The following is a 56,105-nucleotide window of genomic DNA, read 5'->3' on the forward strand; positions in this document are numbered from 1 at the left end:
GCCGCGGTAGCCGGGGCGAACCCCGGCTGCCGCGGCACTACTCATGCCCCGGCCTTCCGGAAGACACGTGTGCCCACCGTCACGGCCGACGCCGCGAAGCCCAGGGCGACCAGGACTCCGTACAGCATGTGCCCGGTGGCGTACGAGCCCACGTACGCGTCCCGGACCGCGTCCACCAGGTAGCGGAACGGCGTGAAGCGCGAGAGGACGTCCAGCCATTTCGGGCCGAGCGTCATCGGCAGCATCAGGCCGGACAGCAGCATGGCCGGCATGGTGAGCGAGTTGATGACGGGCCCGAACTCCTGCGGCGTCGAGACCCGCATCGCGAGTGCGTACGAGAGCGAGGCCAGCGAGACCGTCAGCAGGCCGACGAAGACGAAGCCGATCAGCACCCCGGCCAGCGGCGCGCGCAGCCCCATCAGTACGGCGACGAGCACCAGCAGCACCGCCTGGAACACGAACAGCAGCGCGTCCCGCAGCACCCGCCCGAGCAGCAGCGCCGCCCGGCTCACCGGGGTCACCCGCATCCGCTCGACCACCCCGGTCGACTTGTCGATGATGAGGCCGAAGCCGGCGAACGAGGCGCCGAACAGGGCGAGCTGGAGCAGCAGTCCGGGCACCAGGATCTGCCAGGAACCGGCGGCCCCGCCGAGCGGCAACTCGGTGAGCAGCGGGCCGAAGAAGAGCAGGTGGAGCAGGGGCATCAGGATGCCGAAGAGGATCTGGAACCTGGAGCGCAGGGTCTGGCGGGCGTAACGCCCGAAGATCAGCGCGGTGTCGTGCAGCAGCATGGCGTTCCTGAGGGAGGTCAGACCGAGAGGGGAGCGATGTCGGCGGCGGGGGCGCGTCCGGTGAGGGCCAGGAAGGCGTCCTGGAGCGTGCCGTCGGGTGAGCCCGCGTACCGGGTCTTGAGGGCGGCCGGGGTGCCCTCCGCCGCCACCAGGCCGTCGTCGATGACGACGAGCCGGTCGGCGAGCGCGTCCGCCTCGTCCAGGTAGTGCGTGGTGAGCACGACGGTGGTGCCGTGCGCGTCGCGGAGCCGGCGCACCAGGTTCCAGAGGTCGGCGCGGCTGCCCGGGTCGAGCCCGGTGGTCGGCTCGTCCAGGAAGAGCACGGCGGGGCGGTGGGTGAGCCCCATGGCGATGTCGAGGCGGCGGCGCTGACCGCCGGAGAGGGCCGCGGTCCGCCGGTCGAGCAGGTCCGACAGGCCGAGTTCTCCCGCGAGTTCAGCGGCCCGGGCGACCGCGGCCGCCTTGCCGAGCCGGTACATCCGGCCCTGGGTGACCAGTTCCTCCCGCACGGTGGTGTGCGGGTCCACCCCGCCCGACTGGGCGACGTAACCGCACTGTGCGCGTACGCCCGCCGGGTCGGCGACCAGGTCGCGGCCGGCGACGGTGGCCGCGCCGCCGGTGGGGGAGAGCAGCGTGGTGAGCATGCGCAGGGTGGTCGTCTTGCCCGCGCCGTTGGGGCCGAGCAGGCCGACGATCTCGCCGGCCGCGACGGTCAGGTCGAGGCAGCGGACGGCCTCGACCGGGCCGGAGTCGCCCATGAAGGTCCGGGCGAGCCCGGACGTACTGATGACGGTCATGTGCCCCACGAAAACAGAGTCACTGAAAAAATGCAATGACACCAAATTCGTAGGGACACCAGACGATCTACCATGGACCCATGGCTGAGGGACTCAGGGAGCGCAAGAAGCGGCAGACCAGGCAGCACCTCTCGGACGTGGCCACCGGCCTCTTCCTGGAGCGGGGCTTCGACGCGGTGACGGTCGCCGAGATCGCGCACGCCGCCGACGTCTCGGTCAACACCGTGTACAACTACTTCCCCGCCAAGGAGGACCTGTTCCTCGACCGCGGCAAGGGCGTCGTGGAGCGCCTCTCGCGGTACGTCAGGGGCCGCGACCAGGGCGAGTCCGCGGCCGACGCCGTGCTGCGGGAGCTGCGCGTCCAGGTCGAGAGCGTGTCGCCCACCGTCGGCCTGATGGAGGGGTACGCGCGCTTCATGCGGGTCATCGAGGAGGCCGACAGCCTCAAGGCCCGCCTCTGGCACATCCAGCAGGAGGCCGCGCAGCACCTGGAGGCCACCCTCGTGGAGGTGAGCGGCGCCGGGGCGGGGGACCGCGCGCCGGTCCTGGTGGCCGGTCAGCTCTCCTGGGTCCACGGCACCCTCATGGGGTACATCGGGCAGGAGATGGTGGCCGGCCGCAAGCCCGCCGAGGTGTCCCGGGACGCCCTCGTACTGCTGGACGACATCGAGGACCTGCTGGGCGAAAAGGTGCTCAACTACGCCCGGCGCCCCGCCGAATGACACCTCCCGGTGTGATGTCCGTCATTTGAGACGTGACGCGCATCTCTTCGCGGCCCCAGCGCCCGCCACGGGTACTAACCTCCGCCGGAGGGCGTGGACGAGAACCGCCGAACACATACAGAGGGGTGCCAACGTGGCCAGGAAGCTTGCCGTCATCGGAGCCGGACTCATGGGGTCCGGCATCGCGCAGGTCTCCGCCCAGGCGGGCTGGGACGTGGTGCTGCGCGACGTGACCGACGAGGCTCTGGCCCGAGGCCGTGACGGCATCAAGGCCTCCTACGACAGGTTCGTCGCCAAGGGCAAGCTGGACGCCGCCGACGCCGAGGCCGCACTCGGCCGGATCACCACGACCACCGACCTGGACGCCGTCGCCGACGCGGACGTCGTCGTCGAGGCCGTCTTCGAGAAGCTGGAGGTGAAGCACGAGATCTTCCGGTCCCTCGACAAGATCGTCCGGGACGACGCCGTGCTCGCCTCCAACACCTCCGCCATCCCGATCACCAAGATCGCGGCGGTGACGGAGCGCCCGGAGCGCGTCGTCGGCGTGCACTTCTTCTCGCCGGTCCCGATGATGCAGCTCTGCGAACTCGTACGCGGCTACAAGACCAGCGACGAAACCCTCGCCACCGCGCGGGAGTTCGCCGAGTCCGTCGGCAAGACCTGCATCGTCGTCAACCGTGACGTGGCCGGCTTCGTCACCACCCGGCTGATCTCGGCGCTCGTCGTCGAGGCCGCCAAGCTGTACGAGTCGGGCGTCGCCACGGCCGAGGACATCGATGTCGCCTGCAAGCTCGGTTTCGGCCACGCGATGGGCCCCCTCGCGACCGCCGACCTGACCGGGGTCGACATCCTGCTGCACGCCACGAGCAACATCTACACCGAGTCGCAGGACGAGAAGTTCGCCGCCCCGGAGCTGATGCGCCGGATGGTCGATGCAGGTGACATCGGGCGCAAGAGCGGGCAGGGCTTCTACACCTACTGATCATTTTCGGTCCGGTCCGGCTGATCTGCTGTCAATCAGGCCGGGTGCCGTTCGGGGAACACCGTCCCGAACCAGCGGATCCACCCGGGTCCGCGGCCGTCCCACATCACTCCTCGGAGTGAATTCGGTATCGGTTCGCTTACAGACGGCAACTAGCCTGTCGCTGCCGCAGTCAGTTGGGGCAGAGACAGTTTCGGACAGACGGACCGGGCCACGGAGCATTCCAGGGGAGCGCATATGCACATCAGGGGCGACCACGCCGAGCTGGTCGTCGGGGGCCGCCTCGACGTCCGAAGCGCGGCGGACGCCCGTACGGTCCTGCACTCGGCCCTCGACGGCGGCGCCGGGGATCTGGTGCTCGACCTGACCGAGCTGGATTCGTGGGACGCCACCGGACTCGGCGTCATCATGGGCGCGCACCGCAGGGCCGGCCGCGCCGGACGACGCCTCGTGCTGCGCGGTGTGCCTCCGCAGATGCAACGCCTCCTGGTGGCCACCCGGCTGCACCGCATCCTCGCCATCGAGGGCGGAATCGCCGCGGAGTCCCTGCCGCGCGTCTGAGCGGACCCGGCCGGCACGCGCCGTGTCCCCGTACGGACCGTCGGTGACCGTACGGTCCGAGGGGGCGTCCTGCCGGTCGGGGGCGGGGCGCACAATCCTCACGAGACCGTGATCTGTGGGGCGGCGTGCCACCCCGGGTGTTCATGGATACTGTGCGGAGGTTTAGGGTTCGGCCGTCTGCCGATTGACGGACCCACCCGGCGGACACCGGACCGTGGGCGGCATCTGGACGTGCGAGGCCGGGAGGGACAACCGCGCTCGACGCGTCTTGGGGGCTTTGGCGATGGACCCGATACACCGGGGGCCGGAAGAGTTCGGCCGCGACAGCAAGGGCTTCGGAGAGGAGGCCGGCCGGCGCCGGCCCTCCCGCGACCCGCTGACTCCGGATTTCGGTCAGCAAACACCGCAACAGGCCCGGGTGGTCACCCTCGTCGCCGGCGATCTGCTGCTCACCGTCAACCCGGTCGACGGCAGCGAGGTCGAGCTCTGCCCGCCCGGCGAGCGGCCGGCCACCCCCGTGCGCCGCACCCCCGCCGAGCGCGCCGACCGCGCCCGCGCCGCGGCGCCCCCCGTGCCGCCCGGCCCGCCCGTCCCCGAACTGCCCCTGCTGCGGCGCGACACCGAACGTGAGCGGCTGACCCGGCTGCTCGCTCGCGGCCGCTCCGTCCGGCTGACCGGACCGGCGGGTTCCGGCCGTACCGCCCTGCTCGACGCCGTCGCCGCCGACTGTGCGGATTTCGCGCCCGACGGGGTCGTCCGCCTCAGCGGCCACAAGCGCACGGCCACCGACCTGCTGTACGCGCTCTTCGACGCCGTCCACGACGCGCCCCTGTACCGCCCGGACCGGACCCTCCTCCTGGAGGCGCTGCGGACCACCGGCGCCGTCGTCGTCCTGGACGACCTGGAGTTCGGCGGCGCGGCCCTGGACGAGCTGCTCGACGCGACCCCCGAGTGCGCCTTCCTGCTCGCCGCGACGCCCGACGTCGCCGCGCCGGGCACCGACTCCCACCTCGACGAGGTCTTCCTCACCGGCCTCGACCGCGCCACCTCCCTCGACCTGCTGGCACGGGTCGTCGAACGGCGGCTCACCGAGGAGGAGGCCAACTGGGCCGGAGACCTCTGGTTCGAGTCCGAGGGCCTGCCCCTACGGTTCGTCCAGGCCGGCGCGCTGCTGCGCCAGCGCGACCAGCTGCGCACCGACCCGACCGCGTACGACGCGTACGGCTACCGGGAGAACCGGCCCGCCGATGCGCCGTCGGCGCCGGAAAGGGCCGGGGAGGACGAGGTGCCGCTGCCCAGCCTCGGCGAGGGCGCGGCGCCCGCGGCGCTGCTCGCCTCCCGGCTGAGCGACGCCGCACGCGAGACGCTCCGCTTCGCGGTGGCGCTCGGCGGCGAGGTGCCGCACCAGGCGCATCTGCCGGCGCTCGTCGGGGACACCCACGCCGACGCCGCGCTCGGCGAGCTGGCCGGCTGCGGGCTGCTCTCCCCGGCCGGCTCCCGCTACCGGCTGGCCGCCGGGGTGCCGGCCCAGCTGCTGGCCGCCGGTTACGGCGACGACGCCGTCGACCGGGCCCGCACGGCCGCCCAGCACTACGCCTGGTGGACCGGGCACCCCTCCGTCACCCCCGCACGGGCGGCCGCCGAGGCCGACGCGATCATCGCCGCCATGACCCAGCTCGTGCCGGGGGAGGGGGCGGGCCGGACGAGCGCCGCCGTGCTCCTCGCCCGCAGCGCGGCGCCCGCCTTCGCGGCCGGGCTGCACTGGGGTGCCTGGGAGCGGGCCCTGCGGATCGGCCAGGAGGCCGGCCGGCTCGCCGGGGAGGTCGCGGAGGAGGCCTACTTCCACCACGAGTTGGGCGTCCTCGCGCTCTGCACCGGCCATCCCGACCGGGCCAGGGCCGAGCTGGAGACCTCCATCAGCATGCGCGGCGCGCTCGCCGACAAGAGCGGTGCGGTGGCCGGGCGGCGGGCCCTCGCCCTGGTCGAGGACCGGTCCGGCGGACCGGCCGCGAGCCCGGTGCCGGGTGACGGGAGTGCGGCCGGGGCGTTCGAGGCGACGCCGCCGCTGGGGGCACCGGCCGTCATCCCGGTCTCGATGCAGCGCGCGCTGGACGACACCGCCGTGGTGCCGCGGGTGCCGGCGGCGGCCGGCGAGGGGGCCCGGCGGGGCGGCCCGGCGGCCCTCATCGGCGGGGCCCGGCGCAACCTGGTCGCCGTCGGGGCGGGAGTCCTGCTGGCCGGAGTCCTCGGCACGGTGGTGACGCTCGGGCTGACGTCGAGCAGTGACCCGCAGGGCGGCGCCGGTACGTCGACCGAGCAGGAGGTGCCGGAGGACGACAGCATCCACGACGCCGAGGTGACGATCGGCGAACCGGCGGACGCCCCGCCCACGACGGCCGTGCCCTCGGGCCCGGGGGTCGCGTCGGTGTCGGTGACACCCGGGCCGACCGGGAGCGGATCGGCGCCGGCCGGTGGGGGCGAGACGGTCTCGCCCTCGTCGTCGGCGAAGCCGGAGGAGACCGGGAAGCCCTCGGGGGCGTCGTCGCCTTCCTCGTCCTCGTCGTCCTCGTCGTCGACCGGGTCGACCGGATCGTCCGGGACGCCGACGACGTCGCCGAAGCCGACGCCCACGAAGACCGCCACCACGCCGACGCCGGCGGAGACCGAGTCCCCGAGTCCGGAACAGCCGGACCCGGAGGAGCCGCCGACGAAGCCGGATACGCCCGAGGCGGCGGGCGGGTCCTCGATGGCGGCCGGCGGGGGCCCCTCGGGGGACTGACCTGCCCGACGGGGTTCCGCTCCCCGGCCCGGGGGTTCCGCCCTCGGTCGCGGGACGGGCCGGGGAGGGCCGCCGGGCCGGAAGCGGTCCGGCCGGGGGAACGGGCCGCCCGGGCCGGGGCTCAGAACAGGCGGAGCTTGTCGTCCTCGATGCCTCGCATCGCGTCGTAGTCCAGGACCACACAGCCGATGCCGCGGTCCGTGGCCAGGACGCGGGCCTGGGGCTTGATCTCCTGGGCGGCGAAGATCCCCTTCACCGGGGCCAGGTGCGGGTCGCGGTTGAGCAGTTCCAGGTAGCGGGTCAGCTGCTCGACGCCGTCGATGTCGCCGCGGCGCTTCAGCTCGACGGCCACCGTCTGCCCGTCCGCGTCGCGGCACAGGATGTCGACCGGGCCGATGGCCGTGAAGTACTCGCGGCGGATCAGCGTGTAGCCCTCGCCCAGGATCTCGATGCGGTCCGCGAGCAGTTCCTGGAGGTGCGCTTCCACGCCGTCCTTGATCAGGCCCGGATCGACGCCCAGCTCGTGGGACGAGTCATGGAGGATTTCCTCCATGGTGATGATCAGTTTTTCGCCCGCCTTGTTCACCACGGTCCAGACGCCCTCGGCGTCGCCGCTGCCCTCCTTCAGGGTGCAGGGCGGCGACATCCAGTTGAGCGGTTTGTACGCCCTGTCGTCGGCGTGAATCGACACGCTCCCGTCCGCCTTCACCAGGATGAGGCGGGGAGCGGAGGGCAGGTGGGCCGTGAGCCGGCCCGCGTAGTCCACGGAGCAGCGGGCGATGACGAGACGCATGGTCGGCAACGCTACTCGACGACGGGGGCCCGGCGCGATTCACCCATCTGCAACTCCCGCCCCTTCCGGAGTTGACGCTTTCTGTCTTGCCCCTCTTTGAACCCCTTCGTTATTGGCCGGTTGTGTTCCCAATCTCCTGGTGCGGCCAGGACTGCGCCCTTACCGTGGATGCAGGAGGTCGCCGTATGTGCACGCTGCGTCGCCGCCCTCCTTCCCTGCCCGTAAGGCTTCGGCAGCCCGCCGGGGCCGCGAGAGGAGAACCCATGTCGCTCGACGTCTCACCGGCTCTGTTGGAACAGGCCGAGCGAGGCGAGGTCGACGAAGCCGACTTCGTCGACTGCGTCCGGACCTCCCTGCCCTATGCATGGGAGATGATCAGCTCGTTGGTGGCTCAGCTGAAGGTCGACGGTGGGGAGTTCGCCGACAACCAGACGCCGCCGCCCAACGAGCAGGCACGTGGTCAGCTGCTGCGTGCGCTCGCGAGTGATGCGATACGCGGCGCGCTGCAGCGGCACTTCGGGGTGCGTCTCGCATTCCAGAACTGCCACCGCGTCGCGGTGTTCCCGCTGGACGCCTCGGTCGACGAACGACTGGCCAAGTTCACCTCGGTGAGGGGCCAGTTGCTCAACCAGTCGCCCGAACTACGGGACTGCTGAACGCTTCCGTCGCCGTTCCGGGCCGCGGGAGGTGCAACTGGTCCGGGGCGGCGGCTCCGTACGCACACCGCCGTACACCCGTCCGTCCGTGCGCGGAGGTCATTCGAGGAGTGGCCGTACCTCCGTGCCCAGCCGCGCTACGTTCTCCTCCGTGGCCATGAGATCTCCGGAACCCTCCACCAGGAGCGCGAAGCGGGTGATGCCCGTGCGCTCGGCGGTGGCCGCGAGGCGGTCGGCCGCCAGCTTCGGTGTGCCCACCGGATGAAGACCGCACAGCAGCTCCGCGTAACCGACCGGGTCCCGCATCACGCGGTGCCGGCCGTCGACCGTCACATGCGCGTCGAGCCCCTGGCGCAGCCAGCCGGGCATCGCCTTCACCAGCGTCTCGACGGCGTCCTCGGTGCGGTCGGCGATCTGGGCCACGCCCGCCGAGACGTGTCCCGCCCCGCGCACCCGCTCCGGCGCATGGCCGGCCGCCAGCGCGCGGGACCGCCAGAGCGCCACCATCTCCGCCTTCTCCTCGTCGCCGCAGTGCATGCCGAGCAGCATCGGCAGGCCCTTCTCGGCGGCGAGCTCCACGGTCTTGCGGGAGGTGCACGCGACGATCACCTCGGGCCCGCCGGAGCCGCTCTCGCCGTCCGCGTCGAGCAGTTCGTCGGCCCGGGGGACGACCGCCACCTCGCGGAAGCCGTACCGCTCGCCCCGGCCCGCCACGCGCGGCTCGCGCAGCCAGTCGAGCAGGAGCCCCAGGGCCTCCGGGAAGCCCTTCTCGTACGCCTCCAGGCCGCCGCCGAACACCTCCAGGTCCACCCACGGACCGCCCCGGCCCACCCCGAGGCTGAACCGGCCTCCGCTGGTGAGGTGGAGCAGCGCGGCCTGCTCGCCGAGCGCCACCGGGTGCTGTGTGGGCAGCACGCTCACCGCCGTACCCACGCGGATGCGGCGGGTGCGGCCGAGCAGCTGCGCGGCCAGTGTCACGGCCGACGGGCACACCCCGTACGGCACGAAATGATGTTCGGCCAGCCAGACCGAGTCGAGCCCGGACTCCTCGGCGACCTCGGCGGACCGGATCGCGCGGTGCAGCGCTTCCCCCGGCCCCTGGCCCGGAAACTGGGCCGCCAGTACGAACGTTCCGACACGCATCGTCGATTTCCTCCTTGCGGCCGACGCGGCTCTCCCCTGCTGGCAACAACGTCTGACACGTGCCAAAGGCACGGTCCGGCGCGGAGTTGTTGCGATTTTCCGGTAACCCGCAGCCCCGTGAGGCCCTGAATGACGGGTGCCCCGCCCGAATGGCCCTACGCTGGACGGGTCCCGCCCAGCCCGTTACGTGAGGTGAAACGTGTCCCCGCGCCGCAACCGCCCCCGAGGCGGCGAGAGCCGCAACGACAGCGCGAGCGCGGCGGGGGACCGGTACGGCGGGGGCGGGCGCACGGAGGAGTGGCAGGGCGAGGAGTGGTCCGTACGCCCGGTCAGCGGCGCGAGCGCGGCCGGCAAGCGCTACCGCTGCCCCGGCTGCGACCAGGAGATCCCGTCCGGCGTCCCGCACCTGGTGGCCTGGTCCGAGTACGGCGGGATCGACGACCGCAGGCACTGGCACAAGGCCTGCTGGAACGCGAAGGACCGCCGCACCACACGGGTGCAGCGGTCCAGGAACGCGCCTCGGTACTGACCGGCCGGGAGGCCCCGGCCCGGCTCAGACGTCGCGCTGGTTCATCGACAGGTACGCCCCGCCCAGGGCCACCGCGGTCACGCCGAGGATGATCCACAGCGGGTCCCAGCCGGACGGGCCGCCGGACGAGGTGACCGAGTTGTCGTAGAAGACGCTCAGCTGGTTGGGGACCGAGTACTCCAGGAGCTTCTCCTGGAGCGTCGACAGCGACTCGGCGAACATGAAGAGCGCCAGCACGAGCGGCAGCAGCACCACCCCGATCATGAGGGTGATCGCCCCGGCGGAGTGCCGGATCAGCGTACCGACCGCGAGGGCGAGCAGCCCCAGCGTCGCCACGTAGAGACTGACGCCGACCGTGGCGCGCAGCCACTCCTCACCGGTGGGCGAGGGCGCGTCCAGCATGGACGACTGGATCAGGGCGACCAGCGACGTCATCACCGTGGTGAGGACGAAGGTGAGCAGGAAGAAGACGAGCGCCTTGGCGCCGAGCACCCGGCCCCGGCTCGGGCAGGCCGTCAGCGTCGTACGGATCATGCCGGTGCCGTACTCCGAGGCGATCGTCATCACGCCGAGCGTGATCACGCAGATCGTGCCCAGCAGCACCCCGAAGAAGCCGAGGCTCAGTACCGGGGTCCCGTCCATGTTCGAATCGGACGCGGAGACGGCGACGGCCGCGAGCACCCCGATGACCAGCAGCAGCGCGGTCATGACGCCGAGCGTCCACATGGTCGAGCGCACGGACCGGATCTTGGTCCACTCGGAGGCGATCGCGTCACCGAGCGTCGCGGGCCGCACCGGGATCGGCGAGGTGTAGGAGCCCTGAGGCTGCTGGAACGCCTGCTGGTACGCCTGCTGCTGGGGTGGGGCCTGCTGGTACGGCGTCTGCGGCGCCGGCGGCGTGGTCATCGGGGGTCCTCGCTGGTGTCGCGCTCGGTCAGGTCTGCGGGGGCCGCGGCGGTCTTCGCCGGGGCGGGAGCGGTGGGAGCCGGTGCGGGGGCCTGGGCCGGGGGCGTGGGCGCCTGCGCCGGGGCGGCGGGCGCCGGGGCGGCCGCGTACGGGTTCTGTCCGGGCGGCGGCGGGGCGTACCAGCCCTGCTGCGGCACGTCCGGGACGGGCTGCGGTGGCGGCGGGGCGTATCCCGGCGGCTGCCCGTAGCCGGCGTACGGCGGCGGCTGCTGGAGGTGGGCCTTCTGGTCGACCGTCGAGCGGTAGTCCACGGCGCCCTGCGTCATCCGCATGTACGCCTCCTCCAGGGACGCCTGGTGCGGCGACAGCTCCCACAGCCGGACGTCCGACTCGTGGGCCAGGTCGCTGATCCGGGGGAGGGCCAGGCCGGTGACCCGCAGGGCCCCGTCCGGCTCGGACAGGACCCGGCCGCCCGCCTCGGTCAGCGTGGCGGTGAGCTTCTCGCGCTGGTCGGGCGTCTCGTCCGGGACGCGGACCCGGGCGAAGTCGGCCGAGTTGGCCGAGATGAAGTCCGTGACGCTCATGTCGGCCATCAGCTGGCCGCGGCCGATCACGATCAGGTGGTCGGCGGTCAGGGCCATCTCGCTCATGAGGTGGCTGGAGACGAAGACGGTACGGCCCTCGGACGCCAGCATCCTCATCAGGTTGCGGACCCAGAGGATGCCCTCCGGGTCGAGGCCGTTCACCGGCTCGTCGAAGAGCAGCACCTGCGGGTCGCCGAGCAGCGCCGCCGCGATGCCCAGGCGCTGGCCCATGCCCAGCGAGAAGCCCTTGGAGCGCTTGCGGGCCACGTCCTGGAGGCCCACCACACCCAGCACCTCGTCGACCCGCGCCTCCGGGATGCCGGCCAGCTGGGCGAGCGAGAGCAGGTGGTTGCGGGCGCTGCGGCCGCCGTGCACGGCCTTGGCGTCGAGCAGGGCGCCCACCTGGCGGGGCGCGTTCGGCAGATCGCGGAACTCATGGCCGCCGATGGTCACCCGGCCGGCCGTCGGCCGGTCCAGGCCGAGGATCATCCGCATGGTCGTCGACTTGCCGGACCCGTTGGGACCGAGGAAGCCGGTGACGGCACCCGGCCGCACCTGGAAGGAAAGGTTGTACACGGCCGTCTTCGCGCCATAGCGCTTGGTCAGGCCGACTGCCTCGATCATGCTCCAGCCCCATCGACTTATCTGTCGTCGGGGCACACGCCGTCCGGCCGTACGCCCCCGTATGAGTGAGGAGGATATCCGCGCCTTGACGGTTCCGGCCAAGCCGTTACCCGGGTGGGTCCCGCCCGGCCGGGGCCCCGCCCCGGTCAGGCGTCCCGCTTCCTCAGTACGAAAAAGCCGCCGGTCACCGCGGCCGCCACCCAGCCCACCATGATCAGCAGCCCCGCCCACGGCCCGTACGGCGCCGGGTCGCTGTTCATCGCGTCCGGCACCACCTGCATGATCTTGGAGCCCGCCTGGTCCGGGAAGTACTGGGCGACCTTCTTGGCGCCCGGCACCGCCGACAGGATCTGCGAGACCAGGAAGAAGAACGGCATCAGGATGCCCAGCGACAGCATGGAACTGCGCAGCATCGCCGCCACCCCCATGGAGAAGACCGCGATCAGCCCCATGTAGAGGCCACCGCCGACCACCGCCCGCAGCACGTTGTCCGCGCCGATGTCCGTACGGTGGCCGCCCAGCAGCGCCTGGCCGAGGAAGAACGTGGCGAAGCTGGTGACCAGGCCGACCACCAGAGCCAGCACCCCGGCCACCAGCATCTTGCCGAACAGGAAGGTCGCCCGCTGCGGCACGGCCGCCAGCGAGGTGCGGATCATGCCGGAGCTGTACTCCGTACCGACGACGAGCACCCCGAACACCACCATCGCCAGCTGGCCGAGGATCATCCCGGAGAAGCTGATGAACGTCGGGTCGAAGGTGGCCCGCTCCGCCTCGGAGAGCTCGTCGAACTGGGCGTTCATCACCGCGCACAGGGCAGCGCCCATCGCGACGGTGACCAGGAACGCCGAGATCAGCGTCCAGGTGGTGGAGGAGACCGTGCGGATCTTGGTCCATTCGGAGGACAGGACCGCGGGGACCGAAGCCATCGTCACGCCCCCTTTCCGCTGCCGGGCCGCTGGTTCCAGGGCTCGCCCCACCGCGGGCCCTCCCCGGGCGGTGCGCCGCCGCCCGGCTCCGAGTGGGCGTGGTACTCGACCGAGCCCGCCGTCATCTGCATGAACGCCTCCTCCAGCGACGCCCGCTGGGTGCTCAGCTCGTGCAGCACGATCGAGTGCCGGGCGGCCAGTTCACCCAGGTCCTCGGTGGTGGCGCCGTCCACCTCCAGCGTGCCGCCCGCCGCCTCGACCGCGACGACGCCCTCCTCGTGCAGCACGTCGCGCAGCCGCTCCTGCTGCGGCGAGCGCAGCCGGACGTAACTGCGGGAGTTCTCCTGGATGAAGTCGGCCATGGACGTGTCGGCGAGCAGCCGGCCCTGACCGATCACGATCAGATGGTCGGCGGTCAGCGCCATCTCGCTCATCAGATGCGAGGAGACGAAGATCGTCCGGCCCTGCGACGCGAGCGTCTTCATCAGGTTCCGGATCCAGTGGATGCCCTCGGGGTCGAGGCCGTTGACCGGCTCGTCGAACATCAGGATCTCGGGATCGCCGAGCAGCGCCGACGCGATGCCGAGGCGCTGGCCCATGCCCAGCGAGAAGCCCTTGGACTTCTTCTTCGCCACCGCGGTCAGCCCGACGGTCTCCAGCACCTCCGACACCCGGCTCCTCGGAATGCGGTTGCTCTGGGCCAGGCAGAGCAGATTGTTGTACGCGCTGCGCCCGCCGTGCATCGCCTTGGCGTCCAACAGCGCCCCGATGTATTTCAGGGGTTCCGAGAGGTCGCGGTAGTGCTTGCCGTCGATGCGCACGGCACCACTGGTGGGGTTGTCGAGATCGAGCATCATCCGCATCGTGGTGGACTTGCCCGCCCCGTTGGGGCCCAGAAAACCCGTCACCATTCCCGGTCTGATCACGCACGACAACCGGTCGACGGCGACCTTGTTCCCGAAGCGCTTCGTGAGGCCATCGAGCTCGATCATGCGTTCACGCTAGAACGACCGCGTGCCCGGCGCCACCACAAGGGCGGCCCGGGCACACGGGGGAGTGCGCGGGTACTGCTCCCGGAATCAGCGGGTCTGCTGGGCCGGGACGCCGCGGGAGGCGGGCTCCTCGTCGGCGGGGGTGCCGGCGGCCGCCACCGCGGCGCCGGTCAGCGTCGCCAGCATCTCGCGGACGTTGGTCAGCTGCGCGTTGATCGAGTCGCGGCGGTTGGTGAGGGCCGCCAGCTCGCGCTCCGACTCGCTGCGGATGCGGTCCGCCTTCGCGTTGGCGTCGGCCACGATGTCCTCGGACTGGCGCTGCGCGGTCTCCACCGTCTGACGGGCCCGGCGCTCGGCGTCCGTGCGGAGCTTCTCGGCCTCCAGGCGGAGCTGCTCGGCGCGGTGCTCGATCTCGGCGAGACGCTTCTCGGCCTTGGCCTGACGGGACGCGAGGTCGCGCTCCGACTGGTCGCGGCGCTTGGCGAGGTTGGTCTCGAAGTCCGCGGCGGCCTGGGCGGCCTTGGCGCGCGTCTCCTCGAAGAGGGCGTCGGCCTCCTCCCGCTTCTGGGCCGCGTCCTTCTGCGCGTCGGCGCGCAGCGCGGTGGCCTCACCCTTGGCCTTGTCGACGATGCGGACGCCGTCGTCCTCGGCCTTGGCCTTGCGCTCGGCGGCGAAGGTCTCGGCGTCGTTGCGCACCTGCTGGGCGGCGGACTCGGCGAGCTCGCGGTGCTGCTCGGCGGCGCGGCGGGCCTCCTCGCGCAGGTCCTTCGCCTCCTCCTCGGCCAGGCGGAGGATCTTCTCCACACGCGCGCCGAGACCCGCGTACGACGGCTCCGCGTCGTTCACCTGGGCCTGGGCGTTCTGCGTTTCGAGGTGCAGCTCCTCGATGCGCTTTTCCAGCGATGTGATGCGGGCGAGAGCACTATCACGGTCGGCGACGAGCTTGGTAATGCGGTCATCCACCTGACCGCGGTCGTAACCACGCCGCACGAGTTCGAAGCCGAAGGGGGAGGAAGGGTCACTCATGGGGATCCTGTCGAAGTGAGACCGGTGAGGTGATAGAGGGAATCCTAGGGGCCGAAACGGCGTGTCATCGAGTAGATGCCAGTTTGGCCTGGAGAATGACACCCCTTTCGGGTGGCTGAATACCCTCACCCTTGCCACCCGGACGGCTGACGGGCCATGCGGAACCACGGACGACGGCCGGTCGGCTACCCATCGGACGGCTTGCCACCCGATCGAGTGCCCGCCGAGGCCCCGGCCTTGACACCTCCGGCCGATGCGGCGCCCCCGCCCTTACCGCCCGCCGCCGGTGTCTCGAAAGACTCCAACGCCTCCAGCACGTCCTGGACACGGGAGATCTCCGTGTTGATGTCCTCGCGCCGACGCACCAGGACCTCCAGCTCGCGTCGGCCCTCGTCCACCATCCGCTTCGCCTCGGCCTCGGCGTCCGCCCGCAGCTTCTCGGCCTCGCGCACCAGGCTGGCCTTCTTCTGCTCGGCCTCCTTCAGCAGCGACTCCGCCCGCTTCACAGCGGCGATCCGGACCTTGCTGGCCTCCGAGTTGGCGTCCGCGAGCAGCTCCTTGGCCTTCGCGGCAGCCTCCTCGCGCTGCTCGGTGGCGGCCTTCATCAGCTTGTCGACACGCTCGCCGACCGTCTTGACCTGCTCGGCCGTCTCCCGCCGCGCCCGGTCGTGCAGCTCCTGGACCTCGGCCTCCACCCGGGTCCGCAACTCCTCGGCCCGCTCCCGGATCTGGGTGGCGTCCCGGCGCGCGCCGACCAGCAGCCCGTCCGCGTCCGTCCGGGCCCGCTCCACCAGCGAGTTGCCCTCGACGGTCGCCTCGGAGGTGATCCGCACGGCCTCCTTGCGGGCCGCGCCGACCATCGTGTCGGCCTGCTCCTCGGCCTCGGTCGCGGCGCGCAGCGCCTCCTCCCGGGCCTTGTCGATGAGCTGGTCCGCCTGCTCGGCCGCGTCCGCCCGGCGCTTCGACGCCGCCTCGCGCGCCTCGTCCAGCAGCCGGTCCGCCTCCTGGCGCGCCTCGGCCCGCATCCGCTCGGCCGCCGCCTCCGCGTCGGCCCGCAGCCGCTCCGACTCCTCGCGGGTACGCGCCGCGTGCTCCTGCGCGGAACCCACGGCGGCCGCCGCCTCCGCGCGCAGCCGCTCCGCCTCGCCCGCCGCCTCGTCGCCGACCCGGGCCGCCTGGCGCTCCGCCTCCGCGCGCAGCCGCTCCGCCTCGGCGGTCGCCTCGGACACCAGCAGGTCCGCCCGGGCCGCCGCCTCGGTGCGCATCCGGTTGGCGTCCTCGCGGGCCTCCGCCCGGCTGCGCGCCGCGTCCTGCTCGGCCGACGCGAGGGCGTCCGACGCCTCGGTGCGCATGCGCTGGCTGTACTCGGCGGTGTCGGCGCGCAGCCGCTCGGACTCCGCGATGGCGTCGGAGACCGTACGCTCGGCCATCGCCTTCGCGGCGTCCGTCTCCTCCTTGGCCACCTGGCGGATACGGGAGGCGTCCTCACCCGCCCGCTCCCGCTCCGCGTGCGCGTCGGCCCGCAGCCGGTCGGCCTCCTCCTGGGCCTCGGACCTCGTCCGCTCCGCGACGTGCTCCGCGGTGGAACGCAGCCCGGCGATCTCCGCCTCGGCCTGCTCCTGGAGCCCGCTGACCGCGTCCCTGACCTGCTGGGCGGTCTGCTCGGCCGCCGCGACCAGCTCGGCCGCCCGGCTCTCCGCCTCGCCGGTCAGGCGCTGCGCCTCGGCCTGCGCCTCCTCGACCCGCTTGCGCGCGGAGGCCAGCAGCTCCTCGCTCTGCTCGCGGGCCCGCTCGCGCTCCTGGTTCGCCTCGGTGCGGGCCGCGTCCAGCGTCTCCTCGGCCTCGCGCCGGCGCCGGTTCGCCTCCTCCTGGGCGGCGGCCAGCGCCTCGGCGGCCTCCGCTCCCACCCGCTCCGCGGCGGCCGCGGCCTCCGACCGCATCCGGTCGGCGCTCTCCTGCGCCTCGGTCCGCAGCCGCTCCGCCTCGGTGGCGGCCTCGGTGCGCAGCCGTACGGCGACGGACTCGCTCTCGGCACGGGACTGCGAGGCGTCCGCCGCGGCCTCGTCGCGCAGCCGCTGGGCCTCGGCCTCGGCCTGCTCCCGGAGCGTCCGCAGCCGCTCGGCGGCCTCGGCGCGCAGCCGCTCGGACTCCTCGCCCGTCTCGCGCCGGATGCGCTCCGCTTCCGTACGCGCCTCACCGAGCGCCTGCTCGGCGGCGGCCAGCCGGGTCTCGGCCTCGCCGTGCAGCCGGGCCAGCTCGTCGGCCGCCTCCGTCTGCCGGGCCGCGACCGCGCGCTCGGTCTCCGCGCGCAGTCCGGCCGCGGCCTCCTCGGCCGCGGTCCTCGCCGCCTCGGCGTGCTCCTCGGCCTCCGTGCGCAGCTGCTCGGCCTCGGCGCGGGCCCGGTCGAGCGCCTCCTCGGCCTGCTTGCGCAGGGCCGCGGCCCGCTCGGCCGCCTCGCCGCGGACCCGCTCGCTCTCGGTGCTCGCGGCGCCGCGCAGCTCCTCCGCGTCGGCCTTGGCCTTCGCGAGCAGCTCCTCGGCGGTCTTCGCGCCCTCCTCGATCTGCTGGAGGGCCTCGCGGCGGGCCTCGCCCCGGATGCGCTCGCCCTCGGCGACCGCCTCGGCCCGCAGCTGCTCGGCCTCGCCGCGCAGCCGGCGCGCCTCCTCCTGCAGCTCGACCGTCTTGGCCCGGTACTCCTCGGTGTCGTCCTTGGCCGCGCCCTTGAGCTGGTCGGCCTGCTCGGCGGCCTCGCCGCGCAGCCGGTCCGCCTCGGCCTCCGCCTCGCGGCGGATGCGCTCGGCCTCCTCGCCCGCCGCCCGGGTGGCCGTCCTCGCGTCCTCGGACGCCTTGGTCAGGATCTCCTCGGCGGACCGGGCCGCCTTCGCGAGCTGGGCGGCCGCGTCCTCGGCGGCGGCGGTGCGCGCGGCCTCGGCCGCCTCGGCGCGCAGCCGCTCGGCCTCGGCGCGGGCGTCGGCGAGCGCCTGCTCGGCCTCCGCCTTGAGGGTCTCGGCCTCCTTGGTCGCCTCGCCGACCAGCCGGGCGATCTCCGTCTTCGCCGTACGGGTGCGCTGCTCGTTCTGCGACTCGGCGCCGGCCAGCCGCTTGACCGCGGCCTCCTTGGCCTCGGCGAGGACCTTCTCGGCCTCGAGACGGGCCTCGCGCAGCCGGGTCTCGGCCTCCTGCATGCGCTGCTCGGCGGCCCGGTTCAGTTCGGTGGTCTGCTGCCGGGTCTGCTCGGTCTCGGCGGTCGTCGACAGCCGCAGCCGCTCGGCGTGACTGGTGGCCTCCTGCGCCTGCTCCGCCGCGACGCCGAGCATCCGCTCGGCGTCCTTGCGGGCGCGCGTCAGGATCGACTCGGCCTCGGCGCGGGCGGACTCCGCCTCCGAACCGAGCCGCTGACGCGTCTCGTCCGACAGCCGGGCGGCCTCGGCCCGGGCGGCGGCCAGCGCCTGCTCGGCCTCGGCACGGGACTCCTCGAGGAGGCGGCGGGCCTGCGACTCGGTCCGGGCCCGCAGCTGCTCGGCCCAGGCGACGTTCTCGTTGACATGGGACTCGACGGTCTGGCGGCGCTCCGCCAGCTCCTGGTCGAGCCGCTGCCGGCGCTGCACGGCCTCGTTGTGCAGCTCGGCCTGGAGCCGGGCCTGGTGCTCCGCGTGCTCCTGGAGGATCCGCTGCGTCTGCGCGCGGGCCTCGCGCAGCTCGCGCTCGGCGTCGCTGCGCAGCTGCTCGGCCTGGATCTGGGCGTTACGGAGCAACTGCTCCGCCTGGTAGCCGATGTCCGCGCTGTCGTACGCGGGACGCATCGCCAGACTGCGCCGAGCCTCGTGCAGCTTGGCGCGCAAGACCTCGACCTGGTAACCGAGGTCCTCGGCGTGCTGGACGGCCTTCTCCCGGTCGGTCCTGAGCCGGTCCATCTCGGCCTCGAACCGCGAGAGATGGTCGTCTTCAGCTCGGTGGCTCTCCTGGCGTTCGTAGCCCCGCACTGCGCGGTCCATCCTTCCCCGAGCTCTCAACTCTTCCCCGAGCTCTCAACTTCGTTCGAGCAGGGGATGCCCCACTGAGCAGGGAAGACCCCGACCCTGGTCGCAAACTCCACACGAGTGCCGTCCGCCGGTGAACGGCCCCCCGGGGAATGGTGACAGATCAACGGCTGAGGACGCGGCGCGGCCCCGACCCGGCCCCGGCCCGGAACAGCCCACTCTACCGGGCCGGTCCGGCTCGGGTCAGTGCTCCGTCTTCGCCGTGACCAGTTCGGTGAGGACGCCGTGGCAGTCCTTGGGGTGGAGGAAGGTGATCCGGGACCCCATCGACCCCGTCCTGGGCTCGTCGTACAGCACCCTGACCCCCTTCCCGCGGATGTCCGCGGCGTCGGCGTCGACGTCGGCCGTGCCGAAGGCGATGTGGTGCACGCCCTCCCCGTTCTTGGCCAGCCATTTGCCCACGGCGGAGTCCTCCCGGGTGGGCTCCAGGAGCTGGAGGTAGGAGGCGCCCCCGTCGGACGTATCGTTGATCTTGAGCATGGCCTCCCGTACGCCCTGCTCCTCGTTGACCTCGGAGTGGAAGACCTCGAACCCGTAGGTCGAGCGGTAGAACTCGACGGTCGCGTCGAGGTCGAAACAGGCGATCCCGATGTGGTCGATTCGCGTCAGCATGGGACCAGTGCAGCGCGCTGCGGATGGTTACGCAACGTGCGCGCGATCACACCCGCTGCCGGATGACTGGACGGGTACCGCTCAGTACATTCAAGTAAACCCTCGTTCACATCCAACCCAAGGGGCTGTGCCTCATGTCAGGAACGACCGGTACCACCTCCGTGATCGTCGCGGGCGCCCGGACGCCCATGGGCCGGCTCCTCGGCTCCCTGAAGAGTTTCTCCGCGGCCGACCTCGGCGGCTTCGCCATCAAGGCGGCGCTGGACCGGGCCGGCATCGGCGGCGACCAGGTCGAGTACGTGATCATGGGCCAGGTGCTCCAGGCCGGCGCGGGCCAGATCCCCGCCCGCCAGGCCGCCGTCAAGGCCGGCATCCCGATGAACGTCCCCGCGCTCACCGTCAACAAGGTGTGCCTCTCCGGGCTCGACGCCATCGCCCTGGCCGACCAGCTCATCCGCGCCGGCGAGTTCGACGTCGTCGTGGCGGGCGGCCAGGAGTCCATGACGAACGCCCCGCACCTGCTCCCGAAGTCCCGCGAGGGCCACAAGTACGGGGCGATCGAGATGCTCGACTCGATGGCGTACGACGGTCTGACCGACGCCTACGACAACATCCCGATGGGCGAGTCCACCGAGAGGCACAACACCCGCCTCGGCCTCGACCGCGCCGCCCAGGACGAGATCGGCGCCCTGTCCCACCAGCGCGCCGCCGCCGCGCAGAAGAACGGCCTGTTCGAGGCGGAGATCGCCCCGGTCGAGATCCCGCAGCGCAAGGGCGACCCGGTCCTCTTCTCCCAGGACGAGGGCATCCGCCCCGAGACCACCGTCGAGTCCCTCGGCAAGCTGCGCCCGGCCTTCGCCAAGGACGGCACGATCACCGCGGGCACCTCCTCGCAGATCTCCGACGGCGCCGCCGCGGTCGTCGTCATGAGCAGGGCCAAGGCCGAGGAGCTGGGCCTGGACTGGATCGCCGAGATCGGCGCCCACGGCAACGTGGCGGGCCCGGACAACTCGCTCCAGTCGCAGCCCTCGGGCGCCATCCGGCACGCCCTGAAGAAGGAGGGCATCGGCGTCGAGGACCTCGACCTCATCGAGATCAACGAGGCGTTCGCGGCCGTCGCCGTCCAGTCCATGAAGGACCTCGGCGTCGGCTCGGACAAGGTCAACGTCAACGGCGGCGCCATCGCGCTCGGCCACCCCATCGGCATGTCCGGCGCCCGCGTGGTGCTGCACCTGGCGCTGGAGCTCAAGCGGCGCGGCGGCGGCACCGGTGCGGCGGCGCTGTGCGGCGGCGGCGGCCAGGGCGACGCGCTGATCCTGCGCGTTCCGGGCAAGTAACGCGGTACGAGAACAGACAGCGAGCGGAACGGAGCGGTGATGGTGGACGTCCCCACCCTGGTGGAGCAGGCCCGCGCGGGCGGACCGCGGGCGGTGGCCCGGCTCATCTCCCTGGTGGAGGGGGCCTCGCCGCAGCTGCGCGAGGTGATGGCGGCCCTTGCGCCGCTGGCGGGCAATGCCTACGTCGTCGGCCTGACCGGTTCGCCGGGCGTCGGCAAGTCCACGTCGACGTCGGCGCTCGTCTCCGCGTACCGGAAGCAGGGCAAGCGGGTCGCCGTCCTCGCCGTCGACCCGTCCTCGCCGTTCTCCGGCGGCGCGCTGCTCGGCGACCGGGTCCGGATGTCGGACCACGCGTCCGACCCGGGCGTCTACATCCGCTCCATGGCGACCCGCGGCCACCTCGGCGGCCTCGCCTGGGCGGCCCCGCAGGCGATCCGGGTGCTGGACGCGTCGGGCTTCGACGTGATCCTGGTGGAGACCGTGGGCGTCGGCCAGTCGGAGGTGGAGATCGCCTCCCAGGCCGACACCTCGGTCGTCCTCCTCGCCCCCGGCATGGGTGACGGCATCCAGGCCGCCAAGGCCGGGATCCTGGAGATCGGCGACGTGTACGTCGTGAACAAGGCCGACCGGGACGGCGCGGACGCCACCGCCCGCGAGCTCAACCACATGCTGGGCCTCGGGGAGTCCCGGGGCCCCGGCGACTGGCGGCCGCCGATCGTGAAGACGGTCGCCGCCCGGGGCGAGGGCGTCGACGAGGTGGTCGAGGCCCTGGAGAAACACCGGGCGTGGATGGAGGAACACGGCGTTCTCGCCGAGCGGCGCGCGGCCCGTGCCGCCCGCGAGGTCGAGACGATCACGGTCACCCGCCTCCGCGAGCGCATCGGCACCCTGCACGGCGACCGCCGTCTCGACGCCCTCGCCGAACGCATCGTGGCCGGCCGCCTCGACCCGTACGCGGCGGCGGACGAACTGGTGGCGGGGCTGACGGGCGGGAGCTGACGGGCGGGAGCTGACGGCCGGGGCCTCCCGTACGCGGCGTGCGGGCCGCGTCCGGGCCTCCCGTACGCGCCTCGACTCCCGCACCCCCGTGGCAGGATGGCCGCCGGTCATGCGCACGAGGGGGGAAGTGGCACATGCTCGGTCCGCTCAGGGACGACTCGCCCAGGACGATCGGCCCGTACACGATCCTGGCCCGGCTGGGCGCGGGCGGCATGGGGGAGGTCTTCCTCGGTGACCGGGGCGACTCCACCGCCCCCGTCGCCGTCAAGACCGTCCGCCGCGACGTGGCGCAGGACCCCGCCTTCCGCAGCCGGTTCCGCCGCGAGATCACCGTCGCCCGGTCCGTCACCGGCAACCACCTCGCCCCGCTGCTCGACGGGGACGCCGACGCCGAGGTGCCCTGGCTCGCCACCGCCTACGTGGCCGGGCCGACGCTGTCCGCCGCCGTGCGCGGAGCGGGCGCGATGGACGAGGCGGAGGTGCGGATGCTGGGCGCCGGGATCGCCCGTGCCCTGGCGGCCGTGCACGCGGCGGGGATCGTGCACCGGGACGTGAAGCCGGGCAACGTCATGCTCGCCGCCGACGGCCCCCGCCTCATCGACTTCGGGATCGCCCGGGACACCGGCGCCACCCCGCTCACCACCACCAGCCGGATGGTCGGCAGCCCCGCCTTCATGTCACCGGAGCACGTCGCGGGCAGCGGACGCGTCGTCCCGGCCTCCGACGTCTTCTGCCTCGCCTCGGTGCTCTGCTTCGCCGCCACCGGGCGCGACCCGTTCGGCGACGGGCCGGTGGCGGCCGTCCTGTACCGCGTCAAGTACGTCGAGGCCGACCTCGCGGACGTGCCCGAGGCGCTGCGCGCGGTCCTGGCGGACTGCCTCACCGCCGACCCGGCCGCCCGCCCCACCGCCGCCGGACTCGCGGAACGGCTCGCGCCCGGCGCCGCCTCCCGGTGGCCCGCCTCGGTCGGCGGGCAGATCGCGGAGTACGAAAGGGAGTTGGCTCGCGTCACCGCACTGGGCGGGCCCCTGCTGCCCGGCTACACGCCCACCCGGGCGGCCACCGGCAGTCTGGCCGCCCCGCACCAACTGCCGACGCGCGGAACGGACTTCGCCCCGGGCCTGCACCTCGCACCCACCCAGGGCCCGGGCCTCGCCGCGCCCCCGCGTCGCCCGGGACGCGGCCTCGCGGCGGCCCTGGTGTCCCTGGTCCTGCTGGGCGCGGCCACCGGCGGGTACCTGGCGTGGCGTGAGCGCGGCCCGGCCGAGGGGGCGCCGGGCGGCAGTGCGCAGGCGGCCACCATCGTGGCGGGCGTGGGCGAGAAGGGCGGCCCGGACGCCTCGGGCACCGTCCCGTACGGCCGCGACGTACGCCCCACCGGCTGGAAGAAGCCCTGGCGGGGGAAGTTCGCCGAGCCCCCGCTCGGCTGCTCGGCGGGCCGTGACGTGCTGGTGTGCCGGCTCGTCGACGGCACGTACGAGGCGCTGTCGGCGGCGGACGGGCACCGGATGTGGACGCTGGACACCGGGAAGTCCTCCCGCTCGGCGGGCTGGGGCCCCCGCGGGCAGTTCTTCATGCCGGCCGGTGCCACCCTTCCCACGGTCCATGACGACACCGTGCTGCTCGCCGCGGCCGACCGGCTCCAGTCGCTGGACGCGCGCACGGGGAAGGTCCGCTGGGAGGCCAGGTCCGGAGGCGCGCACGGCCTGGAGAGTGCCCCGGTCGTGGCCGGCGACCTGGTCTTCGCCTCCACCACCTCGGCGCCCGAGGGTGCCGAACTCGGCGCGTACGACCGGAGGACGGGCGCCGAGAAGTGGCGGAAGCCCTTGGCCGCGGAGGACATATCCAACGCCCAGAAGGGAAACTTCTGGCCGGTCGCCACCGATGGCGAAGTCCTGTACGCCATCGGTGAGGAAGCACCGAAGGCGTATCGTCCGGCCGACGGCGAACTGCTGGGCACGGCGGGCGGTCAGGCGGTGCAGGGGGAGGGCAGCGGCCGGAACACGGGATGCGGGGAGCTTCGGGTGCGAGGCCGGTTCGCGTTCTGCACGACGATCGTTCCCACCGGCGACGATCTGTCCGACCCGGGCAGCGAGGAGATCTCGGTGCTGCGCTTCGGCGCGGGGGATCTCGAGGCCCGGGGCCGGCTGCCGCTGGGGTCCGATCTCGCGTCCGACGCCGAACTGGCCGCCCTCGACGGCCGCGTGGCCGTGCTCCGCACGGGCGGGACATCCATGGAAAGCGGGACCGGCGAGATCGTTGTGGTGGGGCAGGAGAACGGCCGGATACGGGGGCGGTTCCCGCTCGGCACGAAGCCGGAACCGGGAATGAGCAACCCCGTCTCCACGCCCCTCATCGTCGCCGACACGGTCGTCTGGGCCGACAGCACGACGCTGTACACCGTCCCCCTCCGCCCCGACGGCACCACCGGCGCCCTGGCCCGCACCCGGATTCCGGGCGCGCCGGGACCGAGCAGAACACCCACGTACGACTCCGTCACCGATGGCGTGGAGCTGGAGAAGGAACTGCTCGATCCCCAGGTGCTGCCCCTGGGCGGGGTCGTCCACATCGTCTACGACGACGGCACCGCGGTCTCCGTACCGCTGCCCGGGTGACCCCGCACCGACCGGACCGACCGAGGAGAGCGCACAGTGATCCAGCCGCTGCCGGCCGGGCGGGCCCGGCTGATCGGGCCGTACCAGCTGCTCGGGCTGCTCGGGGCGGGCGGCATGGGCGAGGTGTATCTCGCCCGGCCCGTGGGAGCCCCGGGGCTCGTCGCCCTGAAGACCGTTCGGCCCGACCTGGACCTCGACGACGGCTTCCGGGTCCGCTTCCGCCGCGAGATCGCCGCCGCCGAGGCCGTCCGCAGCCCGCACACCGCCGCGCTCGTGGGCGGCGACGCGAGCGGCCGGCTGCCGTGGCTCGCCACCGAATACGTCCCGGGCCCCTCGCTCGCCGAGGCGGTGACCCGGGGCGGGCCGCTTCCCGAAGCGGCGGTCCGGGCCCTCGGCGCGGGGCTGGCCCTGGCCCTGGCGGACATGCACGCCGTGCGCGTCCTGCACCGCGACCTGAAGCCGGGCAACGTGCTCCTCGGGCCGGACGGGCCCAAGGTCATCGACTTCGGGATCGCCCAGGCGTTCGACGCCACCCAGCTCACCCGCCCCGGTGTCGTCGTCGGCAGCCCCGGCTACATCTCGCCCGAGCACGTCGACGGCTCCCGCGCCCTGGTGCCCGCGTCCGACGTGTTCTGCCTGGGCGCGGTGCTGGCGTTCGCGGCCACGGGGCGCGGGCCGTTCGACGACTCCGACATGGCCGCCGTGATCTTCCGGATCTCGCGGGGCGAGGCCGAACTCTCCCGCGTACCGCCCGCTCTGCGCCCGGTCGTCGAGGCGTGCCTGCGCAGCGGCCCCGCCGCCCGGCCCGCGCCCCGGCAGCTGGCGGACCTGCTCCTTCCGGAGCGGCCCGCCCCCGGCGCCTTCCCCTGGACCGACGCGGTACGCGGGCAGTTGGCCGCCCACGCGGCGGCGGCCGACGCCTGCGCACGGGCGGCCGCACCCGCGCCGGCCGTCCCGCCGCTCCCGCCCCACCACTCGGCGTTCGCCCGCACGCCCGTCGCGCCGGTGCCGGTGCCGGTGCCGGAGGAGCGGACGGGCGGCAGGGGGCTGCGGCTCGGGTTCGCGGCGTTGGCGACGGCGGCGTGCGTCGCCCTGGGCGCGGTCCTCCTGCCCGGGATCTTCGCCGGGGACGACGGGCGGGACGACACCGGCGGGGACCCGCGGCCGACTGCCTCCGCCTCCGGGGCGGTGTCCGCCGGGGGAGCCGGCCGGGTCGTCTTCCCGGGCGCGGACCCGGGCCGCACCGGTGACTTCGGCACGACGGCGGCCGATGTCTCCATGCGGCCGGCGGGCTGGAAGGCGTGGCACGCCCAGGTCGACGACGGTCCCGTGACGTGCGTGCTCGCCGGTGCGTCACTGGTGTGCGCGGGCCCCCGCCGCATCACCGCGCTGGCGGCGGCGGACGGCAGGCGGCTGTGGCGCGGCCCGCGCACCGGCTCCGGGCCCACCTCGGTGGCGGCGGTTCGCGACACCACCGTCTACGCCTTCGAGGGCGGCGCCCTGGTGGCGCGCGGGCTGGACGACGGCGGCGAGAAGTGGCGCGAACCGCTGCCGGACGGGGTCGCGGTGGCCGACTCCGTACAGTCCGGCGACGTCCTCTACTACGCGACGAAGGCCCCCGGCTCCGCCACCGGCCGGCTGACCGCCCGCCGCCTGACGGGCGACCACGACCGGCTCTGGGACGAGGAGTGGCGGGAGCCGGCCGACGACGCGGAACTCCTCCTGGACGACGGCCGCCTCGTGGCGGCCGGTGACGCGGTCACCGTCCTGAAGACGGCGGACGGTTCACGCACGGCGGGCCTCCCGGCGGACGAGGTGACCTGCCGCACCCCGGTTCTGAAGGGCAGGGAACTCCTGTGCGCGGGCCCGGACGGCCTGACCGTGGTCGACGTGACGTCCCCGGCGAGCCGCCGCCCCCTCGCCCCCGGTGTGGACATCGCCTACCGCCCGGCGCTCTCGCGGGACGGCACCGTCGTGGTGAGCAGCAGGGAGCGGCTGTACGCGTTCGGGGTGGCGGACGGGCAGCAGCGCTGGGCGACATGCGAGTGCGGCGACGGGCTGGAGACGCAGGGTGCGCCGTTCGTCGTCGGTGAGAGCGCCCTCGTGGTGGAGGGATACGGGCCCGGAACGATCGACCTCGCCTCCGAGGGGGAAACGGCGCCCACGGGCTCCGGGCTGATCCGCGCGTGGCCCGGCGATCCCGGAGAGCCGGTCGACCCGGCGACGGTCTCGCTCATCGCGCAGGGCGACGCGCTGTTCATGAGCTTCGGCAACGGGACGGTACTCTCCGCCTACGCCCCCTGACGCGCGGCGGAGCTCAGCCCCGCTGCGCCCGCAAATGCTCCGCCACCGGCGCCAGCGCCGCGTGCAGCTCGGCCAGCGCCTCGGGCGAAAGCAGGTCCATGAAGTGCTTGCGGACCGAGGCCACATGGTGCGGCGCGACCTTCCGCATGGTCTCCGCTCCCTCATCGGTGAGGACCGCGTACAGGCCCCGGCGGTCCGACTCGCAGTTCTCCCGGCGGACCAGGCCCGCGTTCTCCATGCGGGTGATCTGGTGCGAGAGACGGCTCTTGGACTGGAGGGTGGCGCCCGCGAGGTCGCTCATCCGCATCCGGCGGTCGTCCGACTCCGACAGGTTGACGAGAATCTCGTAGTCGTTCATGGTCAGGCCGAACGGCTGGAGATCCTTCTCCAGTTGGTGCGTCAGCAGCCTGCCGACGTCCAGGTGGGTGCGCCAGGCGCACTGCTCGGCGTCGCTCAGCCAGCGGGTGGCCGTCTCGGTCTCCATGTATGGATTCTACCTAAGAAGTTGAAAGCCGGACGAAGTGTGGGGGTGTGACGCCCGGCACGGTGCGGGCCGGGACGGGGCGCAGGCGTTCGACGTCACGCTCCGCAGACTATCGTTTACGAACCGAAGCGATGCCGGGCGCCTCACCCCGGCCGGCCGGCCCCCCGGGGTGAGACGCCCGGCACCCCCGCCTGCTGCGGCACCGCTCCCGTCGGCTGTTCGGCCATCAGCGCCTCGGAGGACTGGAGCAGCACCGTACCGGCGCCCACGAACTCGAACTGGTGCTCCTCGCCGGAGGCCCCGCCGAACCCGGTGAGCGCCCGCAGCCCGCCCAGCACGCCGGTCATGTAGCCGTGGTCGTAGTGGTGGCAGGGGGACGGGCAGTCCGCCCAGCCCACCAGCGCCTGCGGGTCCACCCGCAGCGGCGGCTCCATGAAGACCACCGGCCCGTTGGACGCGGCGACGAACTTGCCCGTGCCGATCAGCGTCAGGAACCCGGGCACGATCGACTGCTTCAGCGCCAGCGACGGCTGGTACGCGAGCAGGTTGCCGGACCGGATCGTCAGGTTCCCGTCGTCCAGGTCGTAGGAGTTCACGTCGAAGGCCCGGTCGGCGAGCAGCATCTTGCCGTTGCCCTCGGCCACCACCCAGTCGCTCGCGTGCAGCGGCGAGTGGAAGCTCGCCCGGACCAGCCCCTCGAACCGGCCGTGCCCGATGCCGTCGAAGCCGATCTGCCCGTAGTAGGCGATCATCTTGCCCTTCTGCAGGAACCACTGGCTCCCCTTGAGCTCCACGCAGAAGGTGTACGCGTTGACGTTGTCGTCCGACGGCAGCGTCATCGGGTCGAAGACCACGGGCCCGTTCACAGCTTCTCCTCCGACGCCTGGACGTACACCGCACCGTTGCCGCTCAGCTCCAGCTGGAAGCCCTCGCCCGAGCCGCGTCCCACCATCTCGCGCCAGCCGAGCGCGGTGGAGAGCTTGTTGCGTACGTCGCCGTGGTGGGCGACGTACGCCTGGGGGTCGACGTGTATGTCACGGCCCGGGGTGATCGGCAGCTCGATGACCCCGCCGTGCGCCATCACCGCCACCGCGCCGTGCCCCTGGAGCGTCGTGGTGAACAGGCCCTGCCCGGTCACCTGGCCGCGCACCATGCCCATCACCCCGCCCTGCGAACCCATGAACATCGTGCCCTGCCGGAGCGACCCGTCGAAGGCGAGCAGCCGGTCCGCCTCCACGTAGAGGGTGTCGCCCGAGAGGTTGATCACGTGGATGTGGTGGCCGCCGTGGCCGAACATCACCGTGCCGTTGCCCTCGACCGTCATCAGCGGGGTCGCCTCGTTCGCCAGCCGGCGGCCGATCATCGACATCACACCGCCCTGGCCGCCCTGGATGTTCGGCGTGAACGCCACCTCACCCCGGTACGCGAGCATCGCCCCGCGCTGGCTGAACATCTTCTGGCCGGGGATCACCGTCGCCTCGACCATCTTCGAGTTGACCTCTCGGAACGGCATCAGACGTTCCCCCCGATCGTGTTCCGCTCGCTGGGCTGCACGTAGACCAGTCCCTCACCCTCGAAACGGATCTGGAAGGACTCGCCCGAGCCCTCCCCGATCAGCGTCCGGAAGTTCACCCCGGACTGGAAGTGCTGCTGGAGGCTGCCCTGATGGGCGATGTAGGCGCCCGGGTCGACGAACAGCGGGTACTGGGGGGAGACCCGCAGCACCACGGCCGTGCCGTCCGACATGATCGCCGCCTGGCCGGTCCCCTCGACGGTGGTGGTGAACAGGCCGTTGCCCGTCGCCCCGCCGCGCAGGCCGGTGAACGTGGTGCCGGTGCGCAGCCCCGCGTCGGTGCAGAGCAGATTGCTCGCCTCGACGTACAGCTTGTCGCCGTGCAGCGAGACGAGGTTGATCTCGCTCGCCCGGTCCGCGAAGTAGCAGGTGCCCTGCCCGGTGACCTGCATCACCGCCATCGACTCGCCGGTCAGCCGGCGGGTCACCATCCCGCGCAGTCCCTCCCCGCCACCCGTCATCTTCTTGAACGACATCCGGCCCTCGTACGCGACCATCGAGCCGTTCTTCGCCTTGACGGCATCGTCGGCCAGATCGACCGCGAGCGTCTTGCTTCCCTCAAGCCGGAACATTGCCACCCGGCGAAAATAGCGTCAGCCACCGCTGCCGGAACAGAGGGCGACCATGCGACCGGGCGCCCGCGAGCGCCCTTGGTACGCATCCGGTACGGGACCCGGACGCGATCGGGACGTACGCGTCCCGGAACGCCGGGGCCGGCCGGCTCCCCGCCAGGACCCGCCGCCGGGCGCGCCCGGCCGCGATGTCACAATGGGTGCCGCTTGTGCGTGCGTTCACAAGCTGTCACGCCCCTCCCACCGAAGGTGCCCCCGTGGACATCAAGACCGCTACCGCCCTGCACCGGCTGCGCCTCATCTCGATTCCCGAGGCGCTGTCCTTCCCGGCGCTGATCATCTTCGGCTCGGTGCTGAGCCGGGTCTCCGACATCGACTTCCTGATGATGCCGCTGGGCATGCTGCACGGCGTGCTCTTCGTCATCTACGTCGTGCTGCTCCTCGACGTGTGGACGAAGACCAAGTGGCCGCTCAAGCGCGTCGCGTTCTTCTTCCTGCTGTGCGTCCTGCCGTTCGGCGGTCTGTACGGGGACAAGGTGCTCAAGCGCTACGAGGCGGACGGCGTCATCGCCGCCCGGGCCCGCCGGGAAGGCACGGTCAGCGCATGATCGTCGCGTTCTCCGTCAGCCCGCTCGGCGTCGGCGAGGACGTCGGCGAGTACGTCGCCGACGCCGTCCGGGTCGTCCGCGAGTCCGGGCTGCCCAACCGCACCGACGCGATGTTCACGTCCGTCGAAGGGGAGTGGGACGAAGTGATGGACGTCGTGAAGCGCGCCGTCGCCGCCGTCGAGGCACGCGCCGGGCGGGTCTCCCTCGTCCTGAAGGCCGACATCCGCCCCGGCGTCACGGACGGACTGACCTCCAAGGTCGAGACGGTCGAGCGGTACCTCGCGGAGTGATCCCGCGCCCCCGACGAGCCCCTGCCGGTCCCGGCGGGGGCTCGTCCCGTCCCGGCACTCTCGGCACGGCCGTCCCCGGCACGCCCCGCCTGGTCCCGCCGGCCGCCGGGACCCGCGGAACCGCACGCGCCGTCGAGCGCCGGACCGAAGTGCGAGACGGGGAGGACCGCCAAGTTCCCCATGGGTAAGGTCGTGGCCGTGCCGAAGCCGCTCAGCCTTCCCTTCGATCCCATCGCCCGCGCCGACGAGCTCTGGCAGCAGCGCTGGGGCCCGGTGCCGTCCATGGCGGCGATCACCTCGATCATGCGGGCACAGCAGATCCTGCTCGCCGAGGTCGACGCCGTCGTCAAGCCGTACGGGCTGACCTTCGCGCGGTACGAGGCGCTGGTGCTGCTCACCTTCTCCAAGGCGGGTGAGCTGCCGATGTCCAAGATCGGCGAGCGGCTGATGGTGCACCCGACGTCCGTGACGAACACGGTGGACCGGCTGGTGCGCTCCGGCCTGGTCGACAAGCGCCCGAACCCCAACGACGGGCGGGGCACGCTGGCCTCCATCACCGACAAGGGCCGCGAGGTCGTCGAGTCGGCCACCCGGGACCTGGTCGCGATGGAGTTCGGGCTCGGGGCGTACGACGCCGAGGAGTGCGCCGAGATCTTCGCGCTGCTGCGGCCCCTGCGCATCGCCGCGCGGGACTTCGAGGAGGACTGAGCGACGCCGTTCCGGGCCCCGGCCCGCTGCAAGATCGCCCCGGACGTCCGGTTACGCTCGATGGCATGAAACGCAGTGTGCTGACCCGATACCGGGTGATGGCTTACGTCACCGCCGTCATGTTGCTGATCCTCTGCGTGTGCATGATCTTCAAATACGGCTTCGACAAGGGCGAGGGCCTGACGCTCGTCGTCTCCCAGATCCACGGCGTGCTGTACATCATCTACCTGATCTTCGCCTTCGACCTGGGCTCCAAGGCGAAGTGGCCGATGGGCAAGCTGCTCTGGGTGCTCCTCTCGGGCACGATCCCGACGGCCGCGTTCTTCGTCGAGCGCAAGGTCGTCCGCGAGATCGAGCCGCTGGTCACGGACGCGACGCCCGCCGCCCCCGCGAAGGTCTGACACCCCCCGACCGCCCCGCGCGAAGCGCCGGGCGGTTTGTCATCGACATGTACTAGGACGTCCTAGTAAATTGGAGGGTATGGACGCTGAAGCGATCGAGGAAGGCCGCCGCCGCTGGCAGGCCCGTTACGACAAGGCCCGCAAGCGTGACGCGGACTTCACCACGCTCTCCGGGGACCCGGTCGAGCCCGTGTACGGCCCCCGCCCCGGGGACGCGTACGAGGGCTTCGAGCGGATCGGCTGGCCCGGCGAGTACCCCTTCACCCGGGGGCTCCACCCGACCGGCTACCGGGGCCGCACCTGGACCATCCGCCAGTTCGCGGGCTTCGGCAACGCCGAGCAGACCAACGAGCGCTACAAGATGATCCTGGCCGCCGGCGGCGGCGGGCTCAGCGTGGCCTTCGACATGCCGACCCTGATGGGCCGCGACTCCGACGACCCGCGCGCGCTCGGCGAGGTCGGCCACTGCGGCGTCGCCATCGACTCCGCCGCCGACATGGAGGTCCTGTTCCAGGACATCCCGCTCGGTGACGTCACGACGTCGATGACGATCAGCGGCCCGGCCGTCCCGGTCTTCTGCATGTACCTGGTCGCCGCCGAACGCCAGGGCGTCGACCCCGCCGTCCTCAACGGCACGCTCCAGACGGACATCTTCAAGGAGTACATCGCGCAGAAGGAGTGGCTGTTCCAGCCCGAGCCCCATCTGCGCCTCATCGGCGACCTGATGGAGCACTGCGCGAGCTCCATCCCCGCCTACAAGCCGCTCTCCGTCTCCGGGTACCACATCCGCGAGGCCGGGGCGACCGCCGCGCAGGAGCTGGCGTACACCCTCGCCGACGGCTTCGGCTACGTGGAGCTCGGCCTCTCCCGCGGGCTGGACGTCGACACCTTCGCGCCCGGCCTGTCCTTCTTCTTCGACGCGCACCTCGACTTCTTCGAGGAGATCGCCAAGTTCCGCGCCGCCCGCCGGATCTGGGCCCGCTGGATGAAGGAGACGTACGGCGCGAAGACCGACAAGGCCCAGTGGCTGCGCTTCCACACCCAGACCGCCGGGGTCTCCCTCACCGCCCAGCAGCCGTACAACAACGTCGTACGGACGGCCGTCGAGGCCCTGTCCGCCGTCCTCGGCGGCACCAACTCGCTGCACACCAACGCCCTCGACGAGACCCTGGCGCTCCCCTCCGAGCAGGCCGCCGAGATCGCGCTGCGCACCCAGCAGGTGCTGATGGAGGAGACCGGCGTCGCCAACGTGGCCGACCCGCTGGGCGGCTCCTGGTACGTGGAGCAGCTCACCGACCGCATCGAGGCCGACGCCGAGAAGATCTTCGAGCAGATCAAGGAGCGCGGCACCCGCGCCCACCCCGACGGGCAGCACCCGGTCGGACCGATGACCTCCGGCATCCTGCGCGGCATCGAGGACGGCTGGTTCACCGGCGAGATCGCCGAATCCGCGTTCCGCTACCAGCAGGCCCTGGAGAAGGGTGAGAAGAAGGTCGTCGGCGTCAACGTGGCGCACGGCTCGGTCACCGGCGACCTGGAGATCCTCCGGGTCAGCCACGAGGTCGAGCGCGAGCAGGTCCGGGTGCTCGCCGGCCGCAAGGAGGCCCGCGACGACGCCCGGGTGAAGAGCGCCCTGGACGCCATGCTGGCCGCCGCCCGCGACGGCTCGAACATGATCGCGCCGATGCTCGACGCGGTCCGCGCGGAGGCGACCCTCGGCGAGATCTGCGGGGTGCTGCGCGACGAGTGGGGCGTCTACACGGAGCCGCCCGGCTTCTGACACGCGTACGGCCGCCGCCGGACAGGACTAACCGGCGGCGGCCGCGCCCAGGCCCGCCAGGAGCAGCAGCGTGAAGCGCCGGGCCCAGTCGGCGTCGACGGGCTCGGCGCTCACCAGCGTCCGGTGCACGACCGCACCGGCGATCACATCGAAGATCAGGTCCGCCGTCAGGTCCGCCGTCGCCTCGTCCGGTTCGACGGGCAGCTCGCCGCGCTCCTGCGCCCGCCGGCGCCCCTGGAGCACGAGGCGCTTCTGCCGGTCGACGATCGAATCCCGGATGCGGGTCCGCAGCGCCTCGTCCCGTGTCGACTCCGCGACCACCGCCATCAGCGCGGTCCGTGTCTCCGGCCGGTCCAGCAGTGCGGCGAACTGCAGCACCACCGCCTCCACATCGGCGGCCAGGCTGCCCAGGTCCGGCATCTCCAGCTCGTCGAAGAGCACCGCGACCGCGTCCACGACCAGCTCGTTCTTGCCCGCCCAGCGCCGGTATAGGGTCGTCTTGGCGACCCCGGCCCGCGTCGCCACGTCACCCATCGTCAGCTTCGACCAGCCGAGGTCCACGAGGGAGGCTCTGGTCGCCTCGAGGATCGCCTCATCGGCCTCGGCACTGCGCGGGCGTCCGGATCGTGAGGGTTTGGGGTGGCTGCTGCTGGGCATGCCGCGACCATACCCGCCGGTAAGTAAATCCGATCGGTCCCGTTCCCCGTGAGACAGATCACCGAACACTCTTGTGCGCGAGGGGTTGTGGCCAGTTACGCTACGACCCGTAGCGTAAGGCGACGGTCCGGACCGTCGCGGACGCCACGAACGAACGACAGCCACAGGCGCCGGGTGGGGACCGGGCGCCGAACCGGGCCTTCCGGGGCCCCGGGGCCGTGTCTGTCCGTCCGCCCCGCACACCGGCGAGGGTCACGGACGGGTGCGGTTCACGTATCGCTTTCCGGAACGGCGCACCGAGGGGAGAGGATGTACGCATGCAGCCTAGGAACATGTCCATGAGCGGCGTCGTCGACCTCGCCGCGGTGAAGGCGGCCGGTGAGGCCAAGGCGAAGGCGGAGCAGGCGCGTGCCGAGTCCGCCCGTCAGGGCGGCCCCGCGGCGGTCCCCGCCTCCTCCCTCGTGATCGACGTCAACGAGGCGGGCTTCGAGAGCGACGTCCTCCAGCGCTCCGCCGAAGTGCCCGTCGTCATCGACTTCTGGGCCGAGTGGTGCGAGCCGTGCAAGCAGCTGGGTCCGCTCCTGGAGCGTCTGGCCCACGAGTACAACGGCCGTTTCGTGCTGGCCAAGGTCGACGTCGACGCCAACCAGATGCTGATGCAGCAGTTCGGCATCCAGGGCATCCCGGCGGTCTTCGCGGTCGTCGCCGGACAGGCGCTGCCGCTCTTCCAGGGCGCGGCCCCCGAGGCCCAGATCCGCCAGACCCTGGACCAGCTGATCCAGGTCGGCGAGGAGCGCTTCGGCCTCACCGGCATCCCGGTCGACCCGTCGGCGGCCGGTGAGCCGCAGGCGGCGGCCCCGGCCCCGCCCGGCCCGTACGACTCCCTCCTCGAAGCGGCCGCGCGGGCGCTGGACGCCAACGACTTCGCGGGCGCCGTCCAGGCGTACAAGAACGTCCTGTCCGACGACCCCGCCAACACCGAGGCGAAGCTGGGCCTCGCCCAGGCCGAGCTGCTGGCCCGGGTCCAGGCGACGGACCCGCAGAAGGTGCGTACGGACGCCGCCGAGAAGCCGGCCGACGTGGACGCGCAGCTGGCGGCGGCCGACCTCGACCTCGTGGGCGGCCATGTGGAGGACGCCTTCGGCCGGCTCGTGGAGACGGTGCGCCGCACGTTCGGCGAGGACCGCGACCGGGTCCGGCTGCGGCTGCTCGACCTCTTCGAGGTGATCGGCCCGGAGGACCCGAGGGTCGGTGCCGCGCGCACCGCGCTCGCGCGCGTCCTGTTCTGAGCCGGTTGTTCCGATCCGATTGTGCTGAACTGACAACACGGCCGCGGCGGCCTCCGGGCGCCGCGGCCGTTTTCGCGATCAGGCGATAAGAGCAGGCCCTGCTTTACCAAATCTTGATAAAAGCACGCCCTGTTACTCGCAGTAAGCCGATCTTCGGGCTCTGTCCCGTTTCGCTCATCCTTCCTCCTTTTCGTCCGTTGGCCCGGGGCAACCCTGTGTGGCCGCTCGGTGCCAGCGGGTCGTGGCCCGGTTATGGGGGCGTTACCAGTCAGTAACGAACCCCCTTGTGTCCCGGCCTGGAATGGACCACGATCGGCCACGCTCGGTCCAATACCGCCGTTCCGGCCGCCAGCCGGGTGCGGCGGCTCCGTTGGGTCCCCACCGAGCGGGCCGGCGGCAGTGGCGCCGGCTCCGGACAGGGGGGTTCCTGCCGGTCGGCAGGGCCTGTCCGATCGGCCGCGCGAACGCGTGGCCAGTGGTTGTCGCTCGGGGGTGATCGCCGGTGATGCGGACGCGGTACAGGCCTCCGTATCCGGGCGCTCTCCTTTCCGAGGACGTAGCACTTCTCCCCTCCCAGGTCGGGCAGGACGCCGGACCGGAGATGTACGTCCGAGAAGGAGGAAAAGTATGAGTTCCCAGGTTCGCGGTGGCACGAGATGGAAGCGTTTCGCTGTCGTCATGGTGCCGAGCGTCATAGCCACCGCCGCCGTCGGCGTCGGCCTGGCGCAGGGCGCGCTCGCCGCGTCGTTCAGCGTGTCGGGGCAGGAGTTCAAGGTCCGGGCCGGTGAGCTCGAGGGCTACGACTTCGTGCAGTACGGAAGTGTGGCCACCGAGCAGGGCGCCGACCAGAAGGTCGCCAACGGCAAGGGGCACGCCGTGGCCGTGTCGGGCTTCAGCGAGGCCTACATCACGAACATGTGCCAGTCGGTCGTCACGCCCGACCTGCCGTTCGGCATCGGCGACATCACCCTGAGGCTGGAGGCGGGTGGCGCGGGACACGAGCGTGTCTACGCCAAGGACCTCTACCTCGATGTCTCGGAGCTCGACGGCGACGCCAAGTTCAGGAACATCGACATCGGTGTCGCCGCCGGTTCGCTGAAGACGGAGAAGCCGGGGAGCATAGGCATCCAGCCCGGCACCCGGGCCGACCCCAACGGGTTCTCGCAGCGTGCCGAGGAGGCCGTGCTGACCGGTGTCCGCCAGAAGGCGTGGGCCACCACGGCCGGCACCTTCAACCTCAGCGGACTGAAGCTGCGCCTCCACAAGGGCTCCGGCGCCGGCAAGGAGTGCTACTAAGCACTCGCCCGGGCGGGCGGGGGTGCTTCGCGCGCCCCCGGCCGCCCACTCTTCTCCTTCTCACAGCAGTACCGGTTCCAGGGAGCTGTTTTCCATGAGCCCCGAATCCCAAGGGCAGAACGAGCACTACCTCTCCGTCGCCCGGCGAGGCTTCCGCACCTGGCGGGGTGACCGGCCGTTCTGGGCCGGACTGTTCACCATGCTGGGCGGCTTGCCCATCATGTACTTCCCGTACGCGAACATGCACCTCGGCAACATGACGCTGGCGATGTCCACCACCGCCGGCGCCGGTTCGCTGATCATCGGTGTCCTGCTCGTCACGCTGGGCCTGACGATGTGGTTCCACAGCATCGTCCGCGTGTTCGCCGGTGTCGCGACGCTTCTGCTGGCCCTCATATCCATACCCGTCGCCAACATCGGCGGCTTCGGGATCGGCTTCGTCCTCGCCCTGCTCGGCGGCGCGCTCTCGGTCTCGTGGGCCCCCGGCGAGGCACCGGCGGAGGAGGAGCCCGCGCCGGTCGCGGCCGCTCCCGCCCAGGAGGCCCCGGAGACCGTCGCGTTCGCGAAGGACGCCCCGCTTCCCGAGGGCGCGCTGTACGGCGTGAGCGTTCCCGAACAGCAGCAGGCCCCGTACGACACGACGGCCGGAGCCGAGGGCGGGAGGCATCGTGCGGGGTGACGACAAGCAGGTGAACCGCGCGGACGGGAGCGGGTTCCAGGAACGTCGAGGCCCCCGCCACGCCGCCCCGAAGAAGTCGCTGCTGACGAAGCTTCACATGCCGTCGGGCAAGAAGGCGTTCGCGCTCGCCGCGATGCCGACCGCGGTGTTCGTCGGGATGGGGCTCACGCCCAGGCTGGCGATGGCCGACGACACGACGGACATCCCCTACGCGCCCGGCCCCTGCGTGACCCGCTCCGACGAGCCGAGCGAGTCGGCGGACCCGTCGCCCTCCGCGTCGAAGACGCCGTCCCCGTCCACGAGCGAGAGCGCGAAGCCGACGCCGACGACGAGCGACGAGGCCACCCCGACGCCGAGGGCCACGGGCTCGGTGGCCGACACCGCGAAGAGCACCGACACCGCGAAGAAGAGTACCGACGCCGCTGCCCCCGCCGAGACCCCGGCCGCCACGCCCTCGCCCACGAAGACGACGAACCCGCTCGACCCGCTGGGCCTCGGCGACGCGCTCAAGGACCTCTTCGACGGCCCGGACAAGGAGACGGCGAGCCCGTCCCCGAGCCCCACCACGGCGTCCCCGAAGCCCTCCGCGTCCGCGACCCCGGACGCGAAGGACGACACCGCGGAGAAGGCGACCGACGGGGAGAAGGCGACCGACGCGGCGAAGGACATGGCGAAGGACACGGCTGACAAGACCGCCGAGGCCATCCGCGAGGCGGCCGGCAAGGCGGGCCGGACGGTCGAGGAGCTGGACGAGGACGTCAAGGGCACCGACACCAAGAAGGACGAGGACATCCCGGACGGCGCCAAGGAGCCGTTCCCGTGCCCGACCCCGGACCCGGAGGCCCTGGCCAACGCGAAGCTGGAGCCGGGCATCCCGAACCTGCCCAACGACCCGTGGATCCTGGAGAGTTCGCTGCTCACCCTGAACGGGCTCGACTACAAGGGCATCGTCGAGGTGCGGATGGGCGACGGCTCCACGAAGAAGGTGCTGAAGTTCACCGCGTCCTCGATCGACATCAGGGACCTGCACCAGCTGACAGTCGGCCCGATGCCGGGCGTCACGGGCCACGTACAGGCGCGGAAGGGCTCCACCTCCACGATCCGCGACGGCACGGTGACGATGTACACGGAGGAGCTGAAGGGCAACCTCTTCGGCCTCATCCCGATCACCTTCAGCCCCCAGACCCCGCCCCCGCTGAACGTCCCGTTCGCGTTCTTCACCAAGGTGAAGGTCACCCAGGCCGGCCAGTTCGGCGGCACGCTGACCGTCCCGGGACTGCACAACTACTTCACGAAGGACGGCGCCTGACGCGTCCGGGAGGCGCACAACGGCTGTGGGCCGCACCCCGAGGGTGCGGCCCACAGCCTTTTTCTCCGGTGGTACTTGTCGTGCCGGGACTATGCGTGTGCGAGATGCTCGACGTCGCTCACGACATACTCGCCGTACCGGAACTCCCGTCCCAGGGAAGCCAGCCGTGCGTACTGCTCCCGCGACAGGTCCCTGTAGTGCGGAGAAGCCGCGACGCTCGCCGTGGGCAATGCCTGCAGGAGCAGGCGGAAGGCGAGATCAGGGGTGCAGCGGTCGACGCACTCGGCGAGCGCCTGGACCATATCCCGGTCGAACCAGTCCGCGAATTCCGTGATCGTGTTCCGGACCCGACCGTCCAATTCCCGGCCCTCGTAACGGTCCGCCTCGGAGAGCGTCGCCGCATGCGGATGGCGGAGGAGCCATGCGTCGCACACCTCGATCACCTGACGCACCCATTCGGCACCGTCGGTGAGCCGACTGTTGAGGAAGAAGCGCTCGCCGTTCTCCACGCATCCACTCCACAGGGTGGTGATCCGCTCGGCGGAAAGTCGCTCGTGGAGCATGCGCGCGTCACGGCGCACCAACAGCACCGCTTCTGGTTTCAGCTCCTCCACGAACTGACCGGCGACGGCCTCGGCCTCGGAGTTTGCGTTCAGCCTCCAATCCTGATGGAAGAAGCTGACCACCCATGGGAGGCCGAAAGTGAACTCAGTGGACCGATGCACCTGATGCCCCTACCGTGGAATTCTCCTGCACAAGGATACGGACGATGCAGCAGCGGGGACGGATGGGTTCGTTGTACGCCACACAGCCGGGAGAAGCGCGTACCGAGGCGGGAGGCGGGCTCGGTGGCGGGGTTTATCACCCCCGGTTCTTCGCGCCCGACGGGGACCACTTCAGGCGCATCCGCGCCGAGCACGCGTTCCAGTCGCTGACGGAGTCCACCAAGGCCGGTACGGCCCACCGCACCGGGATCTACCTCACGCCGGTCACTCGTGAAGGGGACGCGCTACACTTCCGGCTGCTGCGGTGCTCCACGAACCTGTCCGGTCCGACCGAGAACTTCCGCTCCACGGACACGGAGATCGTCGACGCGCTGAACCGGGAGGCCGACACCCTCTTCCGGGGCCACGCGCCGCTGAACCACGTGCTGGCGCAGACGTACCACAACACCCGCGCCACCACGGAGCGCAAGCAGACCAAGGCCCGGATCTCGTCGCACGCCGACAAGACGAAGGACATGCCCCGCAACGGCATCATGGCCTTCTGCACCTTCTACGACCGGCTCGACGGGCTGAGCCCCATGGCCGACGACCCCTACGACTACGGCGTGGGGCGCGCCAGCGCGCTCACCCGGCTCCACTTCCGGCTCAAGGATCCGGCCGCCGAACGCGACGACCGGCCCGCGCAGTTCACGCTCACGCTCCACCCCGGGTCCGTCTTCTTCATGCCGCTGTCCACCAACCGCCTGTACACGCACGAGGTCCGGCCCTCCACGCTGAACGCCGAGTACCTGCCGACCCGCCTGGGATACGTGGTGCGCTGCTCCAGCACCGAGGCCGTGCACCGGGACGGTCGTACGTACGTCAAGGGAGCCGCGGGGCCGGTGGAGCTGGAGCAGCCCACCGAGGCGGGCATGGCGGAGCTGCGCGCGATGTACGCCGATGAGAACCGGTCCACGTCGTTCATCGACTACGGCGACCGGTTCCGGTTCAGCATGAACGCGGGGGACTACCGTGCTCCCCGGATCTGAGGACATCGTCCGGTGCTCGCTGCCGACGGAGCCGGACCGCTTCGCGGAGCTGTGCGCGGCCACGCCCATGGAGGACGTCGGCAAGGGCCGCAGGGGTGCCGTGCTCACCAGGTTGGACGCGGACGGCGGCGTGCCGCTCGTACGGACGACGACGCGGTACGCGCGTCCCGCGCTGCGCTTCCGGGAGGTGCACGAGCGGCTGGCCCGGGAGGTACGTGAGCGGGCGGGGCTCCCGGCCGCCTTCGACAACGCGCTGGCCGAGCGCTACACGAGCGCGTACACCACGATGGGCCGCCACTGCGACCAGGCGCTCGACCTGGCCGGTGATTCCTGCATCGCCGTCTTCTCCTGCTACCGGGACCCCGAGGGGGACCCGCGCCGGACGCTGGTCTTCGAATCCAAGGAGGAGCCCGGCGCCGGGACGCTGGAGATCCCGCTCGTCCACAACGGTGTCGTCGCCTTCTCCGTCGCGGCGAACCGGCGGCTGAGGCATCGGATCGTCGCGGACCCGGCCGGACGGGCCGGCGACAACGAGTGGCTGGGCCTGACGTTCCGGACGTCGAAGACCGTCCTCCGCTTCCGTGACGGGATTCCGTACCTCCCGTGGGGCGTACCGCTCACGCTCGCGGACGAGGAGCAGGGCCGCGCCTTCTACGGGCTGCGGCGCCGCGAGAACGACGAGACGGCCTTCGCGTATCCCGAGCTGAGCCACACCGTCAGCGCGGGCGATCTGCTGCCGCCGGTCTGAAAAAGGGCGGTGCCCCCGGTTCGGAGGAACCGGGGGCACCGTGCTCATGCCGGGCGTCAGCCCTGGTCCTGGCCGCCCACGTGGTGGACGCGGACCATGTTGGTGGTGCCGGGGACCCCGGGGGGCGAGCCGGCCGTGATGACCATCGTGTCACCGGCGTTGTAGCGGTTCAGCTTCAGCAGCTCCGAGTCGACCAGGTCGACCATCGCGTCCGTGTTGTCGACGTGCGGGACCACGTGGGCCTCGACGCCCCAGCTGAGGGCCAGCTGGTTGCGGGTGGACTCGTCCGTGGTGAAGGCCAGGATCGGCTGCGCGGCCCGGTAGCGGGACAGCCGGCGGGCGGTGTCACCGGACTTGGTGAAGGCGACCAGTGCCTCGCCGCCCAGGAAGTCCGCGATCTCGCAGGCCGCGCGGGCCACCGAACCGCCCTGGGTGCGGGGCTTCTTGCCCGGCACCAGCGGCTGGAGGCCCTTGGAGAGCAGCTCCTGCTCGGCGGCGACCACGATCTTCGCCATGGTCTTGACCGTCTCGATCGGGTACGCGCCGACCGAGGACTCCGCGGAGAGCATGACCGCGTCCGCGCCGTCCAGGATCGCGTTGGCGACGTCGGACGCCTCGGCGCGGGTGGGACGGGAGTTGGTGATCATCGACTCCATCATCTGGGTCGCCACGATCACCGGCTTGGCGTTGCGCCGGCACAGCTCCACCAGGCGCTTCTGCACCATCGGGACGCGCTCCAGCGGGTATTCGACGGCGAGGTCGCCACGGGCGACCATCACACCGTCGAACGCCATGACGACGCCCTCCATGTGCTCGACGGCCTGCGGCTTCTCCACCTTGGCGATGACGGGGACCCGGCGGCCCTCCTCGTCCATCACCTTGTGGACGTCCTTGACGTCGTTGGCGTCCCGGACGAAGGAGAGCGCGACCATGTCGGCGCCCATCCGCAGCGCGAAGCGCAGGTCCTCGACGTCCTTCTCGGACAGGGCCGGGACGTTGACCGCGGCACCCGGCAGGTTGATCCCCTTGTGGTCGGAGATCACCCCGCCCTCGATGACGATGGTGTGGACCCGGGGGCCGTCCACGGAGACGACCTTGAGCTCGACGTTGCCGTCGTTGATCAGGATCGGGTCGCCCTTGGCGACGTCACCGGGCAGGCCCTTGTAGGTCGTGCCGCAGATCGACTTGTCCCCGGGGACGTCCTCGGCGGTGATCACGAACTCGTCCCCGCGGACCAGCTCGACCGGACCCTCGGCGAACTTCGCCAGGCGGATCTTCGGGCCCTGGAGGTCGGCGAGCACGCCGACCGCCCGCCCGGTCTCGGCGGCGGCCTTGCGGACCCGGTCGTAACGACCCTGGTGTTCCGCGTGGGAGCCGTGACTGAAGTTGAAACGGGCCACGCTCATGCCGGCCTCGATCAGAGCGACGAGCTGCTCATGGGAGTCGACGGCGGGGCCGAGGGTGCAGACGATTTTGGAACGGCGCATGGGGCGGATCCTATCGGTTTGTTTCGCTGCGGAATATTCCGGCTGGTGGAAGATACAAAAGGGCGCGGGGCCGCTCAGTTGTCGACCAGTGCGAAGGTCTGATGGGCGATCTCCAGCTCCTCGTCCGTAGGCACCACGGCGACCGCGACCCGTGCGTCATCCGGTGAGATCAGCCGCGGCACCCCGGACCGTACGGCGTTGAGGTCCCTGTCCACCACCAGGCCGAACCCCTCCAGCCCTGCGATCGCGGCTTCCCGCACCGGGGCCGAGTTCTCCCCGACCCCGGCCGTGAAGACCACGGCGTCCACCCGGCCGAGGACCGCCGCGTAGGCGCCGATGTACTTCTTCAGCCGGTGGACGTAGATGTCGAAGGCGAGCGCGGCCCGCTCGTCGCCCTCGTCGATCCGGCGCCGGATCTCCCGCATGTCGTTGTCCCCGCACAGCCCCACCAGGCCGCTCTTCTTGTTGAGCAGGACGTCGATCTCGTCCGCCGACATCCCCGCCACCCGCTTCAGGTGGAAGGTGACGGCCGGATCGATGTCCCCGGAGCGGGTACCCATGACCAGCCCCTCCAAGGGGGTGAGGCCCATCGACGTCTCCACGCACCGGCCGCCCGCCACCGCCGACGCGGACGCCCCGTTGCCCAGGTGCAGCACGATGACGTTGACGTCCTCCGGCTCCTTGCCCAGCAGCTCGGCCGCCTTGCGGGAGACGTACGCGTGCGAGGTGCCGTGGAAGCCGTAGCGGCGGATGCGGTGCGCGTCGGCCGTCTCCACGTCGATCGCGTACCGCGCCGCGTGCTCCGGCATCGTCGTGTGGAACGCCGTGTCGAACACCGCCACCTGCGGCAGGTCCGGGCGCAGGGCCCGGGCGGTGCGGATGCCGGTGATGTTGGCCGGGTTGTGCAGCGGCGCCACCGGCACCAGGCGCTCGATCTCCTTGAGCACCTCGTCGGTGATCACGGTCGGCTCCGTGAACCGCAGCCCGCCGTGCACCACCCGGTGCCCGATCGCCGCCAGCTCGGGGGAGTCCAGGCCGAGCCCGTCCGCCGCCAGCTCCTCGGCCGCCGCCTTCAGGGCCTCGTCGTGGTCGGAGATCCGGCCCCTGCGCTCCCGGGGCTCGCCGCCGCCGGCCAGCGGGGTGTGGACGAGCCGGGAGGTCTCCTCGCCGATCCGCTCGACGAGCCCGGACGCGAGCCGGGAACGGTCGCGCATGTCGAGCAGCTGGTACTTCACCGAGGACGAGCCGGAGTTGAGCACCAGCACCCGGCCGGGGCCGCCGGTGGCCGTCGCTTCTTCGGTGTTCGGGGTGGTCATGCGGGTCACTCCTCGCCCTGTGCCTGGATCGCCGTGATGGCCACGGTATTGACGATGTCCTGCACGAGCGCGCCCCGGGACAGGTCGTTGACCGGTTTGCGCAGCCCCTGGAGGACCGGGCCGACGGCCACGGCGCCGGCCGAGCGCTGCACGGCCTTGTAGGTGTTGTTGCCGGTGTTCAGGTCCGGGAAGATCAGGACCGTCGCCTGCCCCGCCACCTCGGAACCGGGCAGCTTGGTCGCGGCGACACTCGGCTCGACCGCCGCGTCGTACTGGATGGGGCCCTCGATCCGGAGGTCCGGGCGGCTCGCGCGCACCCGGTCCGTCGCCTCGCGGACCTTGTCGACGTCCGCGCCGGTGCCCGAGGTCCCCGTGGAGTACGACAGCATCGCGATCCGGGGGTCCACGCCGAAGCGGGCGGCGGTGGCGGCCGACTGGACGGCGATGTCCGCGAGCTGCTCGGCGTCCGGGTCCGGGTTGACCGCGCAGTCGCCGTACACCAGCACCTTGTCGGCGAGGCACATGAAGAAGACCGAGGAGACGATGGAGGCGTCCGGCTTGGTCTTGATGATCTCGAACGCGGGCCGGATCGTCGCGGCCGTGGAGTGCACCGCCCCGGAGACCATGCCGTCGGCCAGGCCCTCCTGGACCATCAGGGTGCCGAAGTAGTTGACGTCCGAGACGACGTCGTGCGCCAGCTCGACCGTCACCCCGCGGTGCGCCCGCAGCTGTGCGTACCGCTCGGCGAACGACTGGCGCAGCTCCGAGGTCTGCGGGTCGATGAGCTGGGTGCCGGCCAGGTCGATGCCGAGGTCCGCGGCCTTCTTGCGGATGACGTCGGGGTCGCCGAGCAGCGTGAGGTCGCAGACGTCGCGCCGCATCAGCACGTCCGCCGCCCGCAGCACCCGCTCCTCGGTGCCCTCCGGCAGCACCACCCGGCGCCGGTCCGCGCGCGCCTGCTCCAGCAGCTCGTGCTCGAACATCATCGGCGTGACCCGGCCGCTGCGGGCGACCGAGACCCGGTCGAGGAGGGTGGCGGTGTCCACATGGCGCTCGAAGAGGCCGAGCGCGGTCTCCGCCTTGCGCGGGGTGGCCGCGCCCAGCCGGCCCTCCAGGGCGAAGAGCTCCGCGGCGGTGGGGAAGGAGCCGCCGGCCACCGAGACGACCGGGGTGCCCGGGGCGAGCCGTGCGGCCAGCGTGAGTATCTCCTCGCCCGGCCGCTCGTCCAGGGTCAGGAGCACACCGGCGATCGGCGGCGTCCCGGCGCTGTGCGCGGCCAGCGAGCCGACCACCAGGTCCGCGCGGTCCCCGGGCGTCACCACCATGCACCCCGGGGTCAGCGCCTTCAGCAGGTTCGGCAGCATCGCGCCGCCGAAGACGAAGTCCAGCGCGTCCCGGGCCAGCCCCGAGTCGTCGCCGAGCAGCACCGTGCCGTTCAGGGCCGCGGTGATCTGCGCGACCGTCGGCGCCGAGAGGGCCGGGTCGTCCGGCAGCACCGAGCAGGGGACCGGCAGGGTGGCGGCGAGCCGTTCCGCGACGTCGTCGCGGTCGGCGGGGGCCACCCGGTTCACGATCATCGCGAGGACGTCGCAGCCCAGACCCGAGTAGGCCCGGTACGCGTTGCGCGTCTCGGCGCGCACCGACTCGGCCTTCTGGTCCTTGCCGCCGACCACCGCGATCACCGAGGCGCCGAACTCGTTGGCGAGCCGGGCGTTGAGCGCCAGCTCGTCGGGGAGCTGGGTCGCGGCGAAGTCGGTGCCGAGGACGAGCACCACCTCGTAGTCCACGGCCACCCGGTGGAAGCGCTCGACGAGCCGGGAGACCAGTTCGTCGGTGCCCTGCTCCGCCTGGATCGCGGACGCCTCGTGGTAGTCCATCCCGTAGACCGTGCCCGGCTCCTGGGACAGCCGGTAGCGGGCCCGTAGCAGCTCGAACAGCCGGTCGGGGTCGTCGTGGACCAGGGGGCGGAACACCCCGACCCGGTCCACCTGGCGCGTCAGGAGCTCCATGACGCCCAGGTCGACGACCTGGCGGCCGTCTCCCCGGTCGATCCCGGTCACGTACACGCTGCGCGTCACGCGTGCTCTCCCGTCGTCTCTGGTCCGGTATGGTGCCCGGTTCGAGTGGTAATCGCCCGTTTGACGATACCCGTGGGGGCGCAGGGACCGCCCGCCGGACGACTGCCCCGGGAAGGTGCCCGGGGGAGCCCCCGGAGCAGCCGGGAGCGCGAGCCGTGCCCCCGGCGTGGGACACTCGTCGTGACTCACGGTACGGGGGAAGCGGAAGAAGCCCCGTTCCGGATGCCAACGGACGGGCCCAGCGAGCAGGAGATACAGCAGGATGCGCATCGGAGTTCTCACCGCAGGCGGCGACTGCCCCGGCCTGAACGCAGTGATCCGTTCGGTCGTCCACCGGGCCGTCGTCGGCCACGGGGACGAGGTCATCGGCTTCGAGGACGGCTTCAAGGGCCTCCTCGACGGCCACTTCCGGCCCCTCGACCTGAACGCCGTCAGCGGCATCCTCGCCCGCGGCGGCACCATCCTCGGCTCGGCCCGCCTGGAGCGCGACCGGCTGCGCGAGGCCGCCGAGAACTGCGCCGAGCTGAGCCGGCGCTACGGGATGGACGCGCTGATCCCGATCGGCGGCGAGGGCACGCTCACCGCGGCCCGGATGCTGTCGGACGCCGGGATGCCCGTCGTCGGCGTCCCCAAGACCATCGACAACGACATCTCCTCCACCGACCGCACCTTCGGCTTCGACACCGCCGTGGGCGTCGCGACCGAGGCCATAGACCGTCTGAAGACCACCGCCGAGTCCCACCAGCGCGTGATGGTCGTCGAGGTGATGGGCCGCCACGCGGGCTGGATCGCCCTGGAGTCCGGCATGGCCGGCGGGGCGCACGGCATCTGCCTGCCCGAGCGCGAGTTCGAGGTCGACGACCTGGTCAAGATGGTCGAGGAGCGCTTCGCGCGCGGCAAGAAGTTCGCCGTCATCTGCGTCGCCGAGGGCGCGCACCCCGCCGAGGGCTCCATGCCGTACGCCAAGGGCGAGATCGACCAGTACGGGCACGAGCGCTTCCAGGGCATCGGCAACCGCCTGGCCGTCGAGCTGGAGAAGCGGCTCGGCAAGGAGGCCCGGCCGGTCATCCTCGGCCACGTCCAGCGCGGCGGCACCCCGACCGCGTACGACCGCGTCCTCGCCACCCGCTTCGGCTGGCACGCGGTGGAGGCGGCACACCGCGGTGACTTCGGCCGGATGACCGCGCTGCGCGGCAACGACATCGAGATGGTCCCGCTCGCCGAGGCGGTCACCCAGCTCAAGACGGTCCCGCTGGACCGGATGCACGAGGCCGAGTCGGTCTTCTGACAGGGCCGGGGCCCGCGTCCGCGGGCCCCGGTGCCGCGGCGGGGGGACGGGCGCGGCTCAGCGCCCCTCCGGCCGCCACCGGTAGTGCAGCTCCGGCCGGCCCACCTGCCCGTACTGCGGACTGCGCACCGCCCGCCCCACCGTCACCAGGTGCTCCAGATAGCGGCGCGCGGTGATGCGCGAGATCCCCAGCTCCAGGCCCGCCGCCGCGGCCGTCAACCCGTCCGGGGCCGCCCGCAGCGCCCCGGTCACCGCCTCCAGCGTCGGACCGCTCAGGCCCTTGGGCAGCCGGGCCGGCTCCGGGGCGCGCAGCGCGGCGAGCGCCCGGTCCACCTCGTCCTGACCGCTCGCCTCACCGGCCGCCGCCCGGAACTCCGCGTACCGCACGAGCCGGTCCCGCAGCGTGGCGAAGGTGAACGGCTTCAGCACGTACTGGACGACCCCCAGCGACACGCCCTCGCGGACCACGGCCAGGTCGCGGGCCGACGTCACCGCGATCACGTCCGCCGAGTGACCGGCCGCCCGCAGCGAGCGCAGCAGCGCCAGGCCGTGCCCGTCCGGCAGATAGAGGTCGAGGAGCAGCAGGTCGACCGGCGTGCGCTCCAGCGCCCGCACCGCCTCGGCGCGCGAGTGCGCCACGGCCGCCACGGCGAAGCCCGGCACCCTGCCCACGTACAGCTGATGGGCGTCGGCCGCCACGGGGTCGTCCTCGACGACCAGGACCCGGATCACGAGACGCTCTCCCTCGGCACCCGACAGCCCCCCGTCGCCACAGGCGCACCCCTGTCCCCGGCCAGCGGCAGCCGTACGGTGAACTCCGCGCCCCCGTCCGGCCCCTGCTCCAGCGCCACCGTCCCACCGCCCCGGTGTGCGGCCTGGCGGACCAGGGCCAGCCCGAGCCCGCGCCCCGCGCCGTGCGTCGACCAGCCGGCCCGGAACACCTCGGCCGCGTCCGCCGGGGCGACCCCGGCCCCGTTGTCCGCGACCCGCAGCAGCAGTTCGCCGCCGTCGGCGAGCGCGGTGACCGTGACCCGCCCGCGCCGGGCCGGCACGGCCGCCTCCTGCGCGCCCGTCACCGCGTCCACCGCGTTGTCGATCAGGTTGCCGAGAATGGTCACCACATCGCGGGCGGGCAGCGACGCGGGCAGGGCCCCGTCGTCGATGAGGCTGTCCTCGGCGAGCACCAGCTCCACGCCCCGCTCGTTCGCCTGGGCCGCCTTGCCCAGCAGCAGGGCCGCGAGCACCGGTTCGGCGACCGCGCCCACCACCCGGTCCGTGAGGGCCTGGGCCAGCTCCAGCTCGGCCGTGGCGAAGCCCACCGCCTCCTCCGCCCGGCCCAGCTCGATCAGCGAGACCACCGTGTGCAGCCGGTTCGCCGCCTCGTGCGCCTGAGCGCGCAGGGCCCGGGTGAAGCCGCGCTCCGAGTCCAGCTCCCCGGACAGCGCCTGGAGCTCGGTGTGGTCCCGCAGGGTCACCACGGTCCCGCGCCGCTCGCCGCCGACCACCGGACGGGTGTTGACGACGATGACCCGGTCCGCCGTCAGGTGCACCTCGTCCACCCGCTCCTCGGAGGCGAGCAGCGCCCCGGTCAGCGGGGCCGGCAGGTCCAGCTCGGCGACCCGGCGGCCGACGGTGCCCGGGGCCAGGCCGAGCAGATCCCGGCCCGCGTCGTTGATCAGGGCGATCCGGCGCTGCCCGTCCAGCATCAGCAGCCCCTCCCGCACCGCGTGCAGGGTCGCCTCGTGGTAGTCGTGCATCCGGCTCAGCTCCGCCGCGTTCATCCCGTGCGTGTGCCGCCGCAGCCTCGCGTTGATCACGTACGTGCCGAGCCCGCCGAGCACCAGCGCCGCGCCGGCCGCCAGCGCCAGCGCGCGCAGCTGCGCCCGCACCTGCGAGGAGACCCGGTCCACGGTGATCCCCGCGCTGACGAGCCCGGTGATCCGGCCGCCGTCACGGACCGGCGTGACGACCCGGATCGAGGGCCCGAGCGTCCCGGTGTACGTCTCCGAGAAGGTCTCGCCGCGCAGCGCCCGCGCGGTGTGCCCGAGGAAGGTCTCGCCGATGCGGCCGGCGTCCGGGTGCGTCCAGCGGACCCGGTCCGGGCTCATGATCGTGATGAACGCGATCCCGGTGTCCTTCCGCACCCGCTCCGCGTACGGCTGGAGCGCGGCGGACGGGTCGGCCGTGCGGATCGCCTCCCGGACGGACGGCGATCCGGCCACCGCGAGGGCCACCGCCCGCGCCTGCCGCGCCGCCGTCTCCTCGGCCTGCCCCCGCCCGGAGACGTACGCGAAGAAGGCGCACCCCGCGACCACCGCCGCCACCAGCACCACCTGCATCGCGAACAGCTGACCGGCGAGGCTGCGCGGACGGGTACGGGGAAAACGCATGCCGATCAGTGTGCCTGGCCGAAAACCTGGGTGGGGTCGGCCATCGGGGGGCGGCGTCGCGGGGCTGGGCACGCGCATCTGCGGCGTTGTCGTCAATCACCATGGCTCCGCCATGGCTCAATCCTCCGCCTTGCAGCTGCACGCACCCAGCCCCGCTCCTTCTTCCACCCCCCGATGGCCGACCCCACCTGTGAACGAAATGCACGTAAGGGTGACCGCCGTCACAGCGGGCGGGATAGTCGCCGGGGCCCCCGGGACGGGGGCGGGACGACGACGACCCGAGGAGACCCCCGTGGCAGTGACCGCCACCGAGCCGGAACGCACCAGGCCGGACCGTACGAAGTACCTGTATCTCGCCGTGATCGTGGCCGTGGCCCTCGGCATCCTCGTGGGGTTCGTCGCCCCGGACGCCGCCGTCGAGCTCAAGCCCATCGGCACCGGGTTCGTGAACCTGATCAAGATGATGATCTCGCCGATCATCTTCTGCACGATCGTCCTGGGCGTCGGCTCGGTCCGCAAGGCCGCCAAGGTCGGTGCCGTCGGCGGGCTCGCCCTCGGCTACTTCCTCGTCATGTCGACGGTCGCCCTGGCCATCGGCCTGGTCGTCGGCAACATCCTGGAGCCCGGCTCCGGCCTCCACCTCACCGACGCCGTCCGCGCCGCCGGGGAGAAGCAGGCCGAGGGGGCCGGCGAGTCCACCACGGACTTCCTGCTCGGCATCATCCCGACCACCCTCGTGTCGGCCTTCACCGAGGGCGAGGTCCTCCAGACCCTGCTCATCGCCCTGCTCGCGGGCTTCGCGCTGCAGGCCCTCGGCCCGGCCGGCGAGCCGGTGCTGCGCGGCATCGGGCACATCCAGCGCCTCGTCTTCCGCATCCTCGCCATGATCATGTGGGCGGCCCCGGTCGGCGCGTTCGGCGCGATGGCCGCGGTGGTCGGCGAGACCGGCGTGGACGCGCTGAAGTCCCTCGCGGTCATCATGATCGGCTTCTACGTCACCTGCGCGCTCTTCGTCTTCGTGGTGCTCGGCGCGATCCTGCGCCTGGTGGCGGGGCTGAACATCTTCGCGCTGCTGAAGTACCTGGGCCGCGAGTTCCTGCTGATCCTGTCCACCTCCTCCTCCGAGTCGGCGCTGCCCCGGCTGATCGCGAAGATGGAGCACATGGGCGTCAGCAAGCCCGTCGTCGGCATCACCGTGCCGACCGGTTACTCCTTCAACCTGGACGGCACCGCGATCTACCTCACGATGGCCTCGCTGTTCATCGCCAACGCCACGGGCGACCCGCTGAGCGTCGGTGAGCAGATCTCCCTGCTGGTCTTCATGGTCATCGCCTCCAAGGGCGCGGCCGGCGTCACCGGTGCCGGCCTGGCCACCCTCGCCGGCGGCCTCCAGTCGCACCGCCCCGAGCTGGTCGACGGCGTCGGCCTGATCGTCGGCATCGACCGCTTCATGAGCGAGGCCCGCGCCCTGACGAACTTCGCGGGCAACGCGGTCGCCACGGTCCTCGTCGGCACCTGGACCAAGGAGATCGACCGCGAACGGGTCGGCCGGGTGCTCTCCGGAGCCCTCCCCTTCGACGAGAAGATGCTCGACCCCGAGGGGCCCGCCGAGCCGCACGTCCCCGAGGCGCGGGACGGCGGCCACGAGGAGACGCCCGCACCCGCCAAGGTCTGACACGTCCTTGCCTTGACGTCGGCGTCAAGGATTACGGTCGCGGCATGCGAATCGGGGAGCTGGCCGAACGGGCCGGGACGACGACGCGGACGCTGCGCTACTACGAGTCGCGCGGGCTGCTGCCCGCGCGGCGCGCGGTGAACGGCTACCGCACCTACGACGAGAGCGACCTCAGGCTGATCCAGCAGATCCGGACGCTCCAGGACTTCGGGTTCGGCCTGGAGGAGACCCGGCCCTTCGTGGAGTGCCTGCGGGCGGGCCACCCCGCCGGGGACGCCTGCCCCGCTTCGCTCGCCGTCTACCGGCGCAAGCTCGGCGAGCTCGACACGCTCATCGAGCAGCTGCGCACCGTCCGCGCGGAGGTGGGCGCCCAGCTGGCCCGCGCCGAGCTGGAGGCGTCCGCCGAGCTGCCCGGCGGCCCCGAACCACGCTGCGAACTGGGAGGATGACAGATGATCCACGTAACGGGTGTCGACGAGCTCACCGACGAGACCTTCGACGCCGAGGTGCTGGAGGAGACCCGGCCCGTCCTGGTGGAGTTCACCGCCGACTGGTGCGGCCCCTGCCGCCAGCTCGCCCCGGTCCTGGGCGCCATCGCCGAGGAGGAGCGCGAACGGCTCCGCGTCGTCCGGATCGACGTCGACCGCAACCCCGGCGTCAGCGTCCGGTACGGCGTCCTGTCGATGCCCACCCTGATGGTGTTCCGCGCCGGTGAACCGGTGAAGTCCATGGTCGGCGCCCGCCCCAAGCGGCGGCTCCTCCAGGAACTGGACGACGTGCTCTGAACCGCCCGAGGGGGCGGGGCCACCGGCCCCGCCCCCTCCTCGCGTCACCCCGTCACGCCGGCTTGAACCACACCGTCGCCAGCGGCGGCAGCGTCAGCGACACGCTCGACGGCCTGCCGTGGGACGGCACGTCCTCCGACTTCAGCGGCTCCTCGTTGAGCACGTCGCTGCCGCCGTACCGGGCCGCGTCCGTGTTCAGGACCTCCGCCCACAGCCGGGGGCCCTCCGGCACCCCGAGCCGGTAGTCGTGCCGCACCACCGGCGAGAAGTTGCAGACGGCCAGCAGCGGGGCCCCCTTCGCGTCGTGGCGCAGGAACGCGAACACGTTGTCCTCCGCCGCGCCCCCGTCCACCCAGGCGAAGCCCTCCGGGCGGGTGTCGCGCTGCCAGAGCGCGGGCGTCGCCCCGTACACCGCGTTGAGGTCGCCCACCAGCGTCCGCACCCCGCGGTGGTCGTCCGCCGCCTCGTACGAGGGGTCCAGCAGCCACCAGTCCGGGCCGTGGCCCTCCGACCACTCCGCCCCCTGCGCGAACTCCTGCCCCATGAAGAGCAGTTGCTTGCCGGGGTGGGCCCACATGAAGCCCAGGTAGGCGCGGTGGTTGGCGCGCTGCTGCCACCAGTCGCCGGGCATCTTGCTGACCAGCGCCTGCTTGCCGTGCACCACCTCGTCGTGCGAGATCGGCAGCACGTAGTTCTCGCTGTACGCGTACACCATCGAGAACGTCATCTCGTTGTGGTGGTACTTGCGGTGCACCGGCTCCTTGGAGACGTAGACCAGCGAGTCGTGCATCCAGCCCATGTTCCACTTCAGGCCGAAGCCCAGACCGCCGTGGTCGGTGGGGCGGGTCACGCCGTCCCAGGCGGTGGACTCCTCGGCGATGGTGACCACGCCCGGATTGCGCCGGTAGACCGTGGCGTTCATCTCCTGGAGGAAGGCGACCGCGTCCAGGTTCTCCCGCCCGCCGAACTCGTTCGGCGACCACTGGCCGTCCTCGCGCGAGTAGTCCAGGTAGAGCATCGAGGCGACCGCGTCCACCCGCAGCCCGTCGATGTGGAACTCCTCGCACCAGTACGTGGCGTTGGCGACCAGGAAGTTGCGCACCTCGGTGCGTCCGTAGTCGAACTCCAGGGTGCCCCAGTCCGGGTGCGCGGCCCGCCTCGGGTCGGAGTGCTCGTACAGCGGCCGGCCGTCGAACTCGGCGAGCGCCCAGTCGTCGCGCGGGAAGTGCGCGGGCACCCAGTCCATGATGACGCCGATCCCGGCCCGGTGCAGGGCGTCGATCAGGAAGCGGAAGTCGTCCGGCGAACCCATCCGGGAGGTCGGCGCGTAGAAGCCGGTGACCTGGTACCCCCAGGAGCCGCCGAAGGGGTGCTCGGCCACGGGCATCAGCTCCACATGCGTGAAGCCCAGCTCATTGACGTACGCGGGCAGCTGCTCGGCGAGCTGACGGTAGGTCAGGCCCGGTCGCCAGGAACCCAGATGCACCTCGTACACCGAGAACGGCGCCTCGTGCACGGGCACGCTCCCGCGCTTCGCCATCCACTCCCGGTCCTGCCAGACGTGGTGCGAGGCGGTCACGACCGAGGCCGTGGCGGGCGGCACCTCGGTGTGCCGGGCCATCGGGTCGGAGCGCGTCGTGTGCGAACCGTCGGGGCGGCAGACGTCGAACTTGTACAGCGTGCCCTCCCCGGTCCCGGGCAGGAACAGCTCCCACACCCCGGACGAGCCGAGCGACCGCATCGGGAAGCCCGTGCCGTCCCAGTAGTTGAAGTCGCCGCAGACCCGGACACCCCGGGCGTTGGGCGCCCACACCGTGAACCTCGTCCCGGCGACGCCCTGGTGCTCCATCGGCCGGGCCCCGAGCGCGGTCCACAGCTCCTCGTGCCGGCCCTCGCCGATCAGGTGCAGATCCAGCTCCCCGAGGGCGGGCAGGAAGCGGTACGGGTCGTCGGTCTCGATCTCGTTGTCGTCGTACGCCACCAGCAGCCGGTACTCCGGGACCTCCGGCAGCGGCAGCAGCCCGGAGAACAGCCCGTCCCCGTCGCTGTGCAGCGGCGCCCGCAACCCCTTCGCGAGCACGGTGACGGCCCGGGCGAACGGGCGCAGCACCCGGATCTCCACCCCGCCGCTCACCTGGTGCGCCCCCAGCAGGTCGTGCGGGGCGTGGTGCTCGCCGGCCAGCAGCCGGCCCCGGTCACCGGCGTCCAGCGGGGCGGCCGGGCGCAGTTCCTGGCTGCCGGCGCTGCGGGGCCGGGGCGGCGCCGCGGCCTTCTTCGCGCGCTTGGCCGGGGCGGCGGCGCCCGCCGCGGCGGCCTTTCTCGGGGCCCGGGTCGTGCGCTTCCTGGCGGGCGGCGCGGCCGGCTCCGCCGCTGCCGCGGACCCGGCCGCCGCTCCGGCGACGGCCTCCGCGTGTTCGGCGGGGGCGGCCGGTGGCGCGGAGAGGGTGGCGGCGATCGGTTCCTCGGTGAGCGGGAGCTCGGGGGCGGGCGCGGACTTGCGGGACGGCTTGCGGGCGGTCACAGAGACTGCCTCCTCGGAGATGTTGGCGGGGTGGGACGGATCGGGCGGTACGGGGGAGCGGGGCGACCTCAGCCGGCGGAGGCGGAGGCGGAGGCCAGGCGGTGGATCGCGGCCATCGGGACCGGGAGCCAGTCGGGCCGGTGCCGCGCCTCGTACAGCACCTCGTACACCGCCTTGTCGGTCTCGTGGGCGCGCAGCAGCTCCGGCTCGGCGCGCGGGTCGGTGCCCGCCGCCTCGGCGTAGCCGTCGCAGTAGGCGTCCCGGCAGCGGGCGGCCCACTCGGGCTTCCAGGGCCGGTGCGAGCGGGCCGCGTAGTCGAAGGAGCGGAGCATGCCGGCGACATCGCGCACCGGGGGCTGCGGGCTGCGGCGCTCCGGGAGCGGCCGGGACGGCTCGCCCTCGAAGTCGATCAGTGACCAGAAACCGTCGGTGCCGCGCAGGGCCTGGCCGAGATGGAGGTCGCCGTGCACCCGCTGGGCGGCCCAGCTGCGCCCCCGGTGCCCGAGCGCGGCCACCGCGTCGAAAGCGGTGCGCAGCCCGGGGACGTACGGCACCAGCTCCGGTACCGCGTGGGCGGCGGCCTCCAGGCGCTCCACCATGGCGGCGGCCAGCTCGTCGGTCTGGGAGCGGCGGAGCACGGGGGTGGGCAGGGCGGCGGCGAGGGCGGTGTGCACCTCGGCCGTGGCGCGGCCCAGCGCCCTCGCCTCGGCCAGGAAGTCGTGCCCCGTGGTGAGGGCGCGCAGGGCGAGCTGCCAGCCGTCCTGGGCGCCGCGCAGGAACGGCTGGAGCACGCCGAGCGTCAACCGTTCCGGGGTCGCGGCCTCGAACCAGGCCACCGGTGCCGGGACCCGACCGCATCCCTCGCGGGAGAGCGCGAGGGGCAGTTCGAGGTCCGGATTGGTGCCCGGGAAGACCCGCCGGAAGATCTTGAGGATGTACGCATTGCCGTACACCAGCGAGGAGTTGGACTGCTCGGTGTCCAGCACCCGGGGCGGCAGGTCCTCCGGGATCGGCTGCGCTCCGCGGTCGAAGCGCACGTCCCCGAGCCGGCCGGGGGTGCGCAGCCTTTCCAGCAGCAGCGAGGCGAGGCGCGCGTCGTGCAGGCCGTCGTAGACCGCGAGCCCGGCCAGCGGCCCGTCCGGCACCCGGCCGATGGCGGCGGGCGCGAGGTGCTGGGGCAGGACGGAGCGCACCCCGAGGAGCAACTGGTAGCAGTCCACGGGCGGCTGGGCGGGCATCGTGGGCTGATGGACCCGGACCAGCAGGTGCAGGAGCCCGGGGGTGGAGTCGTCGCTGCCGTCCACCGGCAGTATCTCGGTGGCCGAGACGAGCGAGAAGGCGGTGATGGCCCGCCCCTTGCCCGCGAACCACCGCTGCCGGGGCAGCCATTCGTGGAGCAGCGGTCCGAGAGACGGAATCAGGGCTGTGCTGTTCGCCAGGGTGACCTGAGCGGATGCAGCCTCCGACATGGCATCGCGTCCTTTCCCCGGGCACACCACAGGATGCGAAGAGTGTCCCGGATTGCGGCATTGGCTGTCCGGCTGTGCGGGACGTGTCGGGTCAGGATGATCCGTACGGACTCGACATGAGGGGACCGAAACGCCAGGAGCATCCAGGAAGATTCCCTAAGCCCCCGGTATGGGAGGAGAGTGCCCCGTGCGGGGCGGTGGAAACCGCCCCGCCGGTGGCCTCCGGGTCAG

The 56,105-nt window shown here is 72.3% G+C and carries 50 protein-coding genes (1 of these 50 running past the window's edge); 25 read left to right on the plus strand and 25 right to left on the minus strand.

The features are described 5' to 3' along the window. Positions 1-41: 41 nt before the first annotated feature. Both ABZ564_RS14255 and ABZ564_RS14260 read right to left on the minus strand, forming a co-directional pair. Positions 42-791 (minus strand): ABC transporter permease, encoded by a 750-nt coding sequence (locus ABZ564_RS14255; RefSeq protein WP_360854913.1) that lies wholly within the window; start codon positions 789-791, stop codon positions 42-44. 17 nt (positions 792-808) lie between these two features. Then, complete coding sequence (locus tag ABZ564_RS14260; RefSeq protein WP_360854916.1) at positions 809-1,588, minus strand: ATP-binding cassette domain-containing protein; 780 nt, start codon at positions 1,586-1,588, stop codon at positions 809-811. 80 nt (positions 1,589-1,668) lie between these two features. Here ABZ564_RS14260 and ABZ564_RS14265 point away from each other — a divergent pair, with 80 nt between their 5' ends. From ABZ564_RS14265 to ABZ564_RS14280, 4 genes are all read left to right on the plus strand, one after another. Continuing rightward, positions 1,669-2,310 carry a TetR/AcrR family transcriptional regulator gene (locus tag ABZ564_RS14265; RefSeq protein WP_360854919.1) on the plus strand — a complete coding sequence of 214 codons (642 nt, stop codon included), beginning with the start codon at positions 1,669-1,671 and terminating at the stop codon, positions 2,308-2,310. A gap of 133 nt (positions 2,311-2,443) precedes the next feature. After that, complete coding sequence (locus ABZ564_RS14270; RefSeq protein WP_360854922.1) at positions 2,444-3,292, plus strand: 3-hydroxyacyl-CoA dehydrogenase family protein; 849 nt, start codon at positions 2,444-2,446, stop codon at positions 3,290-3,292. A gap of 237 nt (positions 3,293-3,529) precedes the next feature. Next, positions 3,530-3,853 (plus strand): STAS domain-containing protein, encoded by a 324-nt coding sequence (locus ABZ564_RS14275; protein WP_360854925.1) that lies wholly within the window; start codon positions 3,530-3,532, stop codon positions 3,851-3,853. A gap of 283 nt (positions 3,854-4,136) precedes the next feature. Beyond that, on the plus strand, positions 4,137-6,632 hold the full coding sequence (locus ABZ564_RS14280; RefSeq protein WP_360854928.1) for an ATP-binding protein: 2,496 nt from the start codon (positions 4,137-4,139) through the stop codon (positions 6,630-6,632). Positions 6,633-6,753: 121 nt separating this feature from the next. Here ABZ564_RS14280 and nucS read toward each other — a convergent pair whose 3' ends face one another. Further along, entirely contained in the window at positions 6,754-7,425 is a 672-nt protein-coding gene (gene nucS, locus ABZ564_RS14285; RefSeq protein WP_093706125.1) for an endonuclease NucS, read from the minus strand. A 263-nt stretch (positions 7,426-7,688) separates the two neighbouring features. On the opposite strand from nucS, the gene ABZ564_RS14290 reads away from it, so the two are divergent. Beyond that, positions 7,689-8,081, plus strand: a complete 393-nt coding sequence (locus tag ABZ564_RS14290; protein ID WP_360854931.1) for an SCO5389 family protein — start codon at positions 7,689-7,691, stop codon at positions 8,079-8,081. Between the two features lie 99 nt (positions 8,082-8,180). Here ABZ564_RS14290 and ABZ564_RS14295 read toward each other — a convergent pair whose 3' ends face one another. Beyond that, positions 8,181-9,224: an LLM class flavin-dependent oxidoreductase gene (locus ABZ564_RS14295; protein ID WP_360854934.1), complete on the minus strand. Its 1,044-nt coding sequence runs from the start codon at positions 9,222-9,224 to the stop codon at positions 8,181-8,183. Positions 9,225-9,423: 199 nt separating this feature from the next. On the opposite strand from ABZ564_RS14295, the gene ABZ564_RS14300 reads away from it, so the two are divergent. Beyond that, a complete protein-coding gene (locus tag ABZ564_RS14300; RefSeq protein ID WP_360854937.1) occupies positions 9,424-9,753 on the plus strand; it encodes an ATP/GTP-binding protein in 330 nt (109 codons plus the stop codon). A gap of 24 nt (positions 9,754-9,777) precedes the next feature. Here ABZ564_RS14300 and ABZ564_RS14305 read toward each other — a convergent pair whose 3' ends face one another. The 7 genes from ABZ564_RS14305 to mce form a co-directional block, all read right to left on the minus strand. After that, positions 9,778-10,659, minus strand: coding sequence for an ABC transporter permease subunit (locus ABZ564_RS14305; protein WP_360854940.1), 882 nt, complete (start codon positions 10,657-10,659; stop codon positions 9,778-9,780). Continuing rightward, positions 10,656-11,867, minus strand: coding sequence for an ABC transporter ATP-binding protein (locus ABZ564_RS14310; protein WP_360854943.1), 1,212 nt, complete (start codon positions 11,865-11,867; stop codon positions 10,656-10,658). The genes ABZ564_RS14305 and ABZ564_RS14310 overlap by 4 nt, the downstream gene beginning before the upstream one ends. Before the next feature lie 146 nt (positions 11,868-12,013). Continuing rightward, positions 12,014-12,793, minus strand: a complete 780-nt coding sequence (locus ABZ564_RS14315) for an ABC transporter permease subunit (protein WP_360854946.1) — start codon at positions 12,791-12,793, stop codon at positions 12,014-12,016. Positions 12,794-12,795: 2 nt separating this feature from the next. Beyond that, a complete protein-coding gene (locus tag ABZ564_RS14320) occupies positions 12,796-13,785 on the minus strand; it encodes an ATP-binding cassette domain-containing protein (protein WP_360854949.1) in 990 nt (329 codons plus the stop codon). A gap of 87 nt (positions 13,786-13,872) precedes the next feature. After that, entirely contained in the window at positions 13,873-14,811 is a 939-nt protein-coding gene (locus ABZ564_RS14325; protein WP_073963892.1) for a cellulose-binding protein, read from the minus strand. Positions 14,812-14,996: 185 nt separating this feature from the next. Continuing rightward, entirely contained in the window at positions 14,997-18,794 is a 3,798-nt protein-coding gene (gene scy, locus ABZ564_RS14330) for a polarized growth protein Scy (protein ID WP_360855190.1), read from the minus strand. 240 nt (positions 18,795-19,034) lie between these two features. Then, positions 19,035-19,463 carry a methylmalonyl-CoA epimerase gene (gene mce, locus ABZ564_RS14335; RefSeq protein WP_360854952.1) on the minus strand — a complete coding sequence of 143 codons (429 nt, stop codon included), beginning with the start codon at positions 19,461-19,463 and terminating at the stop codon, positions 19,035-19,037. Between the two features lie 134 nt (positions 19,464-19,597). On the opposite strand from mce, the gene ABZ564_RS14340 reads away from it, so the two are divergent. The 4 genes from ABZ564_RS14340 to ABZ564_RS14355 all read left to right on the plus strand — a co-directional run bounded on the left by ABZ564_RS14340 (position 19,598) and on the right by ABZ564_RS14355 (position 26,718). Beyond that, a complete protein-coding gene (locus ABZ564_RS14340; protein ID WP_360854955.1) occupies positions 19,598-20,800 on the plus strand; it encodes an acetyl-CoA C-acetyltransferase in 1,203 nt (400 codons plus the stop codon). A gap of 39 nt (positions 20,801-20,839) precedes the next feature. Beyond that, entirely contained in the window at positions 20,840-21,799 is a 960-nt protein-coding gene (gene meaB / locus ABZ564_RS14345; protein WP_360854958.1) for a methylmalonyl Co-A mutase-associated GTPase MeaB, read from the plus strand. A gap of 134 nt (positions 21,800-21,933) precedes the next feature. Beyond that, complete coding sequence (locus tag ABZ564_RS14350) at positions 21,934-24,414, plus strand: protein kinase (RefSeq protein WP_360854961.1); 2,481 nt, start codon at positions 21,934-21,936, stop codon at positions 24,412-24,414. Positions 24,415-24,450: 36 nt separating this feature from the next. Continuing rightward, entirely contained in the window at positions 24,451-26,718 is a 2,268-nt protein-coding gene (locus tag ABZ564_RS14355; RefSeq protein WP_360854964.1) for a protein kinase, read from the plus strand. A gap of 13 nt (positions 26,719-26,731) precedes the next feature. Here the strand turns inward: ABZ564_RS14355 and ABZ564_RS14360 are convergent, their stop codons facing one another. From ABZ564_RS14360 to ABZ564_RS14375, 4 genes are all read right to left on the minus strand, one after another. Beyond that, on the minus strand, positions 26,732-27,202 hold the full coding sequence (locus ABZ564_RS14360; RefSeq protein WP_360854967.1) for a MarR family transcriptional regulator: 471 nt from the start codon (positions 27,200-27,202) through the stop codon (positions 26,732-26,734). Between the two features lie 143 nt (positions 27,203-27,345). Continuing rightward, entirely contained in the window at positions 27,346-28,068 is a 723-nt protein-coding gene (locus tag ABZ564_RS14365; RefSeq protein ID WP_360854970.1) for an AIM24 family protein, read from the minus strand. After that, positions 28,065-28,715 carry an AIM24 family protein gene (locus tag ABZ564_RS14370; RefSeq protein ID WP_360854973.1) on the minus strand — a complete coding sequence of 217 codons (651 nt, stop codon included), beginning with the start codon at positions 28,713-28,715 and terminating at the stop codon, positions 28,065-28,067. The genes ABZ564_RS14365 and ABZ564_RS14370 overlap by 4 nt, the downstream gene beginning before the upstream one ends. Further along, a complete protein-coding gene (locus ABZ564_RS14375) occupies positions 28,715-29,347 on the minus strand; it encodes an AIM24 family protein (RefSeq protein WP_360855193.1) in 633 nt (210 codons plus the stop codon). Before ABZ564_RS14375 ends, ABZ564_RS14370 begins: the two co-directional genes overlap by 1 nt. A gap of 257 nt (positions 29,348-29,604) precedes the next feature. Between ABZ564_RS14375 and ABZ564_RS14380 the strand changes: the two genes are divergently transcribed. The 5 genes from ABZ564_RS14380 (at position 29,605) to ABZ564_RS14400 (ending at position 33,134) form a co-directional block, all read left to right on the plus strand. Then, positions 29,605-29,955 carry a DUF3817 domain-containing protein gene (locus ABZ564_RS14380; RefSeq protein ID WP_360854976.1) on the plus strand — a complete coding sequence of 117 codons (351 nt, stop codon included), beginning with the start codon at positions 29,605-29,607 and terminating at the stop codon, positions 29,953-29,955. Continuing rightward, positions 29,952-30,245 carry an MTH1187 family thiamine-binding protein gene (locus ABZ564_RS14385; protein ID WP_143619700.1) on the plus strand — a complete coding sequence of 98 codons (294 nt, stop codon included), beginning with the start codon at positions 29,952-29,954 and terminating at the stop codon, positions 30,243-30,245. Before ABZ564_RS14380 ends, ABZ564_RS14385 begins: the two co-directional genes overlap by 4 nt. Before the next feature lie 198 nt (positions 30,246-30,443). Continuing rightward, the gene (locus ABZ564_RS14390; protein WP_360855196.1) at positions 30,444-30,953 is read left to right on the plus strand and encodes a MarR family transcriptional regulator; all 510 of its coding nucleotides are present in this window, start codon (positions 30,444-30,446) and stop codon (positions 30,951-30,953) included. A gap of 65 nt (positions 30,954-31,018) precedes the next feature. Beyond that, the gene (locus ABZ564_RS14395; protein ID WP_360854980.1) at positions 31,019-31,354 is read left to right on the plus strand and encodes a DUF3817 domain-containing protein; all 336 of its coding nucleotides are present in this window, start codon (positions 31,019-31,021) and stop codon (positions 31,352-31,354) included. A 79-nt stretch (positions 31,355-31,433) separates the two neighbouring features. Then, positions 31,434-33,134, plus strand: coding sequence for a methylmalonyl-CoA mutase family protein (locus tag ABZ564_RS14400; protein ID WP_360854983.1), 1,701 nt, complete (start codon positions 31,434-31,436; stop codon positions 33,132-33,134). Positions 33,135-33,161: 27 nt separating this feature from the next. Here ABZ564_RS14400 and ABZ564_RS14405 read toward each other — a convergent pair whose 3' ends face one another. Continuing rightward, the gene (locus ABZ564_RS14405; protein ID WP_360854986.1) at positions 33,162-33,791 is read right to left on the minus strand and encodes a TetR/AcrR family transcriptional regulator; all 630 of its coding nucleotides are present in this window, start codon (positions 33,789-33,791) and stop codon (positions 33,162-33,164) included. Positions 33,792-34,108: 317 nt separating this feature from the next. On the opposite strand from ABZ564_RS14405, the gene ABZ564_RS14410 reads away from it, so the two are divergent. The 4 genes from ABZ564_RS14410 (at position 34,109) to ABZ564_RS14425 (ending at position 38,364) form a co-directional block, all read left to right on the plus strand. Beyond that, a complete protein-coding gene (locus ABZ564_RS14410; RefSeq protein ID WP_360854989.1) occupies positions 34,109-35,080 on the plus strand; it encodes a tetratricopeptide repeat protein in 972 nt (323 codons plus the stop codon). A gap of 627 nt (positions 35,081-35,707) precedes the next feature. Continuing rightward, positions 35,708-36,376: a DUF6230 family protein gene (locus ABZ564_RS14415; protein ID WP_360854992.1), complete on the plus strand. Its 669-nt coding sequence runs from the start codon at positions 35,708-35,710 to the stop codon at positions 36,374-36,376. A 94-nt stretch (positions 36,377-36,470) separates the two neighbouring features. Further along, the gene (locus ABZ564_RS14420; RefSeq protein ID WP_360854995.1) at positions 36,471-37,055 is read left to right on the plus strand and encodes a DUF6114 domain-containing protein; all 585 of its coding nucleotides are present in this window, start codon (positions 36,471-36,473) and stop codon (positions 37,053-37,055) included. Beyond that, positions 37,045-38,364 carry a hypothetical protein gene (locus ABZ564_RS14425; RefSeq protein WP_360854998.1) on the plus strand — a complete coding sequence of 440 codons (1,320 nt, stop codon included), beginning with the start codon at positions 37,045-37,047 and terminating at the stop codon, positions 38,362-38,364. The genes ABZ564_RS14420 and ABZ564_RS14425 overlap by 11 nt, the downstream gene beginning before the upstream one ends. Before the next feature lie 89 nt (positions 38,365-38,453). On the opposite strand, the gene ABZ564_RS14430 is transcribed toward ABZ564_RS14425, so the two are convergent. Continuing rightward, entirely contained in the window at positions 38,454-39,050 is a 597-nt protein-coding gene (locus ABZ564_RS14430) for a hypothetical protein (protein WP_360855001.1), read from the minus strand. Between the two features lie 101 nt (positions 39,051-39,151). Between ABZ564_RS14430 and ABZ564_RS14435 the strand changes: the two genes are divergently transcribed. Both ABZ564_RS14435 and ABZ564_RS14440 read left to right on the plus strand, forming a co-directional pair. After that, complete coding sequence (locus tag ABZ564_RS14435) at positions 39,152-40,117, plus strand: hypothetical protein (protein WP_360855199.1); 966 nt, start codon at positions 39,152-39,154, stop codon at positions 40,115-40,117. Next, a complete protein-coding gene (locus tag ABZ564_RS14440; protein WP_360855004.1) occupies positions 40,101-40,865 on the plus strand; it encodes a hypothetical protein in 765 nt (254 codons plus the stop codon). Before ABZ564_RS14435 ends, ABZ564_RS14440 begins: the two co-directional genes overlap by 17 nt. A gap of 56 nt (positions 40,866-40,921) precedes the next feature. Here ABZ564_RS14440 and pyk read toward each other — a convergent pair whose 3' ends face one another. The 3 genes from pyk to pta form a co-directional block, all read right to left on the minus strand. Continuing rightward, positions 40,922-42,352 (minus strand): pyruvate kinase, encoded by a 1,431-nt coding sequence (gene pyk / locus ABZ564_RS14445; protein WP_360855007.1) that lies wholly within the window; start codon positions 42,350-42,352, stop codon positions 40,922-40,924. Positions 42,353-42,426: 74 nt separating this feature from the next. Beyond that, entirely contained in the window at positions 42,427-43,668 is a 1,242-nt protein-coding gene (locus tag ABZ564_RS14450) for an acetate kinase (protein WP_360855010.1), read from the minus strand. Between the two features lie 5 nt (positions 43,669-43,673). Continuing rightward, positions 43,674-45,746 (minus strand): phosphate acetyltransferase, encoded by a 2,073-nt coding sequence (gene pta / locus ABZ564_RS14455; RefSeq protein ID WP_360855013.1) that lies wholly within the window; start codon positions 45,744-45,746, stop codon positions 43,674-43,676. Between the two features lie 262 nt (positions 45,747-46,008). On the opposite strand from pta, the gene ABZ564_RS14460 reads away from it, so the two are divergent. Continuing rightward, complete coding sequence (locus ABZ564_RS14460) at positions 46,009-47,034, plus strand: ATP-dependent 6-phosphofructokinase (RefSeq protein WP_360855018.1); 1,026 nt, start codon at positions 46,009-46,011, stop codon at positions 47,032-47,034. A 57-nt stretch (positions 47,035-47,091) separates the two neighbouring features. Here the strand turns inward: ABZ564_RS14460 and ABZ564_RS14465 are convergent, their stop codons facing one another. Next, positions 47,092-47,766 carry a response regulator gene (locus tag ABZ564_RS14465; protein WP_360855021.1) on the minus strand — a complete coding sequence of 225 codons (675 nt, stop codon included), beginning with the start codon at positions 47,764-47,766 and terminating at the stop codon, positions 47,092-47,094. Then, positions 47,763-49,424, minus strand: coding sequence for an ATP-binding protein (locus ABZ564_RS14470; RefSeq protein ID WP_360855025.1), 1,662 nt, complete (start codon positions 49,422-49,424; stop codon positions 47,763-47,765). The genes ABZ564_RS14465 and ABZ564_RS14470 overlap by 4 nt, the downstream gene beginning before the upstream one ends. 298 nt (positions 49,425-49,722) lie before the next feature. Between ABZ564_RS14470 and ABZ564_RS14475 the strand changes: the two genes are divergently transcribed. Genes ABZ564_RS14475 through trxA form a run of 3 tightly spaced genes read left to right on the plus strand, consistent with a single transcriptional unit; the run spans position 49,723 to position 51,884 of the window. Next, positions 49,723-51,099 carry a cation:dicarboxylase symporter family transporter gene (locus ABZ564_RS14475; RefSeq protein WP_360855202.1) on the plus strand — a complete coding sequence of 459 codons (1,377 nt, stop codon included), beginning with the start codon at positions 49,723-49,725 and terminating at the stop codon, positions 51,097-51,099. 44 nt (positions 51,100-51,143) lie between these two features. Continuing rightward, positions 51,144-51,548, plus strand: coding sequence for a MerR family transcriptional regulator (locus ABZ564_RS14480; protein ID WP_360855028.1), 405 nt, complete (start codon positions 51,144-51,146; stop codon positions 51,546-51,548). A 3-nt stretch (positions 51,549-51,551) separates the two neighbouring features. Then, positions 51,552-51,884, plus strand: coding sequence for a thioredoxin (trxA, locus tag ABZ564_RS14485; protein ID WP_360855031.1), 333 nt, complete (start codon positions 51,552-51,554; stop codon positions 51,882-51,884). Positions 51,885-51,936: 52 nt separating this feature from the next. On the opposite strand, the gene glgB is transcribed toward trxA, so the two are convergent. From glgB to treS, 3 genes are all read right to left on the minus strand, one after another. Continuing rightward, on the minus strand, positions 51,937-54,405 hold the full coding sequence (gene glgB / locus ABZ564_RS14490) for a 1,4-alpha-glucan branching enzyme (protein WP_360855034.1): 2,469 nt from the start codon (positions 54,403-54,405) through the stop codon (positions 51,937-51,939). 68 nt (positions 54,406-54,473) lie between these two features. Then, a complete protein-coding gene (locus ABZ564_RS14495; RefSeq protein ID WP_360855037.1) occupies positions 54,474-55,874 on the minus strand; it encodes a maltokinase in 1,401 nt (466 codons plus the stop codon). A 227-nt stretch (positions 55,875-56,101) separates the two neighbouring features. Continuing rightward, positions 56,102-56,105 carry the end of a maltose alpha-D-glucosyltransferase gene (gene treS, locus ABZ564_RS14500; RefSeq protein WP_360855040.1) on the minus strand. The gene runs 1,703 nt beyond the window's last position, so only the last 4 of its 1,707 coding nucleotides appear in the window; its start codon lies beyond the right edge, outside the window; its stop codon occupies positions 56,102-56,104.

It is taken from the genome of Streptomyces sp. NPDC019224, assembly GCF_040632605.1.
GTDB lineage: Bacteria > Actinomycetota > Actinomycetes > Streptomycetales > Streptomycetaceae > Streptomyces.

What these genes read in the sequence shown, in the direction of transcription:
- ABZ564_RS14275 (WP_360854925.1), top strand. Translation starts at nt 3,530, where the DNA reads ATGCACATCAGGGGCGACCACGCCGAGCTGGTCGTCGGGGGCCGCCTC.
- ABZ564_RS14385 (WP_143619700.1), top strand. Translation starts at nt 29,952, where the DNA reads ATGATCGTCGCGTTCTCCGTCAGCCCGCTCGGCGTCGGCGAGGACGTC.
- ABZ564_RS14360 (WP_360854967.1), bottom strand. Translation starts at nt 27,202, where the DNA reads ATGGAGACCGAGACGGCCACCCGCTGGCTGAGCGACGCCGAGCAGTGC.
- ABZ564_RS14460 (WP_360855018.1), top strand. Translation starts at nt 46,009, where the DNA reads ATGCGCATCGGAGTTCTCACCGCAGGCGGCGACTGCCCCGGCCTGAAC.
- ABZ564_RS14310 (WP_360854943.1), bottom strand. Translation starts at nt 11,867, where the DNA reads ATGATCGAGGCAGTCGGCCTGACCAAGCGCTATGGCGCGAAGACGGCC.
- ABZ564_RS14325 (WP_073963892.1), bottom strand. Translation starts at nt 14,811, where the DNA reads ATGAGTGACCCTTCCTCCCCCTTCGGCTTCGAACTCGTGCGGCGTGGT.
- ABZ564_RS14405 (WP_360854986.1), bottom strand. Translation starts at nt 33,791, where the DNA reads ATGCCCAGCAGCAGCCACCCCAAACCCTCACGATCCGGACGCCCGCGC.
- ABZ564_RS14340 (WP_360854955.1), top strand. Translation starts at nt 19,598, where the DNA reads ATGTCAGGAACGACCGGTACCACCTCCGTGATCGTCGCGGGCGCCCGG.
- ABZ564_RS14265 (WP_360854919.1), top strand. Translation starts at nt 1,669, where the DNA reads ATGGCTGAGGGACTCAGGGAGCGCAAGAAGCGGCAGACCAGGCAGCAC.
- ABZ564_RS14290 (WP_360854931.1), top strand. Translation starts at nt 7,689, where the DNA reads ATGTCGCTCGACGTCTCACCGGCTCTGTTGGAACAGGCCGAGCGAGGC.
- ABZ564_RS14470 (WP_360855025.1), bottom strand. Translation starts at nt 49,424, where the DNA reads ATGCGTTTTCCCCGTACCCGTCCGCGCAGCCTCGCCGGTCAGCTGTTC.
- ABZ564_RS14320 (WP_360854949.1), bottom strand. Translation starts at nt 13,785, where the DNA reads ATGATCGAGCTCGATGGCCTCACGAAGCGCTTCGGGAACAAGGTCGCC.
- ABZ564_RS14450 (WP_360855010.1), bottom strand. Translation starts at nt 43,668, where the DNA reads ATGACCACCCCGAACACCGAAGAAGCGACGGCCACCGGCGGCCCCGGC.
- mce (WP_360854952.1), bottom strand. Translation starts at nt 19,463, where the DNA reads ATGCTGACGCGAATCGACCACATCGGGATCGCCTGTTTCGACCTCGAC.
- ABZ564_RS14375 (WP_360855193.1), bottom strand. Translation starts at nt 29,347, where the DNA reads ATGTTCCGGCTTGAGGGAAGCAAGACGCTCGCGGTCGATCTGGCCGAC.
- trxA (WP_360855031.1), top strand. Translation starts at nt 51,552, where the DNA reads ATGATCCACGTAACGGGTGTCGACGAGCTCACCGACGAGACCTTCGAC.
- ABZ564_RS14495 (WP_360855037.1), bottom strand. Translation starts at nt 55,874, where the DNA reads ATGTCGGAGGCTGCATCCGCTCAGGTCACCCTGGCGAACAGCACAGCC.
- ABZ564_RS14295 (WP_360854934.1), bottom strand. Translation starts at nt 9,224, where the DNA reads ATGCGTGTCGGAACGTTCGTACTGGCGGCCCAGTTTCCGGGCCAGGGG.
- ABZ564_RS14350 (WP_360854961.1), top strand. Translation starts at nt 21,934, where the DNA reads ATGCTCGGTCCGCTCAGGGACGACTCGCCCAGGACGATCGGCCCGTAC.
- ABZ564_RS14435 (WP_360855199.1), top strand. Translation starts at nt 39,152, where the DNA reads ATGGGTTCGTTGTACGCCACACAGCCGGGAGAAGCGCGTACCGAGGCG.
- ABZ564_RS14255 (WP_360854913.1), bottom strand. Translation starts at nt 791, where the DNA reads ATGCTGCTGCACGACACCGCGCTGATCTTCGGGCGTTACGCCCGCCAG.
- pyk (WP_360855007.1), bottom strand. Translation starts at nt 42,352, where the DNA reads ATGCGCCGTTCCAAAATCGTCTGCACCCTCGGCCCCGCCGTCGACTCC.
- ABZ564_RS14305 (WP_360854940.1), bottom strand. Translation starts at nt 10,659, where the DNA reads ATGACCACGCCGCCGGCGCCGCAGACGCCGTACCAGCAGGCCCCACCC.
- ABZ564_RS14315 (WP_360854946.1), bottom strand. Translation starts at nt 12,793, where the DNA reads ATGGCTTCGGTCCCCGCGGTCCTGTCCTCCGAATGGACCAAGATCCGC.
- ABZ564_RS14260 (WP_360854916.1), bottom strand. Translation starts at nt 1,588, where the DNA reads ATGACCGTCATCAGTACGTCCGGGCTCGCCCGGACCTTCATGGGCGAC.
- ABZ564_RS14395 (WP_360854980.1), top strand. Translation starts at nt 31,019, where the DNA reads ATGAAACGCAGTGTGCTGACCCGATACCGGGTGATGGCTTACGTCACC.
- ABZ564_RS14400 (WP_360854983.1), top strand. Translation starts at nt 31,434, where the DNA reads ATGGACGCTGAAGCGATCGAGGAAGGCCGCCGCCGCTGGCAGGCCCGT.
- ABZ564_RS14480 (WP_360855028.1), top strand. Translation starts at nt 51,144, where the DNA reads ATGCGAATCGGGGAGCTGGCCGAACGGGCCGGGACGACGACGCGGACG.
- ABZ564_RS14280 (WP_360854928.1), top strand. Translation starts at nt 4,137, where the DNA reads ATGGACCCGATACACCGGGGGCCGGAAGAGTTCGGCCGCGACAGCAAG.
- ABZ564_RS14370 (WP_360854973.1), bottom strand. Translation starts at nt 28,715, where the DNA reads ATGCCGTTCCGAGAGGTCAACTCGAAGATGGTCGAGGCGACGGTGATC.
- ABZ564_RS14415 (WP_360854992.1), top strand. Translation starts at nt 35,708, where the DNA reads ATGAGTTCCCAGGTTCGCGGTGGCACGAGATGGAAGCGTTTCGCTGTC.
- nucS (WP_093706125.1), bottom strand. Translation starts at nt 7,425, where the DNA reads ATGCGTCTCGTCATCGCCCGCTGCTCCGTGGACTACGCGGGCCGGCTC.
- meaB (WP_360854958.1), top strand. Translation starts at nt 20,840, where the DNA reads ATGGTGGACGTCCCCACCCTGGTGGAGCAGGCCCGCGCGGGCGGACCG.
- ABZ564_RS14410 (WP_360854989.1), top strand. Translation starts at nt 34,109, where the DNA reads ATGCAGCCTAGGAACATGTCCATGAGCGGCGTCGTCGACCTCGCCGCG.
- ABZ564_RS14420 (WP_360854995.1), top strand. Translation starts at nt 36,471, where the DNA reads ATGAGCCCCGAATCCCAAGGGCAGAACGAGCACTACCTCTCCGTCGCC.